We start from the raw sequence: 56354 nt of genomic DNA on the forward strand, positions 1-56354 counted from the left end.
CTCGGTGGCCGGCGTGCTGTTCCTGTGCTGGGTGCACCGCTGGTTCGGGCGCTGGCCGTTCCACCTGTGCGTGTGGCCGGTGGTGGCCTGCCACTGGCTGGGCAACCGCGTCGGCCGCCAGGCCTCGATGCAGTACCTGCAGCGGCTGCAGGCGCATACCGGTGCGCTGGGCCATGCGCCAACCCGGCGCGACAGCCTGCGGCATTTCTTCAGCTTCGCCGACACGATGCTGGACAAGATCCTCGGCCTGGGCGGGCGCTACCCGCCCGAGCGCATCCGCCTGCAGCGCGACCTTGTGCTGGGAAAAATCGCGCGCCGCGAAGGCGGGCTGATCCTCACCGCGCACATCGGCTGCCTGGAACTGTGCCAGGTGCTGGCCGAACAGGTGCCGGGTTTCCGCATCACCGTGCTGGTGCACACCGCCCATGCGCAGCGCTTCAACCGCCTGCTGCAGCGGTTGGACCCGCTGGCGGCGGTGGAACTGGTGCAGGTGACCGAAATGGGCCCGGCCACGGCGATGATGCTGGCCGACAAGGTGGCCGCCGGTGGCTTCGTGGCCATCGTCGGCGACCGCGTGCCGGTGCAGGGCGGGCGCAGCGTGATGGCGGATTTCCTCGGCCACCGCGCGCCGTTCCCGATCGGCGCCTATGTGCTGGCGTCCGCGCTGGCCTGCCCGGTCTACACCATGTCCTGCCTGCACGATGGCGATGGCTATCGCGTGGCATTTGAACAGTTCGCCGACCGCGTGGTGCTGCCCCGTGGTTCGCGCGATGCCGCACTGGCCGAACAGGCGCAGCGCTTCGCGCGCTGGCTGGAACTCCAGGTCATCCAGTCCCCGTTGGACTGGTTCAATTTCTTCCCCTTCTGGGATCAGGCCCCCCATGACGACTGACGCCGTACCCGTGTGCCGTTTCGGCGATGCACCGCTGACCATCGAAGACGTGGTTGCCCTGGCCCAGCGCCAGTGCGACGCCGCCCTGAGCGAGGCCCCGGCCTTCCGCGCACACATCCAGCGCGGTGCCGATTTCCTGGACCGCCTGCTGCGCGAGGACGGGGTGATCTACGGCGTGACCACCGGCTACGGTGACTCGTGCACGGTGAACATCCCGCCGGCGCTGGTGGCCGAGCTGCCGCACCATCTGTACACCTACCACGGCTGCGGCCTGGGCCGTTACCTGGACCCGGCCGAGACCCGCGCCGTGCTGGCCGCGCGCCTGGCCTCGCTGGTGCGTGGCATGTCCGGCGTCAGCGTACAGCTGCTGGAAGGCCTGGCCACCCTGCTGCAGCACGACGTGCTGCCGCTGATCCCGGCCGAAGGCTCGGTGGGTGCCAGTGGTGACCTGACCCCGCTGTCCTACGTGGCCGCCGTGCTGTGTGGCGAGCGGGAAGTACTGTTCGAAGGCCAGGTGCAGCCGGCCGGCCCGATGCTGGCGAAGATCGGCATGACCCCGCTGAAGCTGCGGCCGAAGGAAGGTCTGGCGATCATGAACGGTACGGCGGTGATGACCGGCCTGGCCTGCCTGGCCTGGCAGCGCGCCGACTACCTGGCGCGCATGGCCACCCGCCTGACCGCGTTCAACGTGCTGTCCAGCGATGGCAACGCGCACCACTTCGACGAGACCCTTTTCGCTGCAAAGCCGCACCCGGGCCAGGGCCGCATCGCCGCGCGCCTGCGCAGCGACCTGCACAGCGAACGCCCGCCGCGCAATGAAAAGCGCCTGCAGGACCGCTATTCGCTGCGCTGCGCACCGCACGTGATCGGCGTGCTGGAAGACAGCCTGCCGTTCCTGCGCCAGCTGATCGAAACCGAGCTGAACAGCGCCAACGACAACCCGCTGATCGATGCCGACGGCGAGCGCATCCTGCATGGCGGTCATTTCTACGGTGGCCACATCGCGCTGGCGATGGACACCCTGAAGAACACCGTGGCCAACGTTGCCGATCTGCTCGACCGGCAGCTGGCGCTGGTGGTCGATGCCCGCTACAACCACGGCCTGCCGGCCAACCTGTCGGCGGCCACCGGCCCGCGCGCGGCCATCAACCATGGCCTGAAGGCGCTGCAGATCAGCGTTTCGGCCTGGACCGCCGAAGCGCTGAAGCAGACCATGCCGGCGAGCGTGTTCTCGCGCTCCACCGAATGCCACAACCAGGACAAGGTCAGCATGGGCACCATCGCCGCGCGCGACTGCCTGCGCGTGATCGAACTGACTGAACAGGTGGTGGCCGCCATGCTGATCGCCGCGCGCCAGGGCCTGGCCCTGCGTGAACGGGTTGGCATGAACGCGCAGCTGCATGGCAGTCTGGCCGACATGTATGCCGACCTGGGGCAGCGCATCGCCCTGGTGGAAGAAGACCGCGCGCTGGATCGCGAACTGCGGGAACTGCTGGTGGAGATCCGCGCGCAACGCTGGGAGCTGTATGCCGGTGAATGAAGCAATTGAACTGGCCGGCGAGATTTCGCTGACCCCGGCCTTCCATGACTGCGATCCGATGAACGTGGTCTGGCATGGCAACTACTTCAAGTACTTCGAGATCGCGCGCTGCGCGCTGCTCGGCCGCTACGACTACGACTACCCGCAGATGCTCGAATCGGGCTACCTGTGGCCGGTGGTCGACGCGCGCGTGAAGTATGTGCGGCCGCTGCTGTTCAACCAGCCGCTGCGCATCATTTCGCGCATCGTCGAATGGGAGAACCGGCTGAAGATCGAGTACGAGATCCTCGATGCGGCCAGCGGCCAGGTGCTGACCCGTGCCATGACCATCCAGGTGGCGGTGGACGCGGCCAGCAAGGAAATGCTGTACCAGTGCCCGCCGGTGCTGTGGGAACGCCTTGGAGTACCCGCCCCATGAATCTTTCCGTACGTCTTCCGCGCGTGCTGCTGTGCGCGCTGCTGCTGGTTGCCGCGCCGCTGGTGCATGCCGCCGACCCTGCCGTGGATGCGATCACCCAGGCGGTGGCGCGACCGGATGTGCTGCGTGGGCAGTTCACCCAGGAAAAGCAGGTGAGCGGCTTCAAGAACCCGCTGCGCTCGCAGGGCCAGTTCGTGGTTGCACGCCAGCATGGTGTGATCTGGACCACGCTCAAGCCGTTCCCGTCCGAGGTGGTGGTCACCGCTGACCGCATCCTCAGCCGTCAGCGTGATGGCAGCACCCGCGTCGAACTGGACGCGCGCCAGCAGCCGGCGATGCGCTCGGTCAACGCGATCATGTTCGCGCTGATGAGCGGCGACGTGCAGGCGCTGTCCAGCCAGTTCAACGTGCAGGCCAGCCGCGAAGGGCAGGGCTGGCGGCTGAAGCTGACCCCGAAGTCGGCGATGCTGGCCAAGGCCTTCGAATCGCTGACCCTGCAGGGCGACCGCTACGTGCGCCAGGTGGAGATCGTGGAGGCCAACAAGGACCGCACGCAGATCCAGTTCAGCGCGCTGAGTGAAGCACCGGCCTCCCTGAACGCCGACGAGGCGCGCCGCTTTGACTGAGATGAGCACGGGCAACGGGCCGGACCGCCTGCGCCGCTGGTGGCATTGGCTGGGCATCGCCTGGCTGGCGCTGCTGCTGGTGATGGGCGTACAGCAGTGGCGCCTGTGGAGCCAGGAATCGCGGATCGACACCGATATCCTGGCCCTGCTGCCGCAGGATGCGCACGATCGCCTGCTGAGTGATGTCACCCGGCGCATTGCCGATGGCAGCTCGCGGCAGGTGGTGGTGCTGCTGGGCAGTGCCGACGGTGCCGCCGCCAAGCGCGCGCAGGCCGCATTCGCCCAGGCCATGGCCAGCGATGCCGACAGCGCGCTGCTGGTGCCCAGCGGCTCGATTGAAGGCTGGTTCGACCAGGCGCGCACGTTCTATGCGCCGTACCGCGACCGCCTGCTGACCCCGGCCCAGCGCGAACAGCTGCAGCAGGCCGAGCCCGCTGCACTGGCCGAACAGGCGCTGGGCGCACTGTACGGCCCGATGGGCGCGCCGCGCCTGACCGACTGGCGGCAGGATCCGCTGTCACTGTGGCCGCAGTGGTGGCAGCAGCAGGCACAGGGTTCCGGGCTGCGCCTGGGCGATGACGGCCTGCTGGAAGCCGAGGGCAAGCACTGGGCCGCACTGCAGTTCGACACCCCGGGTTCGGCGTTCCAGCTGGATGGCGAACGCCACATCGATGGCCTGCTGGAACGTGCCGGGCAAGCCGCCCGGGCGGCCGCGCCGGAACTGGAAATCCTGCATGCCGGCGTGCCGCTGCATGCCGAAGCCGCCGCCGTGCAGGCCAACCAGGAAATCAACACGATCGGCTGGGGCTCGCTGGCTGCGGTGCTGCTGCTGGTCTGGCTGGCGTTCCGTTCGCTGCGCCCGATCCTGCTGGTGGCTGCTTCGCTGCTGATCGGCTGCGGCGTAGCGCTGGCGGTGACCGTGCTGGTGTTCGGCAAGGTGCACGTGCTGACCCTGGTGTTTGGTGCGTCGCTGGTGGGCGTGGCCGAGGATTACGGCATCCACTGGTTCGCCTCGCGCCAGGCCGAACCGGCCGACCGCCGCTGGAAGCTGCTGCGGCACCTGCTGCCCGGCCTGTGGCTGGCCCTGCTGACCAGCGCGCTGGCCTACCTGGCGCTGGGTCTGGCGCCGTTCCCCGGCCTGCGGCAGATGGCATTGTTCTCGGTGGTCGGCCTGGCGGCCGCCTTCCTGACGGTGATCTTCTGGTTCCCGTGGCTGGATGGCGGCGAGATCCGCCAGACCCGCTTCTCGCAATGGCTGGGCAACACTCTGGAGCGCTTCCCGCGCCTGCACGGTACGCGCCCGGTCACGCTGTTCATCGTGGCCACGCTGGCGCTGTCGGCCATCGGCATCGTGCGCCTGCAGAGCAACGACGATCTGCGCAGCCTGCAGTCGTCGCCGCCGGCGCTGATGGCCGAGCAGATCCGCCTCAGCCAGCTGCTGGGCATGCCCAGCCCGGCGCAGTTCTACCTGGTGCAGGGCGCCGATGCCGGCCAGCTGCTGCAGCGCGAAGAAGCGCTGACCGAGCGCCTGCGCGCGCTGGCCAGCGACAAGCGCATTGGTGGCTACCGCGCGATCAGCGACTGGTTGCCGTCGCCGGCGCGCCAGCAGGCCGATGCCGCACTCACCGCGAAGGTGGAGCCGGGCGTGCTGTCGGCGGTGTCCGAGGCCGTGGGTGAGTCGCTGCCGCGGCCGCAGTTCGCCGCCGCACCGCTCACCGCCGAGGCCTTCCTGGCCTCGCCGGCTTCGCAGCCGTTCCGCCACCTGTGGGTGGGCAGGGTGGGCGCACAGATGGTCAGCGTGGTGATGGTCGATGACCTGTCGCGCGCTGATGCGCTGGCCACGCTGGAAGGTGCCGCCGAAGGCCTGCCCGGCGTGCGCTGGGTCGACCGTACGTCCGATTTCTCCAAGCTGCTGGGCCACTACCGCAAGCTGATGGGCGGTCTGCTGCTGGTCGGCATCGCGCTGGTGTTCGGCGCGCTGTGGCTGCGTTACCGCCGCCAGGCCTGGCGGGTGTTCGCCCCGACCCTCATCGCCGGTGCGCTCACCCTGGGGCTGCTGGGTCTGTTCGGGCAGCCGCTGCAGCTGTTCAACGTGCTGGCGCTGATGCTGCTGCTGGGCATGGGCATCGACTACGGCATCTTCCTGATCGAGCACCGCGGTGATGCCAGTGCCTGGCTGGCCGTCTGCGTGGGCGCGGCCAGCACCTGGTTGTCGTTCGGACTGCTCGGCCTGTCGCAGACCCCGGCGCTGCGCGCCTTCGGGCTCACCCTGCTGTTCGGCATCGGCCTGGTCTGGCTGATCTCGCCGCTGTTCCGGCCACCGCCGCACGACCTGCCGCCTGCATGACGCCGGCACCGCCGTTTTCCCTTCTTTCCACCTGATCGAGCAACAAGGACGCACCGATGAACACTGCTGTGGATGCTGTCGAACGTACTGAAATCCTGATCATCGGTGCCGGTCCTGCCGGTTCGGTGGCCGCCGCGATGCTGCGCCAGCAGGGGCGCCAGGTGCTGATGCTGGAGCGCCAGCAGTTCCCGCGCTTCTCCATCGGCGAAAGCCTGCTGCCGCAGAGCATGGAATACATCGAAGCGGCCGGCCTGCTGCAGGACGTGGTGGAAGCCGGTTTCCAGTACAAGAACGGCGCAGCCTTCGTGCACGGCGAAGCGCGCACGGCCTTCGATTTCCGCCAGAAGTTCTCGCCGGGCTGGGGCACCACCTACCAGGTGCAACGCGCCGACTTCGACAACGTGCTGGCGCGTGGCGCCGAGCGCATGGGCACCACGCTCCGCTTCGGCGATGAAGTGCTGGCGGTGGAAGCCGGCGAGCACCCGGCGGTGAACGTGCGCCGCCCGGATGGCAGCGAGTACCGCATCGAAGCCGATTTCATCCTCGATGCCTCCGGCTTCGCACGCCTGCTGCCGCGCCTGCTGGACCTGGAAACGCCGTCGAACTTCCCGGTGCGCGGGGCGATCTTCTGCCACGTGCGCGACAACATTCCGGCCGAGGCCGATTTTGACCGCAACAAGATCCTGATCACCACCCACCCCGAGCACATCGACGTCTGGTACTGGACCATTCCGTTCTCCAACGGCTGCTGCTCGCTGGGCGTGGTGGCCGAACCGTCGTTCTTCGAACGCTACGAGGGCGACGATCTGCAGAAGCTGCAGGCCATCGTGGGCGAAGACCCGAACCTGACCCGCCTGCTGGCCAACGCCGAATGGGCGGTGCTGCCGGTGCGCCGCATCACCGGCTATTCGGCCAATGTCAGCTCGCTGTGGGGCCCGGGCTACGCGCTGCTGGGCAATGCCGGCGAGTTTCTCGATCCGGTGTTCTCCTCCGGCGTCACCATCGCCTTCAAGTCGGCGCAGCTGGCCAGTGAATGCCTGAAGCGTCGCTACGCCGGTGAAACCGTGGATTGGGAAGCGGAGTTCTCCATTCCGCTGCGCGCGGGCGTGAAGACCTTCCGCCGCTTCGTCGAAGCCTGGTACCAGGGCGGTTTCCAGAAGATCATCTACCACCCCGAGCAGCAGCCTGCCGTGCGCGACATGATCAGCTCCATCCTGGCCGGCTATGCGTGGGATACCAAGAACCCGTACGTGGCCGATGACAGCGGCCGCCGCATGCGTGTGCTGGAGGAATTGTGCAGCGCCTGATCGTCCGTTTCACGGCCGTGCTGCTATGCGTGCTGCTGGCCGCCTGTGCCAGCCGCATGCCACGCCCGTTGATTGAACTGCCGCCGCTGCGCCTGTCGCCGGCCAGCCTGCCGGCGCCGTTGGCGCTGCAGCAGCAGCTGCATTTCCGTTTCGGCAACCACGAGCGTGATCTGGATGCCTTGCTGGAAGCCGACGCGCAGCAGGTGCAGCTGGCGGTGCAGGCGATGGGCCAGACCGGTGTGCGCCTGCAGTGGGATGGCCAGCAGCTGACCCAGCAGCGCGCGCCGTGGCTGCCGCCGCAGGTGCGTGCCGAGCGCGTGCTGGATGACCTGCAGTTCGCCCTGTGGCCGACCGAAGCGATTGCCGCCGCACTGCCGGCGGGTTGGCAGGTGGCCGATGATGGCCGCCTGCGCAGCCTGTCGCGCGACGGCCAGGTCTGGCTGCAGCTGCAGCGCTTGGACGATGGCACCGTGCAGCTGGACAACCGCGCCGAGGGCTACACCCTGCGCATTGAATCGATCGACATGGCCGGACAGGAAAAATGACCGCACCGATTTTCCTGAACGACCTGGGCGTGGTCTGTGCGCTGGGCGAGGGCCGTGCGGCTGTCGCCGCCGCGCTGTTCGCCGATGCGCCCGGTGGCCTGAGCGACAACAGCACCCTGCTGCCGGGCCAGACCCTGGCGCTGGGCGAAGTGCATGCCCCGCTGCCGGCGCTGGACGACCTGCCGGCGTCACTGCGCGGTCGCAACAACGCGCTGCTTGATGCCGCCCTGGTGCAGATCGCGCCGTCGGTCGAGGCGGCCATCGCCCGCTATGGCGCCCAGCGCGTGGCCGTGGTGCTGGGCACCAGCACCTCGGGCATCGGTGAATCCGAACAGGCCCTGCGCACCCGCGCCGACACCGGCCAATGGCCGCAGGGCTTCGACTACGCACAGCAGGAAATGGGCACCGCCGCCCAGTTCGTGCGCCAGCGCAGCGGTGCGCTGGGCCCGGCCTGGACCCTGTCCACGGCCTGCTCGTCCAGCGCCAAGGCGTTGATGTCGGCCGCGCGCATGCTGCGCGCCGGCATTGTCGATGCGGTCATCGCCGGCGGCGCCGATTCGTTGTGCCGCTTCACCGTGGCCGGCTTCAGCGCGCTGGAATCGGTATCGGCGCAGCGCTGCAACCCGTTCTCGCAGCACCGCTGCGGCATCAACATCGGTGAAGGCGCCGCGCTGTTCCTGCTGACCCGCGAGGCCGGCCCGGTGATGCTGGCCGGCTGGGGCGAATCGGCCGATGCCCACCACATGTCCGCGCCCGACCCGCAGGGCCTGGGTGCCATCGATGCCCTGCAGCAGGCGCTGCAGCGTGCCGGCTGGTCTGCGCAGGATGTGGATTACGTGAACCTGCACGGCACCGCCACCGGCCACAACGACGCCATGGAAAGCCTGGCCGTGGCCCAGGTGCTGGGCACCACGGTGCCGGCCAGTTCAACCAAGCCGCTGACTGGCCACACGCTGGGCGCGTCCGGTGCGATCGAGGCCGCCGTGTGCTGGATCCTGCTGGCCGACAACCCGGATCGCCAGCTGCCGCCGCACTGGTGGGACGGCACCCCGGATCCGGCCCTGCCGGCGCTGCCGCTGGTAGCCCCGGGCACCCGCCTGGCGCAGCCGCCGCAGCGGGTGCTGAGCAATTCCTTCGCCTTCGGCGGCAGCAATGCGGTGCTGGCACTGGAAGGGTGGCGCGCATGAGCATGCCCCTGTACGCCATCGAAGAGGTCGTACCGCACCGCCAGGACATGTGCCTGCTGGACCGCATCGTGCGCTGGGACCAGGACAGCATCGAGGTGGAGCTGGTGGTGCCCGAATCGGGCCTGTTCATCGAAGACGGCGCGATTCCGGCCTGGGTGGGCATCGAATACATGGCGCAGGCCATCGCCGCCTGGGCCGGCTGCCGCGCCCGTACCGCCGGCAATCCGCCGCAGCTGGGCTTCCTGCTCGGCAGCCGCCGCTACACCAGCCCGCGCAGCAGCTTCCCCAGCGGCAGTTGCCTGCGCGTGCACGCGCGCTGCGAGCTGTTGGGCGACAATGGGCTAGGGATGTTCGCCTGCCGGATCCTGGCAGGTGATGAAGAATGGGCAGTTGCCAACGTGTCGGTGTTCGAACCGGCCGACTCGATGGCCTATCTGGAGAGTGGACAGGCATGACAGGGAATCGAAGCGTGCTGGTGACCGGCGCGAGCCGGGGCATCGGCCGGGCCATCGCGCTGCGCATCGCGCGCGAGGGCTTCGACGTGGTGGTGCATTGCCGCAGCCGCGTGGAAGAAGCGCAGGCCGTGGCGGCGGAAATCCAGGGGCTGGGCCAGCAGGCCCGCGTGCTGGCCTTCGACGTGGCCGACCGTGCCGCCGCGCGCGCGGCGCTGGAAGCGGACGTGGAAGCACATGGCGCCTACTACGGCGTGGTCTGCAACGCCGGCATCGCCCGTGATGGCGCCTTCCCGGCGCTGTCCGAAGACGATTGGGACCAGGTCATCCACACCAACCTGGATGGCTTCTACAACGTGCTGCACCCGCTGATCATGCCGATGGTGCGGCGGCGCAAGCCGGGCCGCATCGTCACCCTGTCCTCGGTGTCCGGCGTGGCTGGCAACCGTGGCCAGGTCAATTACAGTGCGGCCAAGGCCGGCATCATCGGTGCCACCAAGGCGCTGGCCCTGGAACTGGCCAGCCGCCAGATCACCGTCAACTGCGTGGCCCCGGGCCTGATCGAGACCGACATGCTCAACGAAGAAGTGGTCGAACATGCGCTGAAGCTGATCCCCGCCGGCCGTGTCGGCCGTCCGGAGGAAGTGGCGGCCACCGTTGCCTTCCTGCTGTCCGAACCGGCCGGGTACATCACCCGCCAGGTCATCTCGGTGAACGGAGGCATGATCTGATGGCCGCCGATCGTCGCGTGGTGGTGACCGGTGCCGCCGCCATCAGCCCGCTCGGCCACGACTGGCCGACCATCCAGGCGCACCTGCGCAGCTGCCGCAATGCGGTGCGCGCGATGCCCGAATGGGATGTCTACGCCGGCCTGAACACCAAGCTGGCCGCGCCAGCGCAGGACTACGACCTGCCGCCCAACTACAACCGCAAGACCACCCGTTCGATGGGCAAGGTGGCCATCATGTCGGTGCGCGCCACCGAAGTGGCGCTGCGCGAAGCCGGCCTGTTCGAACACCCGGTGCTGCGCAGCGGCCGCGCGGGCGTGGCCTATGGCTCGTCTTCGGGCAGCCATGAAGCCACGGGCGAATTCGGCCGCATGCTGCACGAATTCACCACCGACGGCATCAGCGCCACCACCTACCTGAAGATGATGAGCCACACCGCGCCGGTCAACATCGGCGTGTTCTTCGGCCTGTCCGGGCGCGTCTACACCACCTCCAGCGCCTGCACTTCGGGCAGCCAGGGCGTGGGCGCCGGCTATGAGGCGATCCGCAGCGGCAAGCAGACGGTGATGGTGGCCGGCGGCGCCGAACAGCTCGATGCCACCGCCGCTGCGGTGTTCGACACCCTGTTCGCCACCAGCACCCGCAACGATGCGCCGCAGACCACGCCGCGCCCGTTCGATGCCGGCCGCGATGGCCTCGTACTGGGCGAGGGCGCCTGCACCCTGATCCTGGAAGACCTGGAGCACGCGCAGGCGCGCGGCGCGACCATCCTGGCCGAGATCGTCGGCTACGGCACCAACAGCGACGGCCAGCACGTCACCCAGCCCAGCGCCGACACCATGGCCCAGGCCATGCGCCTGGCGTTGGAAGATGCCGGCCTGGAACCCTCGCAGATCGATTACGTGAACGCCCACGGCACCGCCACCGACCACGGTGACATCGCCGAAACCCAGGCCACCGCCCAGGTGTTCGGCAACCGCGTGCCGATCAGTTCGCTGAAGAGCTACGTCGGCCACATGCTCGGTGCCTGTGGCGCGTTCGAAGCCTGGATGAGCATCGAGATGATGCGCGCCGGCTGGTTCGCGCCCACGCTGAACCTGGGCGAGATCGACCCGCGCTGCGGCCAGCTCGACTTCATCACCGGCCCGGGCCGCGAACTGCAGGCCGAGTACGTGATGAGCAACAATTTCGCCTTCGGCGGCATCAACACCTCGCTGGTGTTCCGCCGCTGGAGCGAATGATCCACCGACCGATCCCGCGCTCCACCCCGCACCCCGAACAAGGAGATGTTTCGATGCGTCGTACCCTGATGATCGCCACGGCCACCGCGCTGCTGGCCCTGACCTCCACCGCCTCGGCCCGCGACACCCGCGTCGAGCAGTCCCTGCGTGACCTGATCAGTTCGCAGGCCGCCAAGGATGCCGGCATCGACGGCAGCGTGCGCTTCTACCTGGCCGGCCAGCCGGTCAGCGTGCAGCAGCGCCTGGGCGAAGATGTGACCAACAAGAAGACCAACGCCGCCAACAAGAGCGACACCGAAGCCTGCAGCTGGGTGGCCCTGTCCGCCCTGCGTGCCCTGCAGGATGGCGCCAAGTCGCGCGGCGCCAATGCCGTGGTCGACATCGTCAGCTACTACAAGAAGAACGAGTTCAAGAGCGCGACCAACTACGAGTGCTGGGCTGGCACCTTCGTCGCCGGCGTGGCCCTGAAGGGCACCTACGCCAAGGTCAAGTAAGCCGGGCCAGGCAGCGGGCGCTGGCTGAACGCCGCCGCCACATTGCTGAACCCCAACGGGGAAACGCCGTCGATCGCGCCGCCATCGTCGCGTGACGGCTTTCCCCGCTGTCGGCTTTCCGACACAATCATGGCTCTTCCCGGGTTATCGTCCCGCGGACATGCACGCCTACGTCTATAAAAGCCAACTCAAGCCGGACACCTACGTCTATCTCGCCCGCCGCGACGACTTCAGCACGCTTCCCGCGCCGCTGTCCGCTTCGCTGGGTGCGCTTTCGTTCGTCCTCGAAGTGACCCTGGATGCGCAGCGTCGCCTGGCCCAGGCCGATCCGGCCAAGGTCCGCAGCGAACTGACCGAACGCGGTTTCTACCTGCAGGTGCCGCCGTCGGTGACCAGCCTGATGCCGCGCCACTATGACTGAGCTGTCTCGCCCGCGTGCGATCTCGATGGCCGTGGCGCTGGGCGCCCTGCTGGCGCTGGGCTCGGCCGTGGGCGGATTGCCCGGCGCGGTGCTGGCCGCACTGGCGCAGCCGGCGTTCGCGCTGGGCGTGTCGTGGTGGCGGCGCAGCCGCGCGCTGCTGCCACCGGCGCTGATCGCCCGCCAGGACCTGCCGGCGCTGTCGACGCTGTGGGCCGCAGCCCCGATCCTGCTGGCGCTGCTGCTGGCCTGGCCGCTGGCCGCGCTGCGCGACAGTGGCAGCCTGGCCGCCGTGCTCGGCCTGAGCGTGCTGGTCAGTGCCGGCCTGCTGGCCGCCTGGCGCACCTGGCCGCTGTGGAACGATGTTGAACGCCTCGACGGCAGCCTAGCCCAGCATTGGCAGGCCCTGGCCGGTCGTGACCTGAGCGCCTGGCGCGGCCTGGTGGTGGCGGCAAGTGTCATTGCCCTGGCCGCCCTGGTGGTACTGCCGGCCTGGCCGGAGCTGCTGCCCGAAGGCGCACGCTGGCCGTCCGCGCTGGCTGTGCTGCTGCTGTCGCCGGCCCTGCACCTGCTGCTGCAGCGGGTCGCCCCGGCGCCGCTGGTATCGCTGCGTGCCACCGCGCAGGCGGCAAGCGCAGACGATGCCGAAGCACTGTTCAATGCCGTTGCCGAAAGCACCCCGCTGGAAGCCATGGCGCCGCAGGACCTGACCCCGGCGCTGTTCGAAGCCGCGCGCCATGGCCGCATCGACCGCGCGTTGCAGTTGCTGCAGGCCGGCGCCGATGCGCATGCCCTGCCGGACCCGAACTGGCGCGACCAGCGCAGCCTGGCCGTGCTGGCGGCGGTGCTGCCCGACCTGCGCCTGCTGCGCGAACTGATCGGCCGCGGCGTTGATGTGAATGCACCGCACCGCGGCATGACCCCGCTGCTGGCCGCTACCCGCGACAGCTGGCACGGCCGCCCCGAGGCGGTGATGACCCTGCTGGCCAACGGTGCCGATTCGCGCGCTGTCGACAGCGATGGCAACACGCCGCTGCACCACGCCGCGCGCAGTTCCGACCCGGGTGTAGCCGCGCTGCTGCGCGATGCCGCCGCCGAAGTCGACGCGCTGAACCGCGATGGCTGGTCGCCGTTGGCGGTCGCCTGCCAGGTCGGCAACTGGCGCCTGGCCCGCTTCCTGCTCGAACGCGGTGCCCGCAGCGAGCCCGCCGATGGCACCCCGGTGCTGCTGGCCGCCGCCGCCACCGAAGACGACGATCCGGCCGGCGTGCAGCTGCTGCTCAAGCACAAGGCCCGCGCCGACGCTCGCGACCGCCAGCGCCGCAGTGCGCTGCACGAAGCCGCGCTGGCCGGCCATGTGGACATCATCGGCGTGCTGCTGGGCGCCGGCGCCAACCTGGAAGCGCGCGATGCGCTGGGCCGTACGCCGTGGCTGGAAGCCGCCCGTGCCGGCCGCGCCGCCGTGATCGAACACCTGCTGCCGCACAAGCCCGACCTGGTTGCCGTCGATGGCGAGGGCCGCAATGCCGTGCTGCTGGCCGCCATGGCCGACGATGTGTCGCCGCTGCTGGTCAAGCGCCTGGTCGAACTGGGCATCGCCGCCGACGCCAGCGATCCGCTGGGCCGCCGCGCGGTTGATTACGCCGCCGAAGCCGGGCGCTGGGCCATCGTCGCCCTGCTGGATCCGTCCTATCCGTTGCCGGCGGCGGTCAGCGATGGCCTGGCCGAGCGTGGTGAAGCCGCCAGTGCCAGCGGCCTGCTGCCTGACCGGCCGCCGCTGACCCTGCTGCGCGAAGCGCTGGGCTTCGGCAATACCGAAGGCATGTCGGCGCTGGCCAGGCTGTGCCAGCCGGAAGAACTGGGTGGCCTGCTGCTGGACCCGGAACTGGCGCTGGAACCGCGCGCCGTCGACTGGCTGCTGGCGCACGGCGCGGATCCCTATGTGTGCGATGCCTGCGGCGATACGCCCATGTTCGCCCTGCTGTCGCGCGGCATCGACGCGGTGCCGGCACTGCAGGTGATGCTGCAGCGTGGCCTGTCGCCCGCCGGCCGCGGTGGCCTGGCCCGCTTCCTGGCCGCCTGCGCGCAGCACGACCAGGCCGCGCGTGGCCTGGAACAGCTGGCGCTGGAACTGCTGGAACGTGGCGCCGATCCCTTCGCCGCGTCGCCGGCCGGTGATCCGCCGCTGTCGCTGGCGGTGCGCCTGGGCTGGCTGCGCCTGCAGCAGGCCCTGCTCAACACCGGCGTGGATCGCGAAGCGCGCGACAGCCACGGCATGACCGCCCTGCACCTGGCCACGGCCCTGGCCCGCGAAGGCGCGCTGAAGCTGCTGGTGCAGCACGGCGCATCGCCGGAAGCGCGTGCCGCCGATGGCCAGACCCCGCTGGGCGTGGCGCTGTCGATCGGCCGCCGCGACCTGGCCGACTGGCTGGACTGGCGCGTGTGGCCGTTGCCGCGCCGCACCCTGCGCGAAGGCGATCTGCCCTCTGCCGCCATGGCCGGCGATGTCGATGCCGTGCGCCGCTTGAATGATCTGGGCTTTGCCATCGACGCCGTCGATGCGCAGGGCTGCACCGCGCTGCTGCGCGCCGCCGGTGGTGGCCACCTGGCGGTGGTCGACCTGCTGCTGGCACGCGGTGCCGATCCGCAGCACGCCGCAGCCAGTGGCGCCACGCCGCTGTCGGCGGCGGTCAGCATGCGCCAGGTGGATATCGTCTCGGCCCTGCTCGATGCCGGCGCGCAGCTGGAACACCGCCTGCCGGGCGGGGTGACCGTGCTGATGCTGGCCTCGGCGCTGGGCCTGCCGGACATCGTCGCGCGCCTGCTGACTGCGGGTGCCGACGTGCACGCCGGCGATGCCCAGCAGCTGGGGCCGCTGCACTGCGCTGCCCTGTACGGCTTCAGTGCACGTGACCGCTCGCGCCTGCTGGCCCTGCTGGATACCCTGCTGCTGGCCGGCGCCGAGCCGGACCAGGCCGCCGCCGGTTCGGTCACGCCGCTGCTGCTGTTGCTGGGCGCACGCGCCGAACCCGGCACCGCCTGCGACGAGCAGGTGGTGATGGCCGCGGTGGAACGCCTGCTGGATGAAGACGTGAGCCTGGACGTGCGCGACCCGCGCGGCTTCGGCCCGCTGCACCTGGCGGCCCTGCACGGGCTGCCGCTGCTGGTGCAGCGCCTGCTGCGCGCCGGTGCCGATCCGGATGTGCGCGACAGCCTCAACCGCAGCCCGCGCGAGATCGCGGTCATGCGCGGCTTCATCGATGTGGCCGCCGAGTTCGAACCGCGCGTGCCCGGCGTGTCCTCGATGGCGCGGTTCCTGCGCGACAACGGCTGAAACCGGGGTCGGATCCCTTTCCAACGGAAAGGGATCCGACCCCGGCATGGCGACCTGCACGATCATCCACGCATGGCGTGGATCTACTCGTCGCTTTCCGCGTCGGCCTCGAACAGGTGCATCAGGTCATTGCGCGCATCGCGCGAGGTCTGGATCACCGCCGCTTCGTCGTCGTAGACCAGGTACTGGTCACGCAGCAGCTGTTCATCGTGCTCGCGGAAGCGCTGCACATGGCGCTCGGCCACCTCCGGTGCCACGCCCAGTGCAGTCAGCACGCGCCCGCTCATCTCCAGGCTGGTGCCGAACACTTCGCGGAACGGCTCGGCCGACATGTCCATCAAGCGCCACGCGTGTTGGCGGTTGCGCGCGCGTGCCAGCACCTTCGCATCGGGGTACAGGCGGCGCACCATGCGCACCGCGCGCAGGTTGGTTTCCGGGTCGTCCACGGTGATCACGAACACATCGATCCGCTCGCCGCCGGCTGCGCGCAGCATCTCCGGCCGGGTCGGGTCGCCGTAGTACAGCTGGTTGCCGAAGCGGCGCAGGTCGGCCACGGTATCCGGGTTGGCTTCCAGCGCCACGAAGGGCACCTTCTGCGCGGTCAGCAGGCGTGCGATCACCTGGCCGAAACGCCCCATGCCGGCAATCAGCACCTTGGGCTGGTTGTCCGGCGCCACCTTGTCGGCCGGCGCCGCATCGCGCGGCACCGCTTTCTCGCGGCCCAGCAGCTTCAGCAGGGCGATCATCAACAGCGGGGTGATCGCCATCGACAGGCCGACGATGGCCACCAGCCGGTCGTGGTTGGCATCGCCCAGCAGGTGCGCACGCTGCGCCTCGTTGAACACCACGAAGGCGAATTCGCCGCCCAGCCACAGCACGCTGCCCAGCAGCAGCGATTGCCGCGAACTGAGCCGGGCGACCCGGCCGATGGCGTACAGCAGGCTGAACTTGACCACCAGCAGCACGGCCACGCCGGTGGCGATCAGCCACGGTTCGGCGGCAATGCGGTCCAGGTCGATGCCCATGCCCACGGCGATGAAGAACAGGCCCAGCAGGAGGCCTTTGAACGGCTCGATCTGCGCTTCCAGCTCGTGCCGGAATTCCGAATCGGAGAGCAGCACGCCGGCCAGGAAGGCGCCCAGGCTGGGGCTCAGGCCGGCCTCCTGCATGAACCAGGCGGTGCCCAGCACCACCAGCAGCGCGGTGGCGGTGAACACTTCCGGGCTGCGGGTGCGGGCAATGATGCCGAACACCTTGCGCAGCACCGGCCGCCCGCACAGGATCACCACCGCCAGCGCGCCCAGCGCCACGGCCGCGTCTTCCCAGCGCAGGGTTTCGTTCTTCACCCCGCCCAGCAGCGGAATGGCGGCCAGCAGCGGGATCGCGATCAGGTCCTGGAACAGCAGGATGGCAAAGCCCAGGCGGCCATGGTCGCTGTTGATCGCCTTGTGCTCGGACAGCAGCTGCAGGCCCACCGCGGTGGACGACAGGGCCAGCGCGATGCCGACCACCAGCGCGCTCTTCCACTGGAAGTGGTCGAGCAGCAGCAGGCTGCCCAGCACCAGACCGGACAGCGCCACCTGCGCCGCGCCGGCCCCGAACACCGAACGGCGCATCACCTTCAGGCGCGACGGCGACAGTTCCAGGCCGATCACGAACAGCAGCATCACCACGCCGATCTCGGCCGCACCCAGGATGCGGTCGGCGTCCTGCACGAAGCCCAGCCCATCCGGACCCAGCACCACGCCCGCCGCCAGGTAGCCCAGCACCGCACCAAAGCCGAACTTCTTGAACACCGGCACCGCGATCACCGCGGCCAGCAGCAGCACCAGCGCCAGTTCAAGACCACCGCTATGCATGGGAATACCTGGTCATCGCGGGGGCCCGGGTGTGTGCGTTCAGATGGGGGGCGCGGCCGTGTTGGCCACCCGCTCATTATGCGCGCCTGCCCGTGCACGAACGGCAACGGTCGGGGTCAGATCCCCGTGCGAAGCAGGGGGCTCTGGCCCCAAGGCCACCTGACCCGCGGCCCGGGCCCGGGTTGACCGGGCGTGCCGGCAGGTCCAGACTGCCCGCCGCTGCCGGTCGCGCCGTTGTCCAGCGTGTCAGGCAGTACACCCATCCGGAGTCCCCAACCCATGTCCAGCGACAGTAGAAGTCGACCTCGTTCGACGCCAGCGATGGCGACCGCCTGATATCGGGTCGGTTTGCCTGCGTTGGCGTTGCGCGAGGTCGCATCCCCACAAGGCAAGCCCATGAACCAGAAGCAACTGCTGCGCCCGGTGGCCGACGCCGCTGCCCTCGCCGCACCCCTGGCCAACTACAACACCGCTGACGCGGTGGAGTTCCTCAACACGCTGGACCTGGAGCGCGCCGCCGAAACGCTGGCCGCGCTGTCGTTGCCGCGTGCAGTGAAGATGCTCGAAGCACCGGAACTGCACCGCAGTGGCGAACTGGTGGCCGCGCTGCCGCCGGCCCGCGCCGCGGCGCTGCTGGGGCTGATGGCCGACGACCGCGCCACCGACATCGTCCACGAGCTGGATGAAGACGAGCGCGCGCGGCTGATCCCGCTGCTGGGCAGCGATGCCCGCCAGGCCATCCAGACGCTGCTGAGTTATCCGCCGAACACCGCCGGCGCGCTGATGACCACCGAGTTCGTCGCCGTGCCCGCCACCTGGACCGTGGCCCAGACCCTGCAGCACATCCGCCAGGTCGAGCGCACCCGCGAAACCGTGTACGCCATCTACGTGCTGGACCCGGCCAGCCAGCAGCTGCAGCAGGTGGTGACCATGCGTCGGCTGATCACCGGCCTGCCGGAGGAATCGATCCTCGATGTGGCCCAGGTCAATCCGCCGGTCACCGTCGATGCCCTGCTGGACCAGGAAGAAGTGGCGCGGCTGATCCGCCGCCACGATCTGCTGGCCATTCCGGTGGTCGATGCGCAGCAGCACCTGCTGGGCATCGTCACCGTCGACGACGTGCTCGACGCACTCATCGAGGAATCGACCGAGGACGCGCACAAGTTCGGCGGCATGGAAGCGCTGGACAAGCCCTACATGCAGATCGGCTTCTTCGAGATGCTGCGCAAGCGCGCCGGCTGGCTGAGCGTGCTGTTCCTCGGCGAGATGCTCACCGCCAGCGCGATGCAGCACTACGAGGACGAACTGGCGCGCGCGGTGGTGCTGACCCTGTTCATTCCGCTCATCATGAGCTCGGGCGGCAACTCCGGTTCGCAGGCCACCTCGCTGCTGATCCGCAGCCTGGCCCTGCGCGAGCTGCGGTTGAGCGACTGGTGGAAGGTGGCGTTGCGCGAAGTACCGACCGGCATGGTGCTGGGCGCCATCCTCGGCTGCCTGGCCATCGTGCGCATCGTCATCTGGCAGCTGGGCGGCCTGCATGACTACGGCGAGCACTGGATCCTGCTGGCCATCACCATCGGCGCGGCACTGGTGGGCATCGTCACGTTCGGTTCGCTGTCCGGTTCGATGCTGCCCTTCATCCTCAAGCGTCTGGGCTTCGACCCGGCCAGCGCCTCGGCCCCGTTCGTGGCCACCCTGGTGGACGTGACCGGGCTGGTGATCTACTTCAGCATCGCCGCCCTCATTCTGCACGGGACGCTGCTGTAACCAGGCCGTCATCCACGCATGGCGTGGATCTACGGGTGCATCGCCGCCCTCATTCTGCACGGCACGCTGCTGTAACCGGGCCGTCATCCACGCATGGCGTGGATCTACTTGTAGTAGATCCACGCCATGCGTGGATGCGGTGTGCCAGGGGGCCTGCGCACGATCATGCCGCTGCAGCGCCAGTCCGTGTACCGTAGGCGCATGAGTACCTACCACCTGCAGTCTGTGTTCCGTCCACAGTCGGTCGCGGTGATCGGCGGCAGCCCACGTGAACGCTCGGCCGGCCGCGCGGTGATGCGCAACCTGCGGGGCACCGGATTCCCCGGCAAGGTGGCGTGGATCAACCCGCGCCACGCCGAGATCGATGGCATCCGGACGGTCAAGCGGCTGAAGGACCTCGACTGGGTGCCTGACCTGGTGGTCATCACCGCCCCCGCAGCGATCGTGCCGCAGGTGGTGCGTACCGCCGCCGAACGCGGCGTGCAGGCAGCCATCATCCTCACCGCGCACCTGGGCGAAGGCCCGGAATCGCTGTCGGCACAGGTCGAAGCGGTGGCGCGCAGGCACGGCCTGCGCATCCTCGGCCCGCACTGCCTGGGTGTCATCGCGCCGCATGCACGGCTCAACGCCAGCATCGCCGCGCATTTCCCGCAGGCCGGTGACCTCGCGCTGATCTCCGAATCCTCGGCCATTGCCGCTGCCCTGGTGGAATGGGGCGTGGCCCGCTCGGTCGGCTTTTCCGCCGTGGTCTCGCTGGGCGACACGATGGACGTCGACTTCGGCGACCTGCTCGACTACTTCGCCACCGACTACCGCACCCGCGCCATCCTGCTCTACGTCGAGCACATCAAGGACGCGCGCAAGTTCATGTCGGCCGCGCGTGCCGCTGCGCGCGCCAAGCCCGTGGTGGTGGTGAAATCCGGTCGCGCTGAACGCGTGCAGCCCGGCAGCGCCGATACCCACGTGCAGGCGCTGGCCCGCGCCGATGATGTCTACGGCGCCGCCTTCAACCGCGCCGGCCTGCTGCGCGTCAGTGCGCTGGACGAACTGTTCACTGCGGCCGAAACCCTGGGCCGCCTGGGTACGTTCCCGGGCCGCCGTTTGGCCGTTCTCAGCAACGGTGGCGGCGTCGGCCGCCTGGCCGTGGACCAGCTGGTGGCTCTGCGTGGCACCCTCGCGCAGCTGTCCGACAGCACCGTGGAAACGCTGGACAAGGTGCTGCCGCAGGGCTGGTCGCGCAGCAACCCGGTCGACATCGTGGTCGACGCCGACGGCGACCGCTATGCCGCCGCCATCGAAGCACTGCTGGCCGACAACGAGAACGATGCGGTGATGGTGGTCAACGTGCCCACCGCGTTCACCTCATCGGCCGATGCCGCGCAGGCACTGACCCGCACGCTGGGCCTGCGCCCGCGCCACCACCGCGACAAGCCGGTGTTCGCGGTCTGGCTGGGCAACGATGACCAGGCCACCGCCACGCTCAACGCCGCGCGGGTGCCGACCTATCCCACCGAAGCCGAAGCCGTGCGTGGCTTCCAGCATCTGGTGCGCTACCGCGAAGCGCAGAACGCGCTGATGGAAACCCCGCCCAGCCTGCCGCAGGATTTCAGCGTGGATACCGCGCGGGCGCGCACCCTGGTCGATGCGGCGCTGGCCAACGGCCAGCACTGGCTGGATCCGCTGGCCACCCATGAACTGCTCAAGGCCTACGGCATTCCCTCCGCGCCGGTGATGCATGCGCGTGATGCGCACGAAGCAATGGACCTGGCCCAGCCGCTGCTGGAGCGCGGCGCCACGGTTGCGCTGAAGATCCTGTCGCCGGATATTCCGCACAAATCCGAAGTGGATGGCGTGCGCCTGAACCTGGCGACCCTGCCGGCCGTGCAGAGCGCCGCCATCGCCATCCTTGAACGTGCCCGCCAGCTGCGCCCGGACGCCCGCATCGACGGCTTGCTGGTACAGCCGACCATCGTCCGCCCGAAAGCGCGCGAGATCATCGTCGGCATCGCCGATGACGCAACCTTCGGCCCGGTGATCGTGGTCGGCCGTGGCGGCACTGCCGTGGAAGTGATCAACGACAAGGCGCTGGCGCTGCCGCCGCTGGACCTGCGCCTGGCCCATGAACTGATCGGCCAGACCCGAGCCTCGCGCATCCTCAAGGCCTATGGCGATGTGCCCGCCGCCGACGAGCGCGCACTGGCGCTGGCCCTGGTGAAGCTGGCCCAGCTGGCGGCCGACATACCCGAAGTGCGTACGCTGGACATCAATCCGCTGCTGGTGGACAGCAAGGGCATCCTCGCCCTCGATGCACGCGTGGCCATTGCACCCTCGCGCATCCTGCACAAGGGCCGTGGCCACCCGCGCTTCTCGGTATTCCCGTACCCCAAGGAGTGGGAGCGCACCCTCGAGCTGTCCGACGGCGGTCGCGCCTTCGTGCGCCCGGTACGGCCTGAGGACGACGCACTGTTCCGCGCCTTCTTCGCCCGCGTCAGCGATGAGGATCTGCGGCTGCGCTTCTTCCAGTCGGTGAAGCACTTCAGCCACGAGTTCATCGCCCGCCTGACCCAGCTCGACTACGCGCGCTCGATCGCGCTGGTGGCCATCGACCCGCGCAGTGGCGACATGCTCGGCGCGGTGCGCCTGCATGCCGACGCCGATTACAACCGCGGCGAGTACGGCATCCTGATCCGCTCGGACCTGAAGGGCCACGGCATCGGCTGGCGCCTGATGGCGATCATGATCGAGTACGCCAAGTGGCTGGGGCTGGCCGTGGTGGAAGGCCAGGTGCTGCGCGAGAACAGCACCATGCTGGCGATGTGCCAGAGCCTGGGCTTCAAGACCAAGCTGGACCCGGACGACCCCACGGTGATGATGGTGACCCTGCCGGTGCAGGAGGTCGAAGTGCCTGCACCGCACTTGTAGAGTCGAGCCATGCTCGACTGCTCTGCGCACCGCAGTCGAGCAAGCTCGACTCTACGACCAGATTACCGCAACGGCTCCACCACCACCGCCGTGCCATAGCACAGCACTTCGGTCAGCCCGGTCATCACATCGGTGGCGTCGTAGCGCATGCCGATGATGGCGTTCGCCCCCAACTGCCGCGCGTGCTTGACCATGTCGCGGTAGGTTTCCTCGCGGGCCTGCTCGCACAGCTCGGTGTAGATGGTGATGTTGCCGCCGAAGATCGTCTGGATGCCGCCCAGGAAGTTGCCGACGATCGAGCGCGAGCGCACGGTGATGCCGCGCACCACGCCCAGGCTGCGCGCCACGCGGTAGCCGGGCAGCTCGAAGGCGGTGGTGACCAGGGAATCCTCGAAGCGCAGCGCCGGAGGGGAGGGGGTGCCGCTGTTGTAGGGGTCTGCCATGGTGCTGCCTTCTGTAGAGTCGAGCCATGCTCGACTGCCCTTTGTAGACTGGGCTGTTAGAGCAGTCGAGCAAGCTCGACTCTACAACGCAACGGCCCGTTGCGGCATGGCCGCACCCACCCTGCCGCGCGACAATACCCGCCATGACCAACCGTATCCCCCTGCTGCTGCTCCCCGGCCTGCTCAACGACGCCGAGCTGTGGCGCGCGCAGCTGGCCGACCTGGCCGACATCGCCGACTGCACCGTGGGCGACCAGACCCGTGGCGAGACCCTGCAGGCCGTGGCCGAGGACGTGCTGGCGCAGGCCCCCGAGCGCTTCGCCCTGGCCGGCTTCTCGCTGGGCGGCTTTGTTGCCCAGCAGATCCTGCGCATCGCGCCCGAGCGGGTCCTGCGGCTGGCGCTGGTCGATACCTCGATCCATGCCGATTCACCCGAGCGCGCCGAGCAGCGCCGCAGCCAGCGTGCCAGCGTGCGCCTGCCGGGGAAGTTCCATGGCTTCGGCGATGCCTTGATGCGCAGCTACATCGATGCATCGCGCCTGGACGACTACGTGCTGGTGCAGCGCGTGCGCGACATGACCGCACGCTTGGGCGCGGAGGTGTTCGTGCGCCAGAGCGGCCTGGAACGCCGCGATGGGCACGACGTGCTGGCCGCGTACCGCGATCCGCTGCTGATCGTCTGTGGTGCGAACGACCGCATCACGCCACTGGCGGTGAGCGAGGAAATGCACGCGCTGGTGCCGCAGTCACAGCTGGTGGTGGTGCCCGATTGCGGGCACCTGGCACCGATGGAAAGGCCGGATGAGGTCAGTGCGGCGATGCGCGGGTGGTTGTCTGCGGATTGACGTTGGCTGGCGGAATCGGGGGTTCGTTCCATCCCAGCCTGTTGTAGGCGTGGTAGCGCAGCACACCGATACGCTCGTGGAGCATGACGTCCACCAGCAACAGATTGAAGGCCGACGGAAGCCAGCCGGGTGCGGCGCCGAGCCGGTCGCTGGGAAGACCCTCTGCATTCACGCCAAAGTGCCGGAAGTAAAGCCGGCTGCGATCAAGGTGAAGGCCTGAGGTCACCAGCACAACGCGGGGTGCGTCCGAGCGGAGCATTGCGGCCGTGTTGCGGGCGTTCTGCCAGGTGTTCGCGCTGGCCGCTTCCTGCATGATCTGGTCCATCGGCACGCCCAGTGCGACCAGTTGGCGCGCGTAGACATCAGCCTCGCTGGTCTGCCCTCCCTGTGGGGCACCACCGCTGACGATGACTCTGCAGGGTTCGCGTCGCCGCTGGCACTGGAGATAGCGCTGCGCTGTCACCAGCAATCGGCTGTATCCCGCCAGGCCGGGACTGGAGCCTTGGGCGTGGCGCTCGATACCTCCGGCCAGCAGCACGATCACGGTGTCCGGGTGCGCTTCGTTCTCCGTGTCGGTTGGGATGGCCTGCGCGCGATCGAGCATCCAATGGGTTACCGGCGCCGTGGCGCTGGACAGGATCGCCAAAGGGAGCAGGGACAGCAGGGCTGCCGTGCGACGCAGGCGGGTGGCAATCATTGCAGCACATGCCAGCAGCATGAGAGTCGAAAATGCCAGCACGGTGCACCTCCGGGCAGTTTGAAAGGATTCTGATGGCGCGACGCTTTCGTTGCGTGGATGCTGGATGCCATGGATCTGAAGCGGCTGTCACCCTTGGCAAGAGCGAGCGTCATCCTTGGGGGCGTATTGCTTGGAACTGTGCTTGGTTGGCTGCTCTCCGAGCAGTTTCCCGGCGTATTCGCGCTCATCCATGAGCGGATGCAGTAGTACTCCGGGGGGAGCTTGGTGTCGCATACGGCCCTGCAGCGAATCGTGTGTGACCGCGAGTGGCATGCAGGAACAGGTCGCATGCGACAGATGAAGGAGAACCATGCGCACCACAAAACGGCCTGCGGTACCGAGCGGAGGGACAGCGTCCACCGAGGGTCCAGAACTTGGGGAGCGATCAATGCTTCGGCTGATTGCATCCACCTCGCCCTCTGAGCTCCCCGGGTTCGTGGCAGCGTTGAATGAAGCCATTGATCGCTGGGCGACGGCGGCGGTGAGCGAGCCTGCCAGTGACCTGGAGGCAGAGCTGACGCGGTTGCATGCGCTGAAGAGCATTACCTCGGCACTGGGCAGCCTGATGATCGCCAGTGCGTGCGAGGACCTGGCTGACTGCCTCCGGTCAGGTGTGGAAACCGATGTCGTACGGCGGCGATCACGCGCTGTCGCTGCCTCGGCACAACGTCTTCTGCAACGCTCCATCAACCTGCACAGATGAGAGAGATACGCCATGCGAGATGACCCGTACCATGGGCCCGGTGCGGGCCCTGCCGCACTGCTTCAAGCCGCGCGCACACTGGAGATGCATCGGCTCGCATTGTTGCTTTCCTGCCTCCAGGAGCCGCGTGCCAGTCTGTTCAGAGTGGTCCTGCAAGCGATGGCCACGCTGTGGTGCTGGCTCTGGATTGATGGACCCCAACCGGTGCTGGCCAACGAGGTCGAGCGGGTACTACCCGTGTCCATTGCTCTTCTGCTGCTGTCTGCGGCATGGGCGCTATGGGTCAATGTCTTCAAGCATCGGGGTACGGCATGGCGTGACGCGGCCGGTCTGCTGCTCAGTCTGGCCATGGTCACGATGCAGGTCGATGCCGCCTTCATCCTTCTGATGACGCTCAACGCAACGCTGCCGTTTCTCGTGATCGCCGCGACCGCCATCTATGGACGCAAGGCGATGGTTCCGGCAATCGCTGCGACGGCGCTGGGACTGCTGTGGGCGGCGCCGCAGGGCTACTGGCTGTCCCGACCGGCCTACCTTGCGTATGCCTTGGCCTTGACGATCCTGCTGCCCGCCGTGGTGGCCACCATGGTTGCCGCCATGCGTGACATTGCGCTTCGCGCGGTTGCTTCCCGCCAAGCGCAGGGCAGATTCGTGGGAACGATGAGCCACGAACTGCGTACCCCCTTGAACGCCATCATCAACGGTATCCACTTGCTGGAAGTGGATACCGCCACCCTCGCCCAGCGCAGCTCGCTCGCAGTGGTGGCCAGGCAGGCGCGGGCGTTGCGGCACCGCATTGACGACGTCCTGGATGTGGCCAGCATTGATGGTGGCAAACTCCGGCTTCGCCCCCAGCCTTGTTCGTTGGCTTCCCTTCTTGACGCGATGCAGGCCAGCTGCGTACCGGCTGCGGCAGAGAGGGGGGTGCTGCTGAGTGTGGAGCAATGCGATCCTGCGGCGTGGATGCTGGTCGATGCAGGACGGGTCGAACAGGTGATGACCAATCTTGTCTGCAATGGCATCAAGTTCAGCCCGATGGGCGGGGAGACGCGCGTGTCGGTGGACGCCAGCCGCACCGCTGAGGCGTGGCAGGTCCGCATTGTCGTCTCCGATTCCGGCTGCGGTGTTGACGAGCGTGATCGACATGCGATCTTCTCGCCATTCGTGCAGGTAAGCGAGGGCGATGCGCGCTGCGAGCAGGGCGTAGGCCTTGGGCTCTACATCGTGCGACTGATCACCGATGCCATGGGCGCGACGATTGGTGTAGGTCGCAGCGAATGGGGCGGGGCCTCGTTCGAGTGGTGCTTCACTGCCCCGGTTGCTGCCGTTGGAGAATCGGCACCTTCGCTTGAGGAACTGTTCAAGGCTCATGCAAGCGCGGTGCGACCCTTGCATTGTCTGTTGTTCGAAGATGTGGAGACCAACCGGCAGGTGGTCGAGCGCTTGATCGAGTGTGCAGGTCATCGGCTGAGCTGTCGGCGCGATGGACGTGATGCGCACGCCGCAATGGCGGCGCTGGCTCCCGACGTGGTGTTGCTTGACCTTCACATGCCGGGCTGCAGTGGCTGGGAGGTGCTGGAGGCAGCCGGATGCAGGGCCGGGGGCCCGCCTATCCTGGTGATGAGCGCCGACACACGCCTGCAGGTCATCGAACGGGCACACGCCCTGGGTGCCGCCGGCTTCCTGTGCAAGCCCTTGGATGTGCAGGAGGTACTGGACGCCCTTCGCAGGATTTCACGCGGGCAACAATAGGGCCGGACGGTGCCGGCCCCATCGTCATCGGTGGATTCCCGAAGGGTCTCTCAATCCCAGGCCGGCGCAATACCTTCCGGGTTGGCCAGGCGATGGCCGCGGTCCAGCTTGGCGATCTGCGCCATGTCGTCCTCGGTCAGGCGGATGGCGGCCGCTTCCAGGTTGCTGGCCAGGTTCTCGCGCTTGGTCGACGACGGAATCACCGCAAAGCCCTGCTGCAGCGCTCACGCCAGCGCGATCTGTGCCGGGGTGGCCTGGTGGCGGCCGGCGATGCCCTGGATCACCGGGTCCTTGATCACCTCACCGTAGGCCAGGCTCATGTACGCGGTGATCTGGATGCCGTTGTCCTGCAGGAACTTCACCAGCAGGCGGTTCTGCAGGTACGGATGGATCTCGATCTGGTTGGTGGCGATGGCGCCGGCACCCAGGATGCCGATCGCCTTGCGGGTCTGGGCGATAGTGAAGTTGGAAATGCCGATCTCGCGGGTCAGGCCCTGCGCCTTGGCCTCGGCCAGTGCGGTCAGGTATTCCTCCATCGGCACATCCACCTTGTCGTTCGGCGACGGCCAGTGGATCAGGGTCAGGTCGACCTGCTCGGTACGCAGCTTTTCCAGGCTGGTACGCAGGCTGGCCAGCAGCGCATCGCGCTTGAATTCGGTGATCCACACCTTGGTGGTCAGGTAGATCTCATCGCGCGGCACGCCGGATTCGGCAATGGCCTGGCCGACCTCGGCTTCATTGCCGTAGATCTGCGCGGTGTCGATGGCGCGGTAGCCAACGTCCAGCGCATTGCGCACCGAATCGATCACGGTCTGGTCTTTCAGGCGGAAGGTGCCAAGACCAAAGGCGGGGACAGTCATGGGAAGCTCCAGCAGAGGGGAGGGATGCGGGAATATCCGGCAAGGGTAGGGCAGTGCCTGCATGCATGCCGGCAACGGTGCATTGCATCACCGTACCGGCGCGCGGCCGGTACGGCGTGTCATCGCTCAGTGCGCTGTCACCGCAACGCCTTCGGCACGATCATCAATGCCATCGCGGCGGTCCAGGCGGCCACTGAGCGCGGTCAGCGCATACGCCACCAGCACCACCAGCGCGCCCAGCCACGGCGTGTGCATCAGGCCGATGTGCTCCACCACCAGGCCGCCCAGCGAGGCACCCAGGGCGATGCCGATGTTGAACGCGGCGATGTTCAGGCCCGAGGCCACATCGGTGGCCTGCGGTGCGTAGCGCTGTGCCTGCTTGACCACGTACACCTGCAGGCCCGGCACGTTGCCGAACGCCACCGCGCCCAGGGCCAGCACGGTCAGCAGCATCAGCCACGTGTTGTACGCGGTGAAGGTGAGCAGGAACAGCACGATGGCCAGCAGCGCGAAGATCCGCTTGAGCGCCGGCACCGGGCCCAGGCGGTCAGCCAGGCGGCCGCCCCACAGGTTGCCGATGGCCACCGACACGCCATATACCAGCAGCACCAGGCTGACTGCGTTGGCCGAAAAGCCGGTCACGTCCTGCAGGATCGGCGCCAGGTAGGTGAAGGCCAGGAAGGTACCGCCGTAGCCCAGCGCGGTCATTGCATAGACCAGCAGCAGGCGCGGCTGCGCCAGGACGCCCAGCTGCTGGCGGAAGCTGGCCGGTGCGCTCTGCGGCACGTTGCGCGGCACGAACAGCAATGCACCCAGCAGGGCGACCACGCCCAGCGCGGCCACGGCCAGGAAGGTCGCGCGCCAGCCCAGGTGCTGGCCGATGAAGGTGCCCAGCGGCACGCCGGTCACCAGGGCCACGGTCAGGCCGGTGAACATGATGGCGATCGCGCTGGCGGCCTTTTCCTTCGGTACCACCGCCGTGGCGATGATCGAGCCGATGGAGAAGAACACGCCATGGGCCAGGCCGGTGAGGATCCGCGCGGCGATCAGCGAGGTGTAGCCCGGTGCCATCCAGGCGATGACGTTGCCGGCGGTGAACAGCACCATCAGCGCCACCAGCAGCTGCTTGCGCGGCACCCGGCCGGTCAGTGCGGTCAGCACCGGTGCACCGATGGCCACGCCCAGGGCGTACAGGGAAACCAGCAGGCCGGCCGAAGGCAGGCTGACGTGCAGGTCGGCGGCGATGGTGGGGATCAGGCCGACGATGACGAATTCGGTGGTACCGATGGCGAAGGCGCCGAGGGTCAAGGCCAGCAGGGCGAGGGGAATGCCACGGGTCATGGCAGGCTCCGGAGGGAAGGAAGGCGCGCAGTGTGCGCGGCGCACCTTTGCCGAAAAACCAGTCTTCACGCCAATCACTCTTGCCTGGTGGTCAATAATGGCGGCATGAAGACCACCCTCGACGAAATGCAGGCCTTCCTGGCGGTGATCGACAGCGGCTCGATCAGTGCCGCCGCCGAGCAGCTGGGGCAGACGCCTTCAGGCGTCAGCCGCGCGCTGGGCCGGCTGGAAGACAAGCTGGGCACCACGCTGCTGACCCGCACCACCCGCCGCCTGCACCTGACGGCCGAAGGCGAGGCCTATGTGCGGCACGCGCGGGCGATCATCGATGCGGTGGAATCGGCCGAGGAACAGATGGCGGCGCGCCGCGAACGCCCGGCCGGGCGGCTGCGCGTGGATGCGGCCATGCCCTTCGTACTGCACGTGATCGCGCCGCTGGTGGCCAGCTATCGCGCGCGCTACCCGGAAGTGCAGTTGGAGTTGAACAGTTCCGAGCGCTACATCGACCTGCTGGAACGGCGTACCGATCTGGCCATCCGCATCGGCCCGCTGGCCGACTCGACGCTGCATGCGCGCTCGCTGGGGCGCTGCCGACTGCAGCTGGTGGCCAGCCCGGCCTACCTGGCCGCGCACGGCGAACCGGCCAGCGCGGCGGCGCTGGGCCAGCACACGCTGCTGAGCTTCAATGAACCGGAATCACTGAACCGCTGGCCGCTGCCCGGCGATGCCGACGGCCAGCTGCTGGTGCGCCCCGATGTGGCCGTATCCAGTGGTGAAACCCTGCGCCGGCTGGCGGTGGAAGGCGTGGGCATCACCTGCCTGTCCGACTTCGTGACCGAGCGCGACCGCGCCGCCGGCACGCTGGTGCCGGTGCTGGCTGCGCAGACGCTGGATGTGTACCAGCCCATCCATGCGGTGTATTACCGCAACACTGCGGTGTCGGCGCGCATCAGTTCGTTCCTGGATCATCTGGGCGATGCGATGGCGCAGAGCGACTACCTGCGCTGAGGTGAGCCGAGCGTAGGCTCGGCTCTACAGATCCCGCGCGATGGTAGCGCCGGGCCATGCCCGGCGGATCTCTCATGCGGCGCGCGGCAACCCACTTCTGGTCACCGTCGCCGCACTCGACAGGTCGAACACGTCCACCGCTTCGATCAACCGGTCGGCCTGCTGTTCCAGGCTGCGTGCGGCGGCGCTGGCTTCTTCCACCAGCGCGGCATTCTGCTGGGTGGTGCCATCCATCTGGATGACGGTCTGGCTGACCTGGTCGATGCCCGCGCTCTGTTCCTGCGATGCCGCGGAAATCTCGGCCATGATGTCGGTCACGCGCTGTACCGATGCCACGATCTCGGCCATGGTGTCGCCGGCCTGGCGCACACGCTGCGCGCCGTGGCCGACCTGTTCCACCGAGGCTTCGATCAGGGCCTTGATCTCCTTGGCTGCAGCCGCCGAACGCTGCGCCAGCGTGCGCACCTCGCTGGCCACCACGGCGAAGCCGCGGCCCTGTTCACCGGCCCGCGCGGCTTCCACGGCGGCGTTCAGGGCCAGGATGTTGGTCTGGAACGCGATGCCGTCGATTACGCTGATGATCTCGGCGATCTGCCGCGACGAGGTTTCGATCGCACTCATCGTCACCACCACCTGGCCGACCACGTCGCCGCCCTGCGAGGCCACGCTGTGTGCGCCGATCGCCAGCTGGTTGGCCTGGCGCGCGTGTTCGGCGTTCTGGCGCACGGTGGAGGTCAGTTCCTCCATCGATGCAGCGGTCTCTTCCAGGTTGGCCGCCTGCTGCTCGGTGCGGCGCGACAGATCGTTGTTGCCGGCGGCGATTTCCGCCGCGGCGGTGTGGATGTTGCCCGAGGTGTGCTTGATGTCGGTGACGATGGTGGCCAGCTGTGCGGCCGTGGTGTTGGCATCACCGGCGATGCGCGCGAACACGCCCTGGAAGTCACCCTGCATGCGTGCACCCAGGCGCCCATCGGCAATGGCGCGCAGCATGCCCGACACCTCGCCCAGGTTCTGTTCGGTGGTCTGCATCAGGCGGTTCAGGCCATCGACCATGGCGCGGAAATCGTGGTCGAAGCGCGCGCTGTCACCGCGCTGGCTGAAGTCGCCAGCGGCGGCGGCACCGGCCAGGCGGCGGATCTCGCCATTGATCGCGGCCAGATTGTGCTTCACCGCATCCAGTGCTTCGGTGATCACCGCCTTCTCGCCGGGAAGGCGCTCCATGTCCTGGCTGAGGTCGCCCACTGCATAGCGGCCCATGATCGCGATCGCGCGCATCTTCACCTGGATGTGCGCATCGACCAGCGCATTGCTGTCGGCCACCATGCGGCCGTACGCGCCGGGGAAGGCGCCGGCATCCATGCGGTGGCTGATGCTGCCGGCGTCATGCGCCTGCGCCATCGCCGCCTGTGCCGACAGCACGCCGCGCAGGCTGCCTTGCACTGCCTGCATGGCCTGCGCCAGGCGACCGATCTCATCGCGGCTGCGCACCTGCACCACATGGTCCAGATCGCCGGCCGCCACGGCCCGCGCCGCGGCTTCCACTGCCAGCACCGGCTGCACCACCGCGCGCCGCAGCCACCAGCCCAGGCCGACCAGCAGCAGCACCGATGCGGCGATGGTCAGCCCCGCCGACAGCACCAGCGTGCGGCGTGCCTGCTGCGAGCGTGCGCTCACTGCAGCCTCGGCCACCTGCGATGCATGCGTACTCAGGCCATCCAGTGCCGCCGCCACGGGGCGGTCCTTGCCACGCACCAGGGTGTCGCCGGCGGCGGGGTCGTAGCCGGCCTCGGCAAATGCCTGCAGCGCGGCGTGATAGTCCTTCTGCAGCTGCGCATGCAGGCCGATGAAGGCCTGCGCCCGTTCACGCGTGCGTGCATCGGGGCTGCCGGTCAGGCTCTGGGCCAGGGTGTCCACCAGCTTCCCTTCGTCATCAAAGGCCTGCAGGTGGCGCTGCCGCAATGCATCGTCGTGGCCGCGCAGCAGCACGTTCTTCCATTCCTGTACCTGGCCGCGGAACTCGCGCTGCAGGCGTTCGGCGTCGCGGCTGTGGGCGACTTCCGGCGGGACGTCGGCGGACAGCTTCAGCCACGCCGATGCCAGGCCCGCCAGGGCGCACAGCAGGACAATGGCCAGACCAACGGAAACAGCACCAAGCAGCTTCGACTGCAGCCGCGGCGCACTGGAGGAGGCTTTCATGGAACGAAATCTCGGAAGGGGGGCGATGCGGTATCGACCGTCCTTGAGCGTCCTGAAGTGCGAAGTCGATCACATTACCGTTCCGTTTAGAGAGGTGAAGGAAATGTTTAATAGGACAGATGTGTCCATATGGAACGAAAAGGGACCCTCGACAGCAGGTTTAAATGTAACTATTGTAGTTACATGAAATCCGCGAGCCCGCTCTCAGACGCCCTGCACGTGATGGCCCACCTGGTCGGCCAGCAGGGGCCGCGCACCTCCGAACAGCTGGCCACCTGCCTGCCGACCCACCCGGTGGTGATCCGCCGGTTGCTGGCACAGATGCACAAGGCCGGCCTGGTGCGCAGCACCCGTGGCCATGGCGGTGGCAGCCAGCTGGCACGCGACCCCGCGCAGATCAGCCTGCACGACATCTATCGGGCTGTCGGCGCACCGCCGATGGTCCATGTCGGCAACCGCGACAACGGCGGCGGCTGCCCGATCCAGCACCTGGTCAACCAGGCCCTGGAAGACGGCGCACGCGAGGCCCAGCGCCTGCTCGAAGCGCGGCTGCAGGCCACCACCCTGGACCAGCTGGGTGCCGACTTCGCCCGCCATCTTGCCCACCACCGTTCCCTGGAAGGTCACCATGAATCCTGATGTCCTCATCGTCGGCGGCAGCTACGCCGGCATTGCCGCGGGCCTGATCCTGGCGCGTGCGCGCCGCCCGGTCACGATCATCGACAGCGGCCTGCCGCGCAACCGCGCTGCCAGCCACTCGCACGGCGTGCTGGGCCAGGACGGCGTCAGCGGTGCCGAACTGCTGAAGAACGCGCGCCAGCAGCTGCTCGATTACCCCAGCGTGCGCTGGGTGCAGGGCGAAGTAGTGCAGGCGCAGTCCAGCGCCGACGGTGTGGAAGTGCGCACCGCCGATGGCCAGGTGCTGGCCGCACGCAAACTGCTGTTGGCCACCGGCATTGCCGACCAGCTGCCCGAACTGCCCGGCCTGGCCGAACGCTGGGGCAGCACCGTGCTGCACTGCCCCTACTGCCATGGCTATGAAGTCGGTGGCGGTGCCATCGGCCTGCTCGGCGGCCACCCGATGTCGGCCGCCAAGGCGCCGTTGTTTGCCGAATGGGGCAACGTCACCTTCTTCAGCCAGGGCCTGCCGATCAGCGATGAAGAACGGGCCGCCATGCAGCAGCGCGGTGTACAGATTGAAACCACTCCGGTGGTGGGCGTGCAGGGCGACCAGCCCACGTGGCTGGAAGTGGAACTGGCCGATGGTCGCCGCATCGCCCAGCGCGCCCTGTTCGTTCCGGCCATGCAGCAGATGGCAACGCCGCTGGTGCAGCAGCTCGGCTGTACGCTGGTGGAAAGCATGATGGGCGTACTGGTGGAGGTCGACATGATGAAGCAGACCTCGGTGCCGAACGTATACGCCGCCGGTGACGCGACCACGGTGGGCAACATCACCCTGGCCATGGCCGAAGGCGTACGCGCCGGCATTGGCGTGCATCACGCGCTGGTGGGCGAAGACAGCCTGCCGCGTTGAATGCGCGGCAGGCCGTCCTGGGTGATACCGAACGTGGTCGGCGCCGTTTCATCCACGCATGGCGTGGATCTACTGCAAGCGGCGCCATCACCCCTTCACGCACAGCACCTGCCGCAGCGTGTGCACCACGTCGACCAGGTCCAGCTGCGCTGCCATCACATCATCAATGGATTTGTACGCCGCCGGTGACTCGTCCAGCACGCCGCTGTCCTTGCGGCATTCCACATGTGCCGTCGCTTCCCGGTGCTGGGCCAGGGTGATCTGCTGGCGCGCGGCACCGCGGCTCATCACCCGCCCGGCGCCGTGGCTGCAGCTGTGGAAGCTGTCCTCGTTGCCCTTGCCGCGCACGATGTAGCTGCGCGTGCCCATGCTGCCGGGAATGATGCCCAGCTCGCCCTCGCGCGCACTCACCGCGCCCTTGCGCGTCACCAGCAGCTCCTGCCCGTTGTGCGTTTCCTTCTGCACGTAGTTGTGGTGGCAGTTCACCGCCATCGCCGCCAGCTGGAACTTCGGCAGGCGGTAGCGCATCTCGGCCAGCACCCGCGACATCATCGCCTCGCGGTTCTGCCGCGCGTAGTCCTGCGCCCACGTCACCGCTTCCACGTAGTCGTCGAACAACGGCTCGCCTTCCATGAAGAAGGCCAGGTCCTTGTCCGGCAAGTGGAAGCCGAGCACCCGGCGCTCCAGCTCACGGCGCGCCTGCTCGATGAAGTAGGTGCCGATCAGGTTGCCGGTACCGCGCGAGCCACTGTGCAGCATCACCCACACCGTATCGGTCTCGTCCAGGCACAGCTCGATGAAGTGGTTGCCGCCACCCAGCGTACCCAGCTGGCGGTCGAGCTTGTCGGTGCGGATCTTCCGGTGCTTGTCCTTGATCTTCTCCAGGCCGGCGGCCAGGCCGGACTGCACCAGCCGGGTGTGGATGCTGTCGGGCATGCGGTGATGCTCGCCGCCGCGCCCATTGCCGACCGGGATGCTGCGCTCGATGCTGTTGCGCAGCTGCCGAAGGTCATCGGGCAGGTCGTTGGCGCGCAGCGTGGTACGCACCGCCGCCATGCCGCAGCCGATATCCACGCCCACGGCCGCAGGAATGATCGCACCGCGGGTCGGGATCACCGAGCCGACGGTTGCGCCCTTGCCCAGGTGCACGTCGGGCATGACCGCCACCCACGGCCCGACGAACGGGATCGCGGCGATGTTGCGCAGCTGCTCATGGGCCTGCGCTTCCAGCGGCACGCCATTGACCCAGCCCTTGATCGGGGTGGTGCCTTCGGCGTGCAGCCATTGATAGTTGTGTTGAATGTCCATGTTCTCGTGATTGTCCTGCCTGGGCCGGCGGCGCGTCCCTGCGCCGCCCCAGCCCCCTACTTCATCGTCACCAGCTGCTTCAGCACGCCATCCAGGCCGCCGAACACGGTGAGCTTGTCGATCTTCTCGGTAACCTTTTCCAGTGCCTCCAGCTCCTTCAGGCGCATCAGCACCGGGTTCTCCTCGATCAGCTTTGCGCTGTTGAGCTGCGAACGCGTAGCGTTGGCCTCCTCGCGGCGGCGGATCACGCTGGCCTGCGCCTGCTTCTCGGCCAGCACCACGCCGTTGAGGATTTCCTTCATTTCGCCCGGCAGGATCACGTCCTTGATGCCGACGCCCAGCAACTGCACGCCGTGGCCTTCGATCGCAACCTGCACATGGGCGGCGATCTCACCGTCCAGCGCAGCCTTGTCACCCAGCAACTCATCCAGGCTGCGCGCGGCAACCGCCTGGCGCAGGCCGAACTGCAGCTGCCGATAGACGAACTCATCGGCATTGCTGAGCGTGCGGTGTGCGAGCACCGGGTCGACCACCTGCACGGTCGCGGCCAGGTTCACCCGCAGGGTCACCTTGTCGCGGCTCAGCAGTTCCTGCCCGGAGACGTCCAGCGAACGCGCACGCAGTTCCACGCGCTCCACCGACACGTTGCCGTTGAAGTTCCAGAACGCGTGCAGGCCGGCGCCCAGGGTCTGCCGCAACGTGCCATCAATGAACAGCAGGCCGACCGACTCGCTCGGTACGGTGCTGATCACCGCCACGCGCGGCAGCACGCCCAGCTGGCCCAGGCGCTGCTGCACATCGGCGGGCACGCGCGGCTCGTCGCCCAGGGCCATCACGCGCACCCGGGTGTCGACCGAACCCCGCCAGTACAGGCGGCGGCTGCCCGGCGGCAGCACTTCGTCGATGCGCTCGTTGCGCAGCACCAGGCCGACCTCGCTGGCGCCCACATTGGCCAGCACGAAGTGGGTGTCCACCTGTGCGCCGAGGGCTTCGATCAGGGCGTCCTGATCGCTGCCTGCGTAGGCTGCGCCCTTCGATGCGTTGTGCACGTCCACGTGCGGCCGGCCGCCGAACGGCGACAGGCGGTGCACGCCCGGCAGCAGGATCTGCTGGAAGCGACGGTTGCGATACACCAGGCCGCGCTCGCCGTCGCCGATCACGACCTTGATGGTCCAGAACATGGGAGTCTCTCCTTGTATGGCTCTGGTGGTTCGACCCGTGCATTGGAAAGCGCCGCGACCCGGGTCGATACGGTCGTTGCGTGGCCCGCAGGCACAGGGCGTGCCGGCGGGCGGAAGAGGGCGGCCATCGCGGGACGGTCCGCGCGCGGAGCCGGCGGTGCGTCGACACCGTTGCCGTGCTCGTTGCCGGCGGCAAGCGCCGGTGTGGAACAGGGCAGGGGGTGGCGACGGGCCGGGGCCCGGCGTGCAGTCCGTTGCCGTGCCCGCCGTGCCCGAAGGCGGTGGCAGGCACGGCAACGATGGCCGCTGGGGCTTGCGCCCCGGGTGTTGCTTCAAGTCATGACGTGACAGGTCATGTGTTTGGAGTGGGAATCGAACCCACGACAGACGGATTAAGGATCCGTTGCTCTACCCGACTGAGCTATCCAGTTGGGGACCGCGCGGAATCGAACCGCGTACCGGCGAACCGGTGCCTGCAACCAGCAGGCAGCCCAGGCGATGGCATGTCCGCGACCTCCGGCATACGCCACGGCACAGCCGCGCGCACCAGCCCGTGCTTGAAACGGGACCGTTGGAGAATCGAGGGTGCAGGCCGCCGACATTATCGGCGGGCGATAATGTTGTGGTGCGATGCAGATAATGTCCAGGCGTTGCCGTTCGCGCGAAGAAAATGCTTCGGCACGGCGGGAATACCTGGGTCAGACGGCGGCGGTGTGCCGCGCGGGGTGCAGTCCTGGCATCGCGGGTCCTTGTGTCGACGCAAACGAAAACGCCCCCGGGACTCGCGTTCCGAGGGCGTCGTCAGGCCTCGGAGATCGGGGTGGCCGATCTCCGCAGGGCGGGTATCAGGCCGTTGTCAGCTGGTCTTCCTTGCCAAACGCGCGCGCCGGCACATCCATGCGCAGGCATGGCAGCAGTTTGGCGGTGGCGACGAAATGCGCGTTCAAGGGAAGTTTCCAGTGGTTGTTGGAACGAGGTGCGCACGATAAACCACGATTTAGTCGTGCGCAACCATTTTGTTCAATTATTTTCTTCGTCGCTGCGAAATGCCGGCCAGCGGCCGGCACTACCGGGTCTCACCCTTCGGCGCTGGCGGCGTCCAGTTCTGCGACATCCTGCACGCTCAGCGACACGTTGGCCGCCGCCAGCAGGTCGTGCAGCTGTTCGACGCTGGTGGCGCTGACGATCGGTGCGGTGATCGACGGGCGTGCGATCTGCCAGGCCAGCGCGATCTGCGCAGCGCTGGCGTTGTGCTTGCTGGCCACGTCGTCCAGCGCCTGCAGGATGCGCAGGCCACGCGGGTTCAGATAGCGCTTGACCACCATTTCGCCGCGCGCCGGGCTCTTGCCCGCATCGGCCGGGGTGCGGTACTTGCCGCTGAGGAAACCACTGGCCAGTGCGTAGTAACCGATCACGCCGATCTGCTCGCGCTGCACCAGCGGTTCCAGTTCAGTCTCGTAGCCGGCGCGGTCGTACAGGTTGTACTCCGGCTGCAGCGTTTCATAGCGCGGCAGCTTGTAGTCGGTGGATACCTTCAGCGCATCGGCCAGGCGCGTGGCGCTGTAGTTGGAGGCACCGATCGCGCGCACCTTGCCGGCTTCGATCAGGCGGCCGAACGCGGCCAGGGTGGCTTCCAGCGGCGTCGATTCATCATCCTCGTGCGCCTGGTACAGATCGATCACATCGGTCTGCAGGCGGCGCAGTGAATCCTCCACGGCGGCATTGATGTTGTCGGGGGTCAGGCCGGGGCGCTCGGCCCACTTGGCCACCTTGGTCGCCAGCACCACCTTGTCGCGCTTGCCGCTGCGGGCAAACCACTTGCCGATCAGCGTTTCCGATTCGCCGCCGACATTGCCCGGCACCCAGGCTGAGTAGACATCGGCGGTGTCGACCAGGTTGAAGCCGGCATCGACGAAGGCGTCGAGCAGGGCGAAGCTGGCCTTTTCATCGGCGCTCCAACCGAACACGTTGCCGCCGAAGGCGAGCGGGCGGACATGCAGGCCAGAGCGGCCCAGTTCACGGGTTGCCGTCATGGGCACGAACTCCTTGGGGGAAGTATTCCAGCATAGAACGCGATGTATGACCGCGTTGCGGCGCTGGCCACAAAACAGTGTTCCGCCGCACGCGCGTGGCTAACGTTTTGTGAACACCTTGGGCGTGGCGGCTGCTAGTCTCGCCGCATCTTCCACTGGAATCGCCCCGATGATCGCTGCTTCGTCCCTGCGTGGTTGCCGCCTGCTGCTCGCCTCTGCCCTGCTTGTTGCTGTTCCCGCGTTCGCTGCGCCGGCCAACGTGGCACCGGCGAAGATCCAGGTATCGCCGGCCATCGATGCGGCGGTGAAGGCGTCCACCCGCGACCCCGCCAACGTCAAGCGCGACACCTACCGCCATCCGGCGCAGTCGCTGTCCTTCTTCAAGGTGGCCCCGGAAAAGACCGTCATCGAAATCACCCCCGGCAACGGCTGGTACTCGGAAATCCTGGCGCCGCTGCTGCGCGACAAGGGTCATTACATCGCCGCCGTGGTCGATCCGGCCGCCGTGGCCGAAGGTCGCGGCCGCGACTACCAGCAGCGCAGCCGCGATGGCCTGGAAAAGAAGTTCGCCGGTGCGCCGGCGCAGTTCGACAAGGCCGCCGTGGTTGGCTACGACCCGGCCAAGCCGGTGTTCGGCCCGGCCAATTCAGCCGATGTGGTGCTGACCTTCCGCAACGTGCACAACTGGCGCAAGGCCGGCCAGGCGCAGGGCATGTTCCAGGGCTTCTTCAACGTGCTCAAGCCGGGCGGCGTGCTGGGCGTGGTCGAACACCGCGCCAAGACCGACGTGGCCGACGACGATGACACCGGCTATGTCGGCCAGCAGCAGGTGATCGCCATGGCCGAGGCCGCCGGCTTCAAGCTGGATGCGCGCAGTGAGGTCAATGCCAACCCGCGCGACACCAAGGACCACCCGAACGGTGTGTGGACCCTGCCGCCCACCAACCAGCACGACAAGGCCGACGATGCCAAGTACCAGGCCATCGGCGAAAGCGACCGCATGACCCTGCGTTTCGTGAAGCCCTGAATGTAGATACCGTGTCGTCCTTGCCTAGGCAAGGACGACTTCAGGCTCAAACGGTCGGCCGCTCTTCAGCACTCCCCAGACCAGATGTATGAGCTTGCGCATCAGTGCACACATGATGACCTTGAATGGCTTTCCTTTCTTGCTGAGGCGTTCTGCAAAGGCCTTCAGCGTCGGGTTGTAGGCCTTGCCGGTCAGCGCCGGCATGTACAACTTCTTGCGGAAATTGGCGTCGCCAACTCGCGATATCCTGGCTTTACCTTCGTAATTTCCTGATTGACGCTGCGCCGGATTCAGGCCTGCGTGGGCAACCACCTGACGCACGTCGCTGTATCTGTTGAGATCGCCTAGAAACGCCAGCAGTTGGGCACTGCTGGTATCGCCCACGCCGGGAATGCTGGTGAGCAGTTGATGGCGCCCGCGCAGGTCCGGATCGTTGTCGATGTGGTCCTGGATCGCCTTTCGCACCTGTCTGATCTGTTCCTCCAACGTCCGGATCACGTCGTTGATCCCTTGCTGGACGGAGATATCGGCAACTTCCAGGCGGTTTTGCTCCATCTGCAGCATTTCCTGGAGGTCATCACGTCGCCGGACAAGGGCTCGCAGCTTCACCTCCGAGGGCGTCGGCGGGACGTAGGGGTGCAGCTTTTCCGGGCGTTGAGCCTCGAAGAACCGGGCAATCAGCTTGGCATCGCTGCGGTCGGTCTTGGTCCGGACTCCCTCGGCCTGCCCAAATGCTTTCACCCGTGCGGGATTGGCGACATAAACCACTACCCCAGCCTCCACCAGGGCGCGCGCCAAAGCCTCGTGGTAGATACCGGTGGCCTCCATGCCTACCGCTGCGTCAGGCGCATGCTTGGCTCGCCACGCCAGAAATTCCGCATAACCCTTGGTCGTATTGGGAAATTTGGCTTTGGTGCGGTACTTGCCCTCGGACAGTGGCAAGGCGACATCAAAGGTCGCCTTGGCCATGTCATTGCCGATTACTTGCATGATCTTGCTCCAGCTTGAACTTACGATCGTGATCGGAAGCCGCCAGACTTGCCCTTGTGAGTGCAGGCTCTCACCCGAAGGTGGGCCTAAGATACCGTTCAAGTTCCAAGGCGGTGTCAGGCCGCCGACGCGCTGAATCTACTTTGCAAGCTCGAAGGCTTAAGAGCCGAGGCAGCGTCATCGGAGCCTCCCGGGGTCACCGGGGGAATTGTGCCTGATCAGGGCACCATTCCGAGACACAAGAGCCGAGCCCATGCTCGGCTCCACAGGTCCGGGGCGCCATGCCCGGCGAGCGCGCAGCGCGGCGTGGGACAATGGGTCACCCGCCGCCTGCCGCCCTGCGATGCTGATTGCCTTCAACAAGCCCTTCAACGTGCTGTGCCAGTTCACCGACCGCAGCGTGCCGCCGCGGCCGACCCTGGCCGGCTTCGGCCTGCCGCCGCGCGTCTACGCCGCAGGCCGGCTCGACCATGACAGCGAAGGACTGCTGCTGCTGACCGACAACGGCACGCTGGCGCACAAGCTGACCGACCCCAGGCACAAGGCCGACAAGACCTACTGGGTGCAGGTGGAAGGCGCGCCCAGCGACGAGCAGCTGCAGCAACTGCGTGACGGCGTCCTGCTCAATGATGGCCCGACCCTGCCGGCAAAGATCGAGCGCCTGGACCCGGCGCCGGCGCTGTGGCCGCGCGATCCGCCGGTGCGTTTCCGCAAGACCGTGCCCGACAGCTGGCTGGCCATCACGATCCGCGAAGGCCGCAACCGCCAGGTGCGGCGCATGACCGCCGCGGTGAACCTGCCGACCCTGCGCCTGGTGCGGGTGGCGATGGGCCCATACCGGCTGGATGACCTGCAGCCCGGCCAGTGGCGGCAGATCGGCTGAGCGGAACGGCAGGAACGAAAAGGGCCGGAGCCCTTCCTGCAGAAGAGATCCGGCCCTGGATCGGGATCAGACCCCTTCCGCAGGAAGGGCTCTGACCCCGGCAGACTCAGGCATCGCTGCCGATGTCGCTGTGCTCGTCCACCACGGTGTCGTTGCGGCGGTCACGCGCGTTGATGCGCTGTGCCTGGCCGTTCACCACATGGCCGTTGCCGGCCTTCTTCTTCTGCTGCTTGCGGTACAGCGCGTAGCCCAGCAGGCCGACGCCCACGGCTGCAGCGGCCACGGCCACGGCCGGGTTGCGGCGCACGAACTTGGTCGCGGCCTTGCCGCCGGTCTTCACCGCGCCAATGGCGGCGCCGGTCTTGATCCAGTCACCGGCCTGCGGGCCCAGATGGCGCAGGCTGCCACCGGCGCTCTTCAGGCCATCGCCAGCGGTGTGGGCCAGTTCCAGGGCGCGCTCCAGAGCGCGGTCGGTGATTACGGTCAGCTTGCTCATGCGGGGGGTCCTTTGCCTCGGGTCGAAGTCCAGTGTGTCGTGCTGCCTGTAAACGGTATGTCAGTCGAGCCAGCACGTGGCGTGACTCTACCCCGTCCATTCAGGATCAGGCAGGGTGGGGTCGGATCCCTTTCCCCCGGGAAAGGGCTCTGACCCCAGCAGCCCCGTCCGGGGTCAGAGCCCTTTGCGTTGCAAAGGGCTCTGACCCCGCCCTCACGTTCCGCGCGGCTTGGCCCGGTGCGTGGCGGTCGCCGTCCACGGATCATCCGGCCAGGGATGGCGCGGGTACCGGCCCTTCATCTCCTTCTTCACCTCGGCATAGGTGTTTTCCCAGAAATTGCGCAGGTCCTGGGTGACCTGCAGCGGGCGGCCGCCGGGCGAGAGCAGATGCAGGGTGAGCGGTACGCGGCCATCGGCGATGCGTGGCGTGTCGGCCAGCCCGAACAGCTCCTGCAGCTTCACCGCCAGCACCGGGGGCAGCGGCTGTCCGCTTTCGCTGTCCAGTGCATAGGTGATCGGCCGTTCCAGGCCCGAGGGCACGGTGATGCGGGTGGGTGCGTGGCGCTCGACGAGCTGCCGCTGCGACCACTCCAGCGGCGATTTCAGTGCCTCGCCGAAGCTGGACTCGTCCAGCGCATCCAGCCGGGTCTTGCCGGCGAAGGCGGGCTGCAGCCACTGCGCGCGCGTGGCCAGCAAGGCCTCGTCGCTGCAGTCCGGCAGACCCAGCTCGGGCATCCAGCGGCGCAGTGACTCCACCCGTGCCTGCCACTGGCGCAGGCCCTCGGTCCACGGCAGCGCGGCCAGGCCCAGTTCGGCCACCGCATCGGTCAACGCCTGCGCGGCATGCTGCGGATCGACGCGGCCGGCGGAACGGCTGTCCAGCACGATGCGGTCGAAGCGGGTTTCGCGCAGGGCGACCAGCGCGCGGCGCTCGCTGTCCCAGCGTACGGTGTCTGCGGTGACGAAGCGCTCCGGCCACGCCTTGCGCAATGCACCCTCGTCCACCGGCGCCGCGCGCAGCAGCAGCGCATCGCGTGCTTCGAAGCGCAGCTCGCTGGCCACCAGCCACGGTTCGCCGCGCAGGTCGCTCAGTTCGTGCAGGCGCGTGCTGCGGCCATTGGCCAACAGGTAGCGCAGCGGATCGCTGGGGTGCTGGAAGCCGATGCGATCGGGGAAGGCGTGGGCCAGCAGATCGCCCAGCTCATGCGCTTCGATGCTGCTGGGCGGCAGGGCATCGCAGCGCAGGCGGCGGCGCCATTGCTTGGCCGCAGCATCGATGGCGGCCAGGCCGCTGCGGTTGGCATCGGAAGGTGCGCGGCCGTTGCGGAACGCGGCCAGCGCCCGCCAGCGCGCCGCCAGCGCATCGCCGCCCTGGCGCAGCGGGTCACGTGCATCCAGCAGCGCGGCCAGATCGGCGGCCAGTGCCTGCGCACGCGCATCGGGCGCGGCCAGCAGCATGGCCGCCATGCGCGGGTGCGTGCCCAGCGCCAGCACACGGCGGCCCAGGGCGGTGATCGCGCCGGTATCGGACAGCGCGCCCAGGCGTTGCAGCAGTTCGCGCGCTGCCGCCATCGGTCCGGACGGCGGTGGGTCGAGAAAGCGCAGATCGCTGCTGCCCCAGGCCGCCAGTTCCAGTGCCAGCCCGGCCAGTTCCACCTGGTCGATCTCGGCGCGCCGCTGCGGTTCCAGCCGCTGCGATTGCGGCCACAGCCGCCAGGCCACGCCTTCGGCCACGCGGCCTGCGCGGCCCGCACGCTGGTCGGCCGAGGCCTGGGCGATGGCCACCACGTCCAGCCGGGTGAAGCCGCTGTTGGGGTCGTAGCGCGGCTCGCGCGCCTGGCCACTGTCGATCACCACGCGCACGCCAGGCAGGGTCACCGACGATTCGGCCACATTGGTGGCCAGCACCACGCGGCGGCGGCCATCGCTGGCGGCCTGCAGCACGCGTGCCTGCTGTTCCACCGGCAGCTCGCCGTGCAGCGCCAGCGCCTCCACGCCGCTGTCCAGGGATTCCTGCAGGCCCGCCTGCACCCGCGCGATCTCGCGCTGGCCGGGCAGGAACACCAGCAGGTCGCCGGGATGTTCGGCCAGGGCCTGCTGCACCGCGCGGCGCACCTGCAGTTCCAGCGCCTCATCGCGGCGCGCCGGGAAGTGGCTGACCGCCACCGGATAGCTGCGGCCTTCGCTGCTCAGGCGCGGCGCATCGAGGAAGCGCGCCAGGCGCTCGCCATCCAGCGTGGCCGACATCACCACCAGGCGCAGGTCATCGCGCAGCTGGGCCTGCACGTCCAGCGCCAGCGCCAGGCCGAGATCGCCGCTGAGGTGGCGCTCGTGGAATTCATCGAACAGGATCGCGCCGACCTCCTCCAGCATCGGGTCGTCCTGCAGCATGCGGGTGAGGATGCCCTCGGTGACGACTTCAATCCGGGTGCGTGCCGAAACCCTGTTCTCGAAGCGGATGCGGTAACCGACGGTGCCGCCCACCTCTTCGCCCAGCTGCCGCGCCATGAAAAACGCGGCGCTGCGTGCGGCCACACGACGTGGTTCCAGCAGGATGATCTTGCGACCCTGCAGCCACGGCGCATCCAGCAGCGCCAGCGGCACCTGGGTGGTCTTGCCGGCGCCCGGTGGGGCTTCCAGCACCAGCCGCGGCTGCGCGGCCAGGTGCTGCTGGATCTGCGGCAGCAGCGGGGAAATCGGGAAGAGCGGGGCGTTCATGTGCAAAGGATAAGGGGCCGTGGCCGGCGCGGGTACAATGCGCGGGCACTTTTCCCCCGCGATGACCATGCACCTGATCGATATCGGCGCCAACCTGACCCACGACTCCTTCGACCGCGACCGCGATGCCGTCCTGGACCGCGCACGGCAGGCCGGCGTGGTGCAGATGGTCATCACCGGCGCCAGCCGCGAGCACTCGCCGCTGGCCGTGCAGCTGGCCCAGCAGCATCCGGGCTTCCTGTACGCCACGGCCGGCGTTCACCCGCACCACGCGGTGGAATACACCGAGGAATGCGACGCCGAGATGCGCGCGCTGCATGCGCACCCGGAAGTCGTTGCGGTAGGCGAGTGCGGGCTGGACTACTTCCGTGATTTCTCGCCGCGCCCGGCCCAGCACCGCGCGTTCGAGCGGCAGCTGCAGCTGGCCGCGGACAATGGCAAGCCGCTGTTCCTGCACCAGCGCGACGCGCATGCCGATTTCATGGCGCAGATGAAGAACTTCGAAGGGCGCATCGGCCCGGCGGTGGTGCACTGCTTCACCGGCGAGCGTGACGAACTGTTCGATTACCTGGACCAGGACTGGTACATCGGCATCACCGGCTGGCTGTGCGACGAGCGTCGTGGCGCGCACCTGCGCGAGCTGGTGAAGAACATTCCGGCCAACCGCCTGATGATCGAGACCGATGCACCATACCTGCTGCCACGCACGCTGAAGCCGATGCCGAAGGACCGCCGCAACGAACCGATGTTCCTCTCGCATATCGTCGAAGAGCTGGCCCGCGACCGTGGCGAAGAGGTGGCGGTCACGGCCACCAATGCCACCGCCGCTACGCGCACGTTCTTCCGCCTGCCCGACGCAGGTTGATCCTGTAGAGCCGAGCCCATGCTCGGCTGCCGTAAGCCGAGCATGGGCTCGGCTCTACAAGAGCGGTGGACACAGGACGGTAGCGCCGGGCCATGCCCGGCGAGCGCGGCGGTGGGAATCAGACGCAGGGCGGTAGCGCCGGGCCATGCCCGGCGAGCGCAGCGGCCAGTGCCCGCAGCCCCTCCCGATACGTCGCAAACTTTGGCGACCACGCCAATGCCTCGCGCGTGCCGCGGCTGTCGATGCGCTTGTTGCTCTCGTAGAAGCGCCGCAGGCCCGGGCCTACCGCCGGGTCATCCCACGCCAGCGCCGGTGGCAGCGCGAATCCCCCCAGCTGCGCGGCGAAGGCCAGCACATCCTGTGGCGGCGCCGGCGCATCATCGGCCGGCAGGTACAGCCCCTCCACGCACGGTCGCTGCATCGACGCGATCACCACCGACGCCACGTCATCCACATGCAGCCGGTTGAACACCAGCCCCGGTCGAACCACGTGGCGGGCGCGCCCTTCGGCCAGTTGCAGCAGTGCATTGCGGCCGGGGCCATACAACCCCGGCAGCCGGAACACCGCCGAGGCGATGCCGCGTGTGGCGGCCAACTGCCGCCACTGGGCCTCGGCCAGGCGCCGCTGCACGCCGGCGGCTTCAGTGCCATCGGCCGCGCTGTGCTCGTCGATCCAGCCGCCCTGGCGGTCGGCATACACCGAGGTCGACGACAGATAGCCCACCCAACGCAACGCCGGGCTGGCCTGCAACGCGGGCGACAACAGGCGCAGCGCAGGATCACCCTGTGCATCGGGCGGTACGCTGCACAGCACGGCCTGCGCCTGCGCGATCTCATCCAGCAGCGCCGCCGAGGGTGCGGCGTCGGCGTGCAGCGCATGGCGCCGCAGGCCATCCTCCGCTGCCGATGCCGGGTCACGAACCGTACCTGCCACGTGCACGCCCAGCGCCTGCAACTGTGCTGCCAGTACACGCCCGCTCCAGCCCAGGCCAAGAATCAGCACCCGGGACGGCAGCAGGCCCACAGCCGGCGGGCGCATCACGCGCTGCGCTGGGCCTGGTAGGCCTGCAGGCTGCTGTAGGCGACCTGCAGCAGCAGTGCTTCCTGGTCGGCCTTGCGCGCACGCGCAAGCATGTCGCCCACGATCTGCGCGGCTTCCACCTGCTGGCCCGCCTCCAGGTCGCGCAGCATCGAAGCCTTCAGCGCCGAGCCGGCTTGGGTCAACGTGCCGCGTGCGGTGTCCTGTGCGGCGGCCGGTACGGGTTCACCGGCTGCCTCGGCCACGGCCAGGCATTCGTCGTACAGGCCACGCACGATGGCTTCGCCGTCATCGGTGGCGACGATCGTGCCGATGTCCGCGCGCAGCAGGCAGGTTGCTGCAGCCAGCGCGGTCAGGAAGGTGTATTTGATCCACTGCTCCTGGCCGATGTGCTCGCTGGCCAGGTGGTCCAGGTTGGCCTGGGCGCAGGCAGCAGCGAAGGCACGCACGCGGTCGGAGATCGCAGCCCCGTCGCGCTCGCCGAAGGTGAGCTTGGCCGGCTTGCCCAGGTGCAGCACGGCACCATCGGCCGCCTTGGTGGCGCTGATGAAGCACAGGCCGCCCAGCACCGCCTCGCGGCCGAACCGCGCATCCAGCGCGCCGTAGTGGTGCAGGCCGTTGAGGATGGGCAGCACCGTGGTGCCTGCGCCGACGGCCGGTGCGATCGCATCGATCGAGCTGTCCAGGTCGTAGGCCTTGCAGCTGAGGATGACCAGATCGAAGGGCTTTTCCGCAGCGAGTGCGGGCAGGGCGTCGGCAGTGACGTGCTGCACCGGGAAGCTGGCATCGCCGACCGGGCTGCGGATGACCAGGCCATCGCTGTCGAGCTGGCTGGCGCGGGTGGGGCGGACCAGGAAGGTCACGTCCACGCCGGCCTGGGCGAGGCGACCGCCGAAGTAGCCGCCGGTACCACCGGCGCCGAGAATCAGGATGCGCATTGCACGTTCACCGTTTTCTGGGGGAGTGTCTTCCTGCGATTGTGCCGCAGATTGCGACCCACAGCGGTGCCTGTCGCGCCTGCCTGCGTAGCGCCGAGCCCATGCTCGGCGGCAATTCTCAAGGGAACCGCGCGCTGAAATCCTCGGTGTAGCCCAGCAGCAGCGTCGTGCGCGTGGCCAGCGTCTGCGCCAATCGGGTCCAGGTGTCTTCGGCTCCCGCCGCGTAGGCCTTGCGCAGGTCTTCCACCAGCGTGCGCGTTTCTGCCGGCGTGGGCGCGCTGCTGCGCTGGAAACCCAGCCACGAGGCGCCCAGGCCGAACAGGTGGTAGCCATGGCGTTGCTGCAGGTGCCGGATCAAGGCGTGGTTCTGGAAGATGTCCCAGTCGGCGCTGAAGTAGCCGTTGGGCAGCGCAGCGATCAACAGGTCGTCGCGATCCACGGGCACCTGCTGCACGCACACCACATCGTCCACAAGGCTGCCCGGTGCGGCATTGGCGGCGACCAGGGTTTCAATGTCCTCGTCATTGCACACCAACGTGCCTGCCAGCGTCGTCCATTCCAGGCGATGGGCGGAATGCTCCAGTTGAGAGACGACATGCGCCAGCACGCGCTCGCGGGCGAGCAGGGCATCGACAGGTGTTGCCGGTTCTTCGTCGTCGTACAGCGCGATGCGCGCATCGTCGGACGCGTGCATGCTCGTGTAACGGCACTGGCCGGCATCATCCAACGTGCACAGATAGCGATGCCGCGCATCGTCCGCACGCAGGGATGCCAGGCACGCCCGGACCTCATCCAGCGTCGGCGCATCGGTCAGCAGGGCATGGCTGAACGCATCGATGGGGCCGTCGGAGACAGCCTTTTCCAGCGGAATGAGGGTCATCTTCATGTCCACAGCCTACCCGCAATGAAAAGAGCCGAGCATAGGCTCGGCTCTACAGGTGATGCCGCATCCACGCATGGCGTGGATCTACTGGCCACCGCCCCGCCATCCCACGGAATGCCAGCTGTTGGACGTTGACGTTGCTCTGGCCTGTTGCAGCGGGTGCAGGGCCGCAGGCCCTGCAGGCAACCCTCAGCTTCGCATGCCCACGCCACGCCGCAGCAGCCACAGCGCCAGCGCCGTCAGCACCACCACGAAGCCCAGCATCAGCGCATACGCCACCCACACCGGCACATCGCTGCTGCCCAGCAGGCCGTAGCGGAACGCATTGACCATGTAGAAGATCGGGTTGGCGTGCGTGGCCGCCTCGGCCCAGGTCGGCAGCAGCTTCACCGAATAGAACACGCCACCCAGGTAGGTCAGCGGGGTCAGGATGAAGGTCGGCACGATCGCCACGTCATCAAACTTCTTCGCATACACCGCATTGATGAAGCCGGCGAGCGAGAAGATCGTCGCGCCCAGGATCACCGTGGTCAGCGTCACCAGCGGGTGCGGGATGCGCACCGGGGTGAAGAACATGGCGATGATCAGCACGATCACGCCCACCATCAGGCCGCGCAGCACCGCGCCGGCCACGTAGCCCCACAGGATCACCCAGTTCGGCATCGGGCTGACCAGCAGCTCTTCCACGTGGCGGCCGAACTTGGCGCCGAAGAACGAAGAGCTGATGTTGCCGTAGCTGTTCTGGATCACGCTCATCATCACCAGGCCCGGCACGATGAACTGCATGTAGCTGTAGCCGCCCATGTCACCCACGCGCGAGCCGATCAGGCCGCCGAAGATCAGGAAGTACAGGGTCATGGTGATCGCAGGCGGTACCAGGGTCTGGCCCCAGATGCGCAGGATGCGCGCGACTTCGCGGCGCACGATGGTCATCAGCGCGATGCGGTTGCGCTGGCCGTCGGTCAGCTCGGTGGTGCTCATGCAGACTTCTCCAGGTTGCCGGTGAGGCGCACGAACAGCTCCTCCAGGCGATTGCTCTTGGTACGCATCGAACGCACGCGGATGCCGGCCTCGTTCAGCGTGGCGAACACGCGGTTGAGGTCCATCGCGCGCGGCATGTCGATGTCCAGCGTGTGCGGATCCGGCGCGGTCAGGGTCGCGCCCTCGATCACCGGCAGCTGCGCGGGCAGGTCACCGTCGATGTCCAGCAGGAAGCCTTCCACATCGAGTTTGGCCAGCAGGGTGCGCATCGGCCCCTGCTCGACGATCTGGCCATGGTTGATGATGGCCAGGTGCCGGCACAGGTACTCGGCTTCTTCCAGGTAGTGGGTGGTGAGGATGATCGTGGTGCCGGCGGCGTTGATCTCCTTCAGCACCCGCCACATGTCGCGGCGGATCTCGATGTCCACGCCGGCGGTGGGTTCGTCCAGGATCAGCAGGCGCGGGCGGGTCATCATCGCGCGGGCGATCATCAGCCGGCGCTTCATGCCGCCGGACAGGGTGCGGCTCATCACCTGCGCCTTTTCCCACAGGTGCGCACGCTTCAGTTCCTCTTCGGCGCGCTTCTCCGCTTCCTCGCGGGGCACGCCATAGAAGCCGGCGTAGTTCACCAGGATGTCGAAGGGCTTCTCGAACAGGTTGAAGTTGATTTCCTGCGGCACCAAGCCGATCAGGCGCATGGTGGCGCTGCGGTTGCGCACCAGGTCGCTGCCGAACACTTCCACCTGGCCTTCGCTGAGGTTGACCAGGGAGCTGATGATGCCGATCAGGGTGGACTTGCCGGCGCCGTTGGGGCCGAGCAGGGCGAAGAAATCGCCCGGGGCGACTTCCAGGGAAACCCCCTTGAGGGCCTGGGTGCCGTTGTCGTAGGTCTTGCGCAGGTCGCGCACGCGCAGGGCGGGCGCCGTATCGTTCAGGGAAGCCAAGCTCGAAGCCTTCGCGCCCATGGGCTGGCGCTGGAGAGGGGCGGGGAGCGGCTATTATAGAAGACCCCGAGGGCTTGCCCCGGCTACACACTGTCCCGAAAAGTCGTGCCTGTCCAATTCCCCATCAAGCTGGTCGGCCGCCGCATGCTGGCCCCGACCGTCGGCCATTACCAGTTCGTGCGTGATGACGGCCAGCCGCTGGATTTCCAGCCCGGCCAGTTCATCCAGGTCCATTTCAGCTATGCCGATGGCACTGAAACCAAGCGCAGCTATTCGCTGGCGACCATCCACGACCACGCGCTGGGCCCGGGCGAGGCGGTGGACATCGCGGTCAGCTTCGTGCCCGGCGGCGCCGCCACGGCCCTGTTCGAGGCCCTGGACATCGGTGGCCAGGTCAGTGCTTCGGGCCCCTACGGCCGGTTCTGCCTGAACCCCGGCGACCACAACGGCCGCTACCTGCTGATCGCCACCGGTACCGGCGTCACCCCGTACCGGTCGATGCTGCCGCTGCTGGAAACGGCCATGGCCGAGCGCGGCGTGCAGGTCGTCCTGCTGCAGGGCGCGCGCAGCCCCGGCGAGCTGCTGTACAGCGAAGATTTCTACAGCTTCGCCGAAAAACACCCTAACTTCCGCTATGTGCCGTGCCTGTCGCGCGAACTTCCGGCCGACCCGCATCCCGACGTGCACCACGGCTACGTGCAGCAGGCCCTGGCCGGCTTCACGCCGGACCCGGCCACCGACATCGCCTACCTGTGCGGCAACCCGGACATGGTCGATGCCTGCGCCGAGGCCCTGAAGGAAGCCGGGCTCGGCAACCCGCAGATCCGCCGCGAGAAGTACGTCAGCAGCAAGTAATCCCGGCAGTGCCGGCCGCTGGCCGGCACCCCCGTCGAAGCGGCTGCAGCCCGCCTCAGTAGGCCACCCACGCATCGCGCCAGGCCGCGCCCACCCCGGGCCGGTAGGCCTCGGCATTGACGTTGCACCAGGCCCCTTCCGGGAACGGCCGGCAGGCGTACAGCTTGCCGTCACTGCTCTTCACCACCGTTTCCCCGGGTGTGTAGCTGCCAATGCCGGCCGGATATACGAAGTCGAAATCACCGCCGGGTGAAGGCGTGCCCGGGTCCGGCAGCTGGGTGTCCAGCTGGAAGCGGTTGCCACTCTTGAGGTACACGCGGTTGCCCGTAGCCGATGCGGTCGGCGTGATCACGCCGTTGGCCAGCACGCCCACGCGGGCATGCTGGGCACTGCCGTTGACCTTGCGCGCCACCGCCAGCGGCCACTGTGCCGGGCTGGTCTGGCCCGCGGCCAGGGTCGTCTCGACGCGCTCCAGATCGTTGCCGGCCGCATTGAACACGCGCAGCGCCAGGGTGGTGCCCACCGGCAGTTCGGTGCGCGCGGTCAGGGCGCCGGCATCCTGCCACTGCGGCACGGGCGTGGTGCCACCGCCGCCCTCGAAGCGCACGTCCATGCAGGTGTAGAACGCTTCGGTCGAATCGGCGCGCTGCCAGGTGTTGTAGATCACGTGCTGGCCGCTGCGCTGGGGCAGGGTGCACTGCAGCTTGTAGGTGCCATCGGCCGACAGCGGTGTATTGCCCAGCGTGCAGAATTCCTGCAGGTCGGCCCAGCGCAGCGGGCTGCCCGGCTGCCAGCCGTCGCGGGTGACGAAGAAGCGCCAGTCACGCGTGGCATGCGGGGCGGTGGCCTTGAACACGAAGGTGAAACGCCCGTTCGCATCGGGCTGGATCGGCGTGGTCTGCCAGTCGCTGCGGTCCAGGTCCAGGCCGCGGAAGGTGGGGTTGTTGCCGCTGCACAGCTTGCCATCGGGTACCACCGCCTGGTGGTTGCCGTTGGCGTTGGCCTGGTTGATCCCGTTCCAGTCATAGAAGGCCTGCGAACCGGCCAGTGCCTTGGCTGCCGCACACGCCGGGTTGGTCGGGCTTTCCGGGTTGCCCTGGAAGCAGGCGTAGACCCGGCTGGCCGGGGTGGTCATGGTGCCGTGCGCGGCCGCGGTGCCGGCCACGCCCAGGCTGCCTGCCAGGACGGCGGTGGCCAGCAGCAACGGGGTGTATCGCAATGACATGGCGCATCCTTGTGGTCGTCGAAGGGAACGGTGACCGCAGGACCTGCGCTGCGCGGTGGGGACGGTGGCGGCACCATCGCGAGTATCCCGGTGCGGAACGGGGCCGGACAGCACCGGAATGCGGTTCCGTGACTGCGCATGTGAAGCCTTTCCCGCAGGCTTCACGCTGGGCTTAACCAATGCGCAGGAGGTCACGCAACGCAGGCGGCGGCGGTCACGTTCGCGCGGGACGGTCGCCACAACGCGCTAGGATGCGCGCATCGCCCGGCACGCACGGACCGCATGTCCCTGGACCTTCCTACCATCGGTGTACTTGGACTGCTGCTGTGCACCGGCATCGCCGTCGGCTTCTCGCTGCTGCTGGTGGTGCTGCGCGGGCAGCCGGTGCTGCGCCTGTGGACGGCCAGCCTGTGGTTGCTGACCCTGGGCGTGGTCCTGCTGGGGCTGCGGTCGTGGTTGCCGCAGGTGCCGGCCATCCTCGGCGGCAACGCGGCCATGGCCATTTCCAGTGTGCTGATGCTGCGCGGCATGGCCCTGCACCTGGGCCAGCCGATGCCGCTGTGGCGTGCGCTGGGCCTGGTCGCGCTGTTCATGGCCGGCATCTTCCTGTTCCTGGTGCCCTGGCCCAGCCTGGGCGTGCGCCTGCATGTGTTCAGCGTGTTCGCCGTGGTCATCAACGGCTGGATCGGCTGGCTGCTGCTGCGCCATGCACCGCCGGCGCAGCGCGTCAGCTGCCGGCTGGCGGCCGCGGTGTTCATCAGCGAAGCCCTGGTCTACGGCGTGCGCCTGTTCCTGCCGGTGGATGCCGGCGCGGGTGAGGACATCATGCGTTCGGGTTCGCCGATGTTCCTCACCTACCTGGCGGGAGTGATGCTGGAGCTTGCGCGCTGCTTCGCCCTGGTCCTGCTGCTGCTGGAACGCCTGCTGGTCGACCTGCGCCGCGCGGCCCGCACCGATGGCCTGACCGGCCTGCTCAACCGCAGCGCGGTACTGGCCGATGGTGCCGACCAGCTGCAGCAGGTGCGCCGCCAGCAGCGTCCGCTGGCCGTACTGCTGCTGGACGTGGACCACTTCAAGAACATCAACGACCGCTGGGGCCATGTCGCCGGCGATCAGGTGCTGCAGCATTTCACTGCGGTGCTGGAACGCTGCGCGCGCGGCCACGCGCATCTGCTCAGCCGCTATGGCGGCGAGGAATTCCTGTTGCTGCTGCCGGGCAGCGGCAGCGCCGACGCCGCGCGCCTTGCGGCCGCCATCCGCAGTGCACTGCGGCAGGGCCCGGCGACCCTGGGCAGCGATCCCGTGGCGGTCACCGCCAGTATCGGCCTGGCGATGGACGATGGCCATGCCGACCTGGCCGGGCTGATCGCCCGCGCCGATGCCGCGCTGTACCGGGCCAAGGCCGAAGGCCGCGACCGCCTGGTGGCCGCGGCCGAGCCGGCCTAGCGCGTCTACCCATCGCCGCCGGCGCCGTGGCCGTGTAAGTTGGCCCGGAGAAGTTGGTCACATCCGCCGCGGCGCTGCGTCGTGGTCGACAGGAACGTCCTTCAGGGGAATCAAGCACGATGCAAAGACACCATTTCGGGCTGGCCGGGCTTTCGGCCAGCATGTTGCTGGCCAGCCTGCTGCTGGCAGGCTGCAGCGCACCGGCAGCCACCGGCGCCGACGCCACCGCGGACAGCCCCGCGCGGCGCTACGGCAAGATCGAGTTCCGCCCGTGCACGCTGACCACGGTTGGCGCCAGCGCGAACGTCGAGGCGCAGTGCGCCACCCTGCAGGTCCCCGAAGACCGTGCCCATCCGGAAGGCCGCAGGATCGGCCTGCGCATCGCCTGGCTGGAGTCGGGTGACGGCGGCAGCGGCCACCCGGATCCGGTGTTCTTCCTGGCGGGCGGCCCCGGCCAGGCGGCCAGCGAAGTGGCGGTCATCGTCGATGCCGCCCTGCGCCAGGTGCGCAGGCAGCGCGACGTGTTCCTGATCGACCAGCGTGGCACCGGCGGCTCCAATCCGCTCAGCTGCCTGGGCGCGGATGGCAAGGATCTGCCGATGGATGAAGACGCTGCGCCCACCGAGGCGGCGATGCGTGACTATGCGCAGCGTTGCGCGGCGTCGCTGCAGGGGCGTGCCGATGCGCGCTTCTACACCACCGCCGAGGCCATCGCCGATCTGGACGCGGTGCGCCAGGCGCTGGGCGTGGACACGCTGAACCTGGTCGGGGGGTCCTATGGCACGCGTGTCGCCCAGCGCTACGCGATTGCCTACCCGCAGCACACCCGCAGCCTGGTCATCGATGGCGTGGTGCCCAACGACCTGGTGGTTGGCGGTGAGTTCGCCAAGACCTTCGACAACGCGATCACCCTGCAGTCGGCGCAGTGCCGCAAGGATGAAGCCTGCAGCAAGCGCTTCCCGGTCGATACCCGCGAACAGCTGCGCAGCGTGGCCGCGACCCTGCGCACTGCGCCGGTTACTGTCGATTACCGCGATCCCGGCACCAACGCACCGCGCCAGGACGTGCTGACTCCGGACAGCGTGGTCGGCCTGGCCTTCGCCTTTTCCTACGTGCCGGAATATTCCTCGCTGCTGCCGTTGGTGCTGGATGAAGCCGCGCAGGGCCGCTATGCACCGCTGGCCTCGCTGGTGCGCGGTGCCACGCGCAGCATGGATTTCCAGATCAACCGTGGCATGCAGTGGTCGGTCATCTGCAGCGAAGATGCACCGCGGTACCAGGCCCCGGCGGAGAATGACGACGCCCTGTTCGGCGCCGAAGCTGCGCGCGCGTTCTTCGCGGCCTGCCCGGTGTGGCCGCACCAGCCGGCGGCCGCCACGCTCACCGCACCGCTGAAGAGCGATCTGCCGGTGCTGCTGCTGTCCGGTGAACTGGATCCGGTCACCCCGCCGCGCTATGCCGAACAGGTGCTCAAGGGCCTGCCCAACGGCCGCTCGCTGGTGGCACGTGGCCAGGGCCACGGCACCCTCACCGCCGGCTGCATGCCGCGCCTGCTGGGCCAGTTCATCGACACCACCGATGCCAAGGCGCTCGACGCCAGCTGCCTGGACACGCTGAGCTACGTGCCGGCGTTCACCTCGTTCAACGGATGGACCCCATGATCGTCGCCGAAAACCTGCACAAGGCCTTCGACACCCGCACCGGCCGCATCCAGGCGGTGTCCAATGTGGGCTTCCGCGCTGCCGATGGCCAGATCACCGGCCTGCTGGGCCCCAACGGCGCCGGCAAGACCACCACCATGCGCATGCTGTACACGCTGATGACGCCCGACGAGGGCAGCATCAACGTCGATGGCATCGATGCGGCGCGCAACCCCGTGGAGGTCCGTCGCCACCTGGGCGTGCTGCCCGATGCGCGCGGCGTCTACAAGCGCCTGACCGCGCGCGAGAACATCGCCTACTTCGGCGAGCTGCACGGCCTGTCCGCACAGCGCATCCGTGAACGCATCGAGGTGCTGTCGCATGCACTGGACATGGGCGACATCCTCGATCGCCAGACCGATGGCTTCTCGCAGGGCCAGCGCACCAAGACCGCCATCGCCCGCGCGCTGGTGCACGACCCGCGCAACGTCATCCTCGACGAGCCCACCAACGGCCTGGACGTGATGACCACCCGCGCGCTGCGCCGCTTCCTGCTGGGCCTGCGAGAAGAAGGCCGCTGCGTGATCCTGTCCAGCCACATCATGCAGGAGGTGGGTGCGCTGTGTGACCACATCGTGATCATCGCCAAGGGCACGGTGATGGCCGCCGGCAGCGCCGATGAACTGCGCGCTCAGTCCGGCGAAGCCAACCTGGAAGATGCATTCGTGAAATTGATCGGCAGCGAAGAGGGCCTGCACGCATGAGCATGATGTCGACCCTGATGACGGTGCTGCGCAAGGAACTGCGTGACCTTTCGCGCGACCGCCGCACGCTGGCGCTGACCCTGCTGTTCGGCCCGCTGCTGTATCCGCTGCTGATCCTGGGCATGGGCAAGTTGTCCGAAAGCCGCGTGCGCACCCAGATCGAGCAACCGCTGCAGATTCCCACCATCGGCGCGGAGCACGCGCCGAACCTGGTCCGCTTCCTCGCCGCCCAGGGCCTGAACGCCACCGATGCACCGAAGGACCTGGCCGAAGCGATCCGCTCGCAGGACATCGATGTGGCGCTGCGCATCAGCCCGGACTTCGGCAAGGACTGGGCCGACGGCAAGCCGGCCTTGGTGGAGGTGATCCGTGACAGCACGCGGCGCGCTGCGGAAGTGCCCAGTGCACGCCTGCAGTCGGCGCTGGCCGCCTACAACGGCCAGGTGGGGGCACTGCGGCTGATGGCGCGTGGCATTGATGCGCAGGTTGCACGGCCGCTGGACGTGGCCAGCCAGGACATGGCCAGCGCCGAAGCCAAGCGCGGCATCATGCTGTCGGCACTGCTGCCGATCCTGCTGACACTGACCTCGTTCCTGGGCGGTGCCTATCTGGTGATGGACACCACCGCCGGCGAGCGCGA

General features: G+C 68.1%; 47 protein-coding genes, 1 tRNA gene and 1 pseudogene (2 of these 49 cut by a window edge). 30 read left to right on the forward strand and 19 right to left on the reverse strand.

Annotation, left to right across the window (positions count from 1 at the left end):
* The 14 genes from ACM2ZB_RS15900 to ACM2ZB_RS15965 all read left to right on the forward strand — a co-directional run.
* Positions 1-892 carry the 3' portion of an acyltransferase gene (locus ACM2ZB_RS15900; RefSeq protein ID WP_416056159.1) on the forward strand. Its footprint begins 50 nt before the window's first position, so the window shows 892 of its 942 coding nt (coding positions 51-942); its start codon lies off the left edge, out of view; it ends in the stop codon at positions 890-892.
* On the forward strand, positions 882-2432 hold the full coding sequence (locus tag ACM2ZB_RS15905) for an HAL/PAL/TAL family ammonia-lyase (RefSeq protein ID WP_416056160.1): 1551 nt from the start codon (positions 882-884) through the stop codon (positions 2430-2432). The genes ACM2ZB_RS15900 and ACM2ZB_RS15905 overlap by 11 nt, the downstream gene beginning before the upstream one ends.
* Positions 2419-2850: an acyl-CoA thioesterase gene (locus tag ACM2ZB_RS15910; protein WP_416056161.1), complete on the forward strand. Its 432-nt coding sequence runs from the start codon at positions 2419-2421 to the stop codon at positions 2848-2850. Before ACM2ZB_RS15905 ends, ACM2ZB_RS15910 begins: the two co-directional genes overlap by 14 nt.
* On the forward strand, positions 2847-3476 hold the full coding sequence (locus tag ACM2ZB_RS15915; RefSeq protein WP_416056162.1) for an outer membrane lipoprotein carrier protein LolA: 630 nt from the start codon (positions 2847-2849) through the stop codon (positions 3474-3476). Before ACM2ZB_RS15910 ends, ACM2ZB_RS15915 begins: the two co-directional genes overlap by 4 nt.
* A gap of 1 nt (position 3477) precedes the next feature.
* On the forward strand, positions 3478-5823 hold the full coding sequence (locus ACM2ZB_RS15920) for an MMPL family transporter (RefSeq protein WP_416056163.1): 2346 nt from the start codon (positions 3478-3480) through the stop codon (positions 5821-5823).
* A gap of 56 nt (positions 5824-5879) precedes the next feature.
* A complete protein-coding gene (locus ACM2ZB_RS15925) occupies positions 5880-7130 on the forward strand; it encodes an NAD(P)/FAD-dependent oxidoreductase (protein ID WP_416056164.1) in 1251 nt (416 codons plus the stop codon).
* Positions 7118-7675: a DUF3261 domain-containing protein gene (locus ACM2ZB_RS15930; protein ID WP_416056165.1), complete on the forward strand. Its 558-nt coding sequence runs from the start codon at positions 7118-7120 to the stop codon at positions 7673-7675. Before ACM2ZB_RS15925 ends, ACM2ZB_RS15930 begins: the two co-directional genes overlap by 13 nt.
* Positions 7672-8862: a beta-ketoacyl-[acyl-carrier-protein] synthase family protein gene (locus ACM2ZB_RS15935; RefSeq protein WP_416056166.1), complete on the forward strand. Its 1191-nt coding sequence runs from the start codon at positions 7672-7674 to the stop codon at positions 8860-8862. Before ACM2ZB_RS15930 ends, ACM2ZB_RS15935 begins: the two co-directional genes overlap by 4 nt.
* Positions 8859-9317, forward strand: a complete 459-nt coding sequence (locus ACM2ZB_RS15940; protein WP_313436622.1) for a hotdog family protein — start codon at positions 8859-8861, stop codon at positions 9315-9317. The genes ACM2ZB_RS15935 and ACM2ZB_RS15940 overlap by 4 nt, the downstream gene beginning before the upstream one ends.
* Positions 9314-10045 (forward strand): 3-ketoacyl-ACP reductase FabG2, encoded by a 732-nt coding sequence (locus ACM2ZB_RS15945; protein ID WP_313436624.1) that lies wholly within the window; start codon positions 9314-9316, stop codon positions 10043-10045. Before ACM2ZB_RS15940 ends, ACM2ZB_RS15945 begins: the two co-directional genes overlap by 4 nt.
* Complete coding sequence (locus tag ACM2ZB_RS15950) at positions 10045-11283, forward strand: beta-ketoacyl-ACP synthase (RefSeq protein ID WP_313436627.1); 1239 nt, start codon at positions 10045-10047, stop codon at positions 11281-11283. Before ACM2ZB_RS15945 ends, ACM2ZB_RS15950 begins: the two co-directional genes overlap by 1 nt.
* 53 nt (positions 11284-11336) lie before the next feature.
* The gene (locus ACM2ZB_RS15955; protein WP_313436630.1) at positions 11337-11777 is read left to right on the forward strand and encodes an excinuclease ATPase subunit; all 441 of its coding nucleotides are present in this window, start codon (positions 11337-11339) and stop codon (positions 11775-11777) included.
* Positions 11778-11937: 160 nt separating this feature from the next.
* Positions 11938-12198: a YcgL domain-containing protein gene (locus tag ACM2ZB_RS15960; protein ID WP_416056167.1), complete on the forward strand. Its 261-nt coding sequence runs from the start codon at positions 11938-11940 to the stop codon at positions 12196-12198.
* Positions 12191-15529 (forward strand): ankyrin repeat domain-containing protein, encoded by a 3339-nt coding sequence (locus ACM2ZB_RS15965; protein WP_416056168.1) that lies wholly within the window; start codon positions 12191-12193, stop codon positions 15527-15529. Before ACM2ZB_RS15960 ends, ACM2ZB_RS15965 begins: the two co-directional genes overlap by 8 nt.
* 83 nt (positions 15530-15612) lie before the next feature.
* Here ACM2ZB_RS15965 and ACM2ZB_RS15970 read toward each other — a convergent pair whose 3' ends face one another.
* Positions 15613-17388 (reverse strand): monovalent cation:proton antiporter-2 (CPA2) family protein, encoded by a 1776-nt coding sequence (locus ACM2ZB_RS15970; protein WP_416056169.1) that lies wholly within the window; start codon positions 17386-17388, stop codon positions 15613-15615.
* 396 nt (positions 17389-17784) lie between these two features.
* Between ACM2ZB_RS15970 and mgtE the strand changes: the two genes are divergently transcribed.
* Positions 17785-19155 carry a magnesium transporter gene (gene mgtE, locus ACM2ZB_RS15975; protein WP_416056170.1) on the forward strand — a complete coding sequence of 457 codons (1371 nt, stop codon included), beginning with the start codon at positions 17785-17787 and terminating at the stop codon, positions 19153-19155.
* Positions 19156-19356: 201 nt separating this feature from the next.
* Positions 19357-22077, forward strand: a complete 2721-nt coding sequence (locus ACM2ZB_RS15980) for a bifunctional acetate--CoA ligase family protein/GNAT family N-acetyltransferase (RefSeq protein WP_416056171.1) — start codon at positions 19357-19359, stop codon at positions 22075-22077.
* A 62-nt stretch (positions 22078-22139) separates the two neighbouring features.
* On the opposite strand, the gene ACM2ZB_RS15985 is transcribed toward ACM2ZB_RS15980, so the two are convergent.
* Positions 22140-22520 (reverse strand): YbjQ family protein, encoded by a 381-nt coding sequence (locus ACM2ZB_RS15985; protein WP_164073462.1) that lies wholly within the window; start codon positions 22518-22520, stop codon positions 22140-22142.
* 143 nt (positions 22521-22663) lie between these two features.
* On the opposite strand from ACM2ZB_RS15985, the gene ACM2ZB_RS15990 reads away from it, so the two are divergent.
* Positions 22664-23365 (forward strand): alpha/beta fold hydrolase, encoded by a 702-nt coding sequence (locus ACM2ZB_RS15990; RefSeq protein ID WP_416056172.1) that lies wholly within the window; start codon positions 22664-22666, stop codon positions 23363-23365.
* Here the strand turns inward: ACM2ZB_RS15990 and ACM2ZB_RS15995 are convergent.
* Positions 23328-24104, reverse strand: a complete 777-nt coding sequence (locus tag ACM2ZB_RS15995) for a YdcF family protein (RefSeq protein ID WP_416056173.1) — start codon at positions 24102-24104, stop codon at positions 23328-23330. The genes ACM2ZB_RS15990 and ACM2ZB_RS15995 overlap by 38 nt on opposite strands.
* A 388-nt stretch (positions 24105-24492) precedes the next feature.
* Between ACM2ZB_RS15995 and ACM2ZB_RS16000 the strand changes: the two genes are divergently transcribed.
* Together ACM2ZB_RS16000 and ACM2ZB_RS16005 are read left to right on the forward strand one after the other, a co-directional pair.
* Positions 24493-24807 carry a hypothetical protein gene (locus ACM2ZB_RS16000; RefSeq protein WP_416056174.1) on the forward strand — a complete coding sequence of 105 codons (315 nt, stop codon included), beginning with the start codon at positions 24493-24495 and terminating at the stop codon, positions 24805-24807.
* Between the two features lie 12 nt (positions 24808-24819).
* A complete protein-coding gene (locus ACM2ZB_RS16005; protein ID WP_416056175.1) occupies positions 24820-26559 on the forward strand; it encodes a hybrid sensor histidine kinase/response regulator in 1740 nt (579 codons plus the stop codon).
* Between the two features lie 50 nt (positions 26560-26609).
* Here the strand turns inward: ACM2ZB_RS16005 and dkgB are convergent.
* Positions 26610-27419: pseudogene (dkgB, locus tag ACM2ZB_RS16010) on the reverse strand (2,5-didehydrogluconate reductase DkgB).
* Positions 27420-27545: 126 nt separating this feature from the next.
* On the reverse strand, positions 27546-28760 hold the full coding sequence (locus ACM2ZB_RS16015) for an MFS transporter (RefSeq protein ID WP_416056176.1): 1215 nt from the start codon (positions 28758-28760) through the stop codon (positions 27546-27548).
* Positions 28761-28865: 105 nt separating this feature from the next.
* On the opposite strand from ACM2ZB_RS16015, the gene ACM2ZB_RS16020 reads away from it, so the two are divergent.
* Complete coding sequence (locus tag ACM2ZB_RS16020; RefSeq protein ID WP_416056177.1) at positions 28866-29768, forward strand: LysR substrate-binding domain-containing protein; 903 nt, start codon at positions 28866-28868, stop codon at positions 29766-29768.
* Positions 29769-29840: 72 nt separating this feature from the next.
* Here ACM2ZB_RS16020 and ACM2ZB_RS16025 read toward each other — a convergent pair whose 3' ends face one another.
* Complete coding sequence (locus ACM2ZB_RS16025; RefSeq protein ID WP_416056178.1) at positions 29841-31964, reverse strand: methyl-accepting chemotaxis protein; 2124 nt, start codon at positions 31962-31964, stop codon at positions 29841-29843.
* A 183-nt stretch (positions 31965-32147) separates the two neighbouring features.
* On the opposite strand from ACM2ZB_RS16025, the gene ACM2ZB_RS16030 reads away from it, so the two are divergent.
* Together ACM2ZB_RS16030 and ACM2ZB_RS16035 are read left to right on the forward strand one after the other, a co-directional pair.
* Positions 32148-32603 carry an Rrf2 family transcriptional regulator gene (locus tag ACM2ZB_RS16030; protein ID WP_416056179.1) on the forward strand — a complete coding sequence of 152 codons (456 nt, stop codon included), beginning with the start codon at positions 32148-32150 and terminating at the stop codon, positions 32601-32603.
* Positions 32593-33498: an NAD(P)/FAD-dependent oxidoreductase gene (locus ACM2ZB_RS16035; protein ID WP_416056180.1), complete on the forward strand. Its 906-nt coding sequence runs from the start codon at positions 32593-32595 to the stop codon at positions 33496-33498. The genes ACM2ZB_RS16030 and ACM2ZB_RS16035 overlap by 11 nt, the downstream gene beginning before the upstream one ends.
* An 87-nt stretch (positions 33499-33585) precedes the next feature.
* On the opposite strand, the gene ACM2ZB_RS16040 is transcribed toward ACM2ZB_RS16035, so the two are convergent.
* The 4 genes from ACM2ZB_RS16040 to ACM2ZB_RS16055 form a co-directional block, all read right to left on the reverse strand.
* On the reverse strand, positions 33586-34806 hold the full coding sequence (locus ACM2ZB_RS16040) for an RtcB family protein (RefSeq protein WP_416056181.1): 1221 nt from the start codon (positions 34804-34806) through the stop codon (positions 33586-33588).
* A 56-nt stretch (positions 34807-34862) separates the two neighbouring features.
* Complete coding sequence (locus tag ACM2ZB_RS16045; protein WP_416056182.1) at positions 34863-35987, reverse strand: slipin family protein; 1125 nt, start codon at positions 35985-35987, stop codon at positions 34863-34865.
* 360 nt (positions 35988-36347) lie between these two features.
* Positions 36348-36415: transfer RNA gene (locus ACM2ZB_RS16050), tRNA-Lys, on the reverse strand.
* A gap of 648 nt (positions 36416-37063) precedes the next feature.
* Entirely contained in the window at positions 37064-38020 is a 957-nt protein-coding gene (locus ACM2ZB_RS16055) for an aldo/keto reductase (protein ID WP_313436677.1), read from the reverse strand.
* A 169-nt stretch (positions 38021-38189) separates the two neighbouring features.
* Between ACM2ZB_RS16055 and ACM2ZB_RS16060 the strand changes: the two genes are divergently transcribed.
* Positions 38190-39047, forward strand: coding sequence for a methyltransferase (locus ACM2ZB_RS16060; protein ID WP_313436680.1), 858 nt, complete (start codon positions 38190-38192; stop codon positions 39045-39047).
* Between the two features lie 24 nt (positions 39048-39071).
* On the opposite strand, the gene ACM2ZB_RS16065 is transcribed toward ACM2ZB_RS16060, so the two are convergent.
* On the reverse strand, positions 39072-40037 hold the full coding sequence (locus tag ACM2ZB_RS16065; RefSeq protein ID WP_416056183.1) for an IS110 family transposase: 966 nt from the start codon (positions 40035-40037) through the stop codon (positions 39072-39074).
* Positions 40038-40380: 343 nt separating this feature from the next.
* Here ACM2ZB_RS16065 and ACM2ZB_RS16070 point away from each other — a divergent pair, with 343 nt between their 5' ends.
* On the forward strand, positions 40381-40920 hold the full coding sequence (locus tag ACM2ZB_RS16070; RefSeq protein WP_416056184.1) for a pseudouridine synthase: 540 nt from the start codon (positions 40381-40383) through the stop codon (positions 40918-40920).
* A 106-nt stretch (positions 40921-41026) separates the two neighbouring features.
* Here ACM2ZB_RS16070 and ACM2ZB_RS16075 read toward each other — a convergent pair whose 3' ends face one another.
* Positions 41027-41416: a hypothetical protein gene (locus ACM2ZB_RS16075; protein WP_313436685.1), complete on the reverse strand. Its 390-nt coding sequence runs from the start codon at positions 41414-41416 to the stop codon at positions 41027-41029.
* A gap of 213 nt (positions 41417-41629) precedes the next feature.
* Positions 41630-44134, reverse strand: coding sequence for an ATP-dependent helicase HrpB (gene hrpB / locus ACM2ZB_RS16080; protein ID WP_416056185.1), 2505 nt, complete (start codon positions 44132-44134; stop codon positions 41630-41632).
* A gap of 67 nt (positions 44135-44201) precedes the next feature.
* On the opposite strand from hrpB, the gene ACM2ZB_RS16085 reads away from it, so the two are divergent.
* Positions 44202-44999 (forward strand): TatD family hydrolase, encoded by a 798-nt coding sequence (locus tag ACM2ZB_RS16085; protein ID WP_416056186.1) that lies wholly within the window; start codon positions 44202-44204, stop codon positions 44997-44999.
* A gap of 118 nt (positions 45000-45117) precedes the next feature.
* On the opposite strand, the gene ACM2ZB_RS16090 is transcribed toward ACM2ZB_RS16085, so the two are convergent.
* From ACM2ZB_RS16090 to ACM2ZB_RS16110, 5 genes are all read right to left on the reverse strand, one after another.
* Positions 45118-46038: an epimerase gene (locus ACM2ZB_RS16090; protein ID WP_416056187.1), complete on the reverse strand. Its 921-nt coding sequence runs from the start codon at positions 46036-46038 to the stop codon at positions 45118-45120.
* The gene (gene panE / locus ACM2ZB_RS16095; RefSeq protein WP_416056188.1) at positions 46038-46976 is read right to left on the reverse strand and encodes a 2-dehydropantoate 2-reductase; all 939 of its coding nucleotides are present in this window, start codon (positions 46974-46976) and stop codon (positions 46038-46040) included. Before panE ends, ACM2ZB_RS16090 begins: the two co-directional genes overlap by 1 nt.
* A 118-nt stretch (positions 46977-47094) precedes the next feature.
* A complete protein-coding gene (locus ACM2ZB_RS16100; RefSeq protein WP_416056189.1) occupies positions 47095-47862 on the reverse strand; it encodes a hypothetical protein in 768 nt (255 codons plus the stop codon).
* Between the two features lie 186 nt (positions 47863-48048).
* A complete protein-coding gene (locus tag ACM2ZB_RS16105; protein ID WP_313436701.1) occupies positions 48049-48840 on the reverse strand; it encodes an ABC transporter permease in 792 nt (263 codons plus the stop codon).
* Complete coding sequence (locus ACM2ZB_RS16110) at positions 48837-49805, reverse strand: ABC transporter ATP-binding protein (RefSeq protein WP_416056190.1); 969 nt, start codon at positions 49803-49805, stop codon at positions 48837-48839. Before ACM2ZB_RS16110 ends, ACM2ZB_RS16105 begins: the two co-directional genes overlap by 4 nt.
* Positions 49806-49889: 84 nt before the next feature.
* Here ACM2ZB_RS16110 and ACM2ZB_RS16115 point away from each other — a divergent pair, with 84 nt between their 5' ends.
* Positions 49890-50639 carry a ferredoxin--NADP reductase gene (locus ACM2ZB_RS16115; RefSeq protein ID WP_416056191.1) on the forward strand — a complete coding sequence of 250 codons (750 nt, stop codon included), beginning with the start codon at positions 49890-49892 and terminating at the stop codon, positions 50637-50639.
* A gap of 55 nt (positions 50640-50694) precedes the next feature.
* Here ACM2ZB_RS16115 and ACM2ZB_RS16120 read toward each other — a convergent pair whose 3' ends face one another.
* Positions 50695-51864, reverse strand: coding sequence for a lytic polysaccharide monooxygenase auxiliary activity family 9 protein (locus ACM2ZB_RS16120; protein ID WP_416056192.1), 1170 nt, complete (start codon positions 51862-51864; stop codon positions 50695-50697).
* A gap of 282 nt (positions 51865-52146) precedes the next feature.
* Between ACM2ZB_RS16120 and ACM2ZB_RS16125 the strand changes: the two genes are divergently transcribed.
* The 4 genes from ACM2ZB_RS16125 to ACM2ZB_RS16140 form a co-directional block, all read left to right on the forward strand.
* Positions 52147-53310: a GGDEF domain-containing protein gene (locus ACM2ZB_RS16125; RefSeq protein ID WP_416056193.1), complete on the forward strand. Its 1164-nt coding sequence runs from the start codon at positions 52147-52149 to the stop codon at positions 53308-53310.
* A gap of 119 nt (positions 53311-53429) precedes the next feature.
* Positions 53430-54971 (forward strand): alpha/beta hydrolase, encoded by a 1542-nt coding sequence (locus ACM2ZB_RS16130; protein ID WP_416056194.1) that lies wholly within the window; start codon positions 53430-53432, stop codon positions 54969-54971.
* On the forward strand, positions 54968-55714 hold the full coding sequence (locus ACM2ZB_RS16135) for an ATP-binding cassette domain-containing protein (RefSeq protein ID WP_416056195.1): 747 nt from the start codon (positions 54968-54970) through the stop codon (positions 55712-55714). Before ACM2ZB_RS16130 ends, ACM2ZB_RS16135 begins: the two co-directional genes overlap by 4 nt.
* Positions 55711-56354 carry the 5' portion of an ABC transporter permease gene (locus tag ACM2ZB_RS16140; RefSeq protein ID WP_416056196.1) on the forward strand. 541 nt of this gene lie beyond the right edge of the window, so the window shows 644 of its 1185 coding nt (coding positions 1-644); it begins with the start codon at positions 55711-55713; its stop codon lies off the right edge, out of view. The genes ACM2ZB_RS16135 and ACM2ZB_RS16140 overlap by 4 nt, the downstream gene beginning before the upstream one ends.

Origin of the sequence: Stenotrophomonas maltophilia, from assembly GCF_047782825.1 — a bacterium.
Classification (GTDB): Bacteria; Pseudomonadota; Gammaproteobacteria; order Xanthomonadales; family Xanthomonadaceae; genus Stenotrophomonas.

What these genes read in the sequence shown, in the direction of transcription:
- ACM2ZB_RS15905 (WP_416056160.1), top strand. Translation starts at nt 882, where the DNA reads ATGACGACTGACGCCGTACCCGTGTGCCGTTTCGGCGATGCACCGCTG.
- ACM2ZB_RS15910 (WP_416056161.1), top strand. Translation starts at nt 2,419, where the DNA reads ATGCCGGTGAATGAAGCAATTGAACTGGCCGGCGAGATTTCGCTGACC.
- ACM2ZB_RS15915 (WP_416056162.1), top strand. Translation starts at nt 2,847, where the DNA reads ATGAATCTTTCCGTACGTCTTCCGCGCGTGCTGCTGTGCGCGCTGCTG.
- ACM2ZB_RS15920 (WP_416056163.1), top strand. Translation starts at nt 3,478, where the DNA reads ATGAGCACGGGCAACGGGCCGGACCGCCTGCGCCGCTGGTGGCATTGG.
- ACM2ZB_RS15925 (WP_416056164.1), top strand. Translation starts at nt 5,880, where the DNA reads ATGAACACTGCTGTGGATGCTGTCGAACGTACTGAAATCCTGATCATC.
- ACM2ZB_RS15935 (WP_416056166.1), top strand. Translation starts at nt 7,672, where the DNA reads ATGACCGCACCGATTTTCCTGAACGACCTGGGCGTGGTCTGTGCGCTG.
- ACM2ZB_RS15940 (WP_313436622.1), top strand. Translation starts at nt 8,859, where the DNA reads ATGAGCATGCCCCTGTACGCCATCGAAGAGGTCGTACCGCACCGCCAG.
- ACM2ZB_RS15945 (WP_313436624.1), top strand. Translation starts at nt 9,314, where the DNA reads ATGACAGGGAATCGAAGCGTGCTGGTGACCGGCGCGAGCCGGGGCATC.
- ACM2ZB_RS15950 (WP_313436627.1), top strand. Translation starts at nt 10,045, where the DNA reads ATGGCCGCCGATCGTCGCGTGGTGGTGACCGGTGCCGCCGCCATCAGC.
- ACM2ZB_RS15955 (WP_313436630.1), top strand. Translation starts at nt 11,337, where the DNA reads ATGCGTCGTACCCTGATGATCGCCACGGCCACCGCGCTGCTGGCCCTG.
- ACM2ZB_RS15960 (WP_416056167.1), top strand. Translation starts at nt 11,938, where the DNA reads ATGCACGCCTACGTCTATAAAAGCCAACTCAAGCCGGACACCTACGTC.
- ACM2ZB_RS15965 (WP_416056168.1), top strand. Translation starts at nt 12,191, where the DNA reads ATGACTGAGCTGTCTCGCCCGCGTGCGATCTCGATGGCCGTGGCGCTG.
- ACM2ZB_RS15970 (WP_416056169.1), bottom strand. Translation starts at nt 17,388, where the DNA reads ATGCATAGCGGTGGTCTTGAACTGGCGCTGGTGCTGCTGCTGGCCGCG.
- mgtE (WP_416056170.1), top strand. Translation starts at nt 17,785, where the DNA reads ATGAACCAGAAGCAACTGCTGCGCCCGGTGGCCGACGCCGCTGCCCTC.
- ACM2ZB_RS15980 (WP_416056171.1), top strand. Translation starts at nt 19,357, where the DNA reads ATGAGTACCTACCACCTGCAGTCTGTGTTCCGTCCACAGTCGGTCGCG.
- ACM2ZB_RS15985 (WP_164073462.1), bottom strand. Translation starts at nt 22,520, where the DNA reads ATGGCAGACCCCTACAACAGCGGCACCCCCTCCCCTCCGGCGCTGCGC.
- ACM2ZB_RS15990 (WP_416056172.1), top strand. Translation starts at nt 22,664, where the DNA reads ATGACCAACCGTATCCCCCTGCTGCTGCTCCCCGGCCTGCTCAACGAC.
- ACM2ZB_RS16000 (WP_416056174.1), top strand. Translation starts at nt 24,493, where the DNA reads ATGCTTCGGCTGATTGCATCCACCTCGCCCTCTGAGCTCCCCGGGTTC.
- ACM2ZB_RS16005 (WP_416056175.1), top strand. Translation starts at nt 24,820, where the DNA reads ATGCGAGATGACCCGTACCATGGGCCCGGTGCGGGCCCTGCCGCACTG.
- ACM2ZB_RS16015 (WP_416056176.1), bottom strand. Translation starts at nt 28,760, where the DNA reads ATGACCCGTGGCATTCCCCTCGCCCTGCTGGCCTTGACCCTCGGCGCC.
- ACM2ZB_RS16020 (WP_416056177.1), top strand. Translation starts at nt 28,866, where the DNA reads ATGAAGACCACCCTCGACGAAATGCAGGCCTTCCTGGCGGTGATCGAC.
- ACM2ZB_RS16025 (WP_416056178.1), bottom strand. Translation starts at nt 31,964, where the DNA reads ATGAAAGCCTCCTCCAGTGCGCCGCGGCTGCAGTCGAAGCTGCTTGGT.
- ACM2ZB_RS16030 (WP_416056179.1), top strand. Translation starts at nt 32,148, where the DNA reads ATGAAATCCGCGAGCCCGCTCTCAGACGCCCTGCACGTGATGGCCCAC.
- ACM2ZB_RS16035 (WP_416056180.1), top strand. Translation starts at nt 32,593, where the DNA reads ATGAATCCTGATGTCCTCATCGTCGGCGGCAGCTACGCCGGCATTGCC.
- ACM2ZB_RS16040 (WP_416056181.1), bottom strand. Translation starts at nt 34,806, where the DNA reads ATGGACATTCAACACAACTATCAATGGCTGCACGCCGAAGGCACCACC.
- ACM2ZB_RS16045 (WP_416056182.1), bottom strand. Translation starts at nt 35,987, where the DNA reads ATGTTCTGGACCATCAAGGTCGTGATCGGCGACGGCGAGCGCGGCCTG.
- ACM2ZB_RS16055 (WP_313436677.1), bottom strand. Translation starts at nt 38,020, where the DNA reads ATGACGGCAACCCGTGAACTGGGCCGCTCTGGCCTGCATGTCCGCCCG.
- ACM2ZB_RS16060 (WP_313436680.1), top strand. Translation starts at nt 38,190, where the DNA reads ATGATCGCTGCTTCGTCCCTGCGTGGTTGCCGCCTGCTGCTCGCCTCT.
- ACM2ZB_RS16065 (WP_416056183.1), bottom strand. Translation starts at nt 40,037, where the DNA reads ATGCAAGTAATCGGCAATGACATGGCCAAGGCGACCTTTGATGTCGCC.
- ACM2ZB_RS16070 (WP_416056184.1), top strand. Translation starts at nt 40,381, where the DNA reads ATGCTGATTGCCTTCAACAAGCCCTTCAACGTGCTGTGCCAGTTCACC.
- ACM2ZB_RS16075 (WP_313436685.1), bottom strand. Translation starts at nt 41,416, where the DNA reads ATGAGCAAGCTGACCGTAATCACCGACCGCGCTCTGGAGCGCGCCCTG.
- hrpB (WP_416056185.1), bottom strand. Translation starts at nt 44,134, where the DNA reads ATGAACGCCCCGCTCTTCCCGATTTCCCCGCTGCTGCCGCAGATCCAG.
- ACM2ZB_RS16085 (WP_416056186.1), top strand. Translation starts at nt 44,202, where the DNA reads ATGCACCTGATCGATATCGGCGCCAACCTGACCCACGACTCCTTCGAC.
- ACM2ZB_RS16090 (WP_416056187.1), bottom strand. Translation starts at nt 46,038, where the DNA reads ATGCGCCCGCCGGCTGTGGGCCTGCTGCCGTCCCGGGTGCTGATTCTT.
- panE (WP_416056188.1), bottom strand. Translation starts at nt 46,976, where the DNA reads ATGCGCATCCTGATTCTCGGCGCCGGTGGTACCGGCGGCTACTTCGGC.
- ACM2ZB_RS16100 (WP_416056189.1), bottom strand. Translation starts at nt 47,862, where the DNA reads ATGAAGATGACCCTCATTCCGCTGGAAAAGGCTGTCTCCGACGGCCCC.
- ACM2ZB_RS16105 (WP_313436701.1), bottom strand. Translation starts at nt 48,840, where the DNA reads ATGAGCACCACCGAGCTGACCGACGGCCAGCGCAACCGCATCGCGCTG.
- ACM2ZB_RS16110 (WP_416056190.1), bottom strand. Translation starts at nt 49,805, where the DNA reads ATGGGCGCGAAGGCTTCGAGCTTGGCTTCCCTGAACGATACGGCGCCC.
- ACM2ZB_RS16120 (WP_416056192.1), bottom strand. Translation starts at nt 51,864, where the DNA reads ATGTCATTGCGATACACCCCGTTGCTGCTGGCCACCGCCGTCCTGGCA.
- ACM2ZB_RS16125 (WP_416056193.1), top strand. Translation starts at nt 52,147, where the DNA reads ATGTCCCTGGACCTTCCTACCATCGGTGTACTTGGACTGCTGCTGTGC.
- ACM2ZB_RS16130 (WP_416056194.1), top strand. Translation starts at nt 53,430, where the DNA reads ATGCAAAGACACCATTTCGGGCTGGCCGGGCTTTCGGCCAGCATGTTG.
- ACM2ZB_RS16135 (WP_416056195.1), top strand. Translation starts at nt 54,968, where the DNA reads ATGATCGTCGCCGAAAACCTGCACAAGGCCTTCGACACCCGCACCGGC.